This is a genomic window from Nonomuraea longicatena (genome assembly GCF_039525605.1).
GTDB classification, from domain to species: domain Bacteria; phylum Actinomycetota; class Actinomycetes; order Streptosporangiales; family Streptosporangiaceae; genus Nonomuraea; species Nonomuraea longicatena.
On record NZ_BAAAHQ010000046.1, the window covers coordinates 50,751 to 105,694 of the forward strand.

The 54,944-nt window shown below is 70.7% G+C and carries 63 protein-coding genes and 1 pseudogene (1 of these 64 only partly in view); 40 read left to right on the forward strand and 24 right to left on the reverse strand.

Features of this window, described 5'->3' with window-relative positions; translation table 11 throughout:
• From ABD120_RS34190 to ABD120_RS34215, 6 genes are all read right to left on the reverse strand, one after another.
• The coding region (locus tag ABD120_RS34190; protein WP_343954436.1) for a sigma factor-like helix-turn-helix DNA-binding protein at positions 1-606 on the reverse strand (606 nt) is incomplete at its 3' end.
• Between the two features lie 48 nt (positions 607-654).
• Positions 655-2,490, reverse strand: a complete 1,836-nt coding sequence (locus ABD120_RS34195; RefSeq protein WP_343954437.1) for a UvrD-helicase domain-containing protein — start codon at positions 2,488-2,490, stop codon at positions 655-657.
• 3 nt (positions 2,491-2,493) lie between these two features.
• Entirely contained in the window at positions 2,494-4,920 is a 2,427-nt protein-coding gene (locus ABD120_RS34200; RefSeq protein ID WP_343954438.1) for a hypothetical protein, read from the reverse strand.
• A gap of 122 nt (positions 4,921-5,042) precedes the next feature.
• Positions 5,043-5,819, reverse strand: coding sequence for a methyltransferase domain-containing protein (locus tag ABD120_RS34205; RefSeq protein WP_343954439.1), 777 nt, complete (start codon positions 5,817-5,819; stop codon positions 5,043-5,045).
• A gap of 99 nt (positions 5,820-5,918) precedes the next feature.
• Complete coding sequence (locus tag ABD120_RS34210) at positions 5,919-6,974, reverse strand: ABC transporter substrate-binding protein (protein WP_343954440.1); 1,056 nt, start codon at positions 6,972-6,974, stop codon at positions 5,919-5,921.
• An 11-nt stretch (positions 6,975-6,985) separates the two neighbouring features.
• The gene (locus tag ABD120_RS34215) at positions 6,986-7,249 is read right to left on the reverse strand and encodes a hypothetical protein (RefSeq protein WP_343954441.1); all 264 of its coding nucleotides are present in this window, start codon (positions 7,247-7,249) and stop codon (positions 6,986-6,988) included.
• 78 nt (positions 7,250-7,327) lie between these two features.
• Between ABD120_RS34215 and fdxA the strand changes: the two genes are divergently transcribed.
• From fdxA to ABD120_RS34230, 3 genes are all read left to right on the forward strand, one after another.
• On the forward strand, positions 7,328-7,657 hold the full coding sequence (gene fdxA, locus ABD120_RS34220) for a ferredoxin (protein ID WP_343954442.1): 330 nt from the start codon (positions 7,328-7,330) through the stop codon (positions 7,655-7,657).
• Between the two features lie 57 nt (positions 7,658-7,714).
• A complete protein-coding gene (gene dapC, locus ABD120_RS34225) occupies positions 7,715-8,785 on the forward strand; it encodes a succinyldiaminopimelate transaminase (protein ID WP_343954443.1) in 1,071 nt (356 codons plus the stop codon).
• Between the two features lie 61 nt (positions 8,786-8,846).
• Positions 8,847-9,515: a DUF4178 domain-containing protein gene (locus ABD120_RS34230; RefSeq protein ID WP_343954445.1), complete on the forward strand. Its 669-nt coding sequence runs from the start codon at positions 8,847-8,849 to the stop codon at positions 9,513-9,515.
• Positions 9,516-9,651: 136 nt separating this feature from the next.
• On the opposite strand, the gene ABD120_RS34235 is transcribed toward ABD120_RS34230, so the two are convergent.
• Positions 9,652-10,506, reverse strand: a complete 855-nt coding sequence (locus ABD120_RS34235) for a hypothetical protein (protein ID WP_343954446.1) — start codon at positions 10,504-10,506, stop codon at positions 9,652-9,654.
• A gap of 64 nt (positions 10,507-10,570) precedes the next feature.
• Between ABD120_RS34235 and ABD120_RS34240 the strand changes: the two genes are divergently transcribed.
• The 4 genes from ABD120_RS34240 (at position 10,571) to ABD120_RS34255 (ending at position 14,065) form a co-directional block, all read left to right on the forward strand.
• Positions 10,571-11,404, forward strand: a complete 834-nt coding sequence (locus tag ABD120_RS34240) for a 2,3,4,5-tetrahydropyridine-2,6-dicarboxylate N-succinyltransferase (RefSeq protein ID WP_343954447.1) — start codon at positions 10,571-10,573, stop codon at positions 11,402-11,404.
• Positions 11,405-11,413: 9 nt separating this feature from the next.
• Positions 11,414-12,466: a succinyl-diaminopimelate desuccinylase gene (gene dapE / locus ABD120_RS34245; protein ID WP_343954448.1), complete on the forward strand. Its 1,053-nt coding sequence runs from the start codon at positions 11,414-11,416 to the stop codon at positions 12,464-12,466.
• 211 nt (positions 12,467-12,677) lie between these two features.
• Positions 12,678-13,469, forward strand: a complete 792-nt coding sequence (locus ABD120_RS34250) for an LOG family protein (protein ID WP_343954450.1) — start codon at positions 12,678-12,680, stop codon at positions 13,467-13,469.
• A gap of 11 nt (positions 13,470-13,480) precedes the next feature.
• On the forward strand, positions 13,481-14,065 hold the full coding sequence (locus tag ABD120_RS34255) for an LOG family protein (protein WP_343954452.1): 585 nt from the start codon (positions 13,481-13,483) through the stop codon (positions 14,063-14,065).
• Between the two features lie 22 nt (positions 14,066-14,087).
• Here the strand turns inward: ABD120_RS34255 and ABD120_RS34260 are convergent, their stop codons facing one another.
• Entirely contained in the window at positions 14,088-14,369 is a 282-nt protein-coding gene (locus ABD120_RS34260) for a hypothetical protein (RefSeq protein WP_343954453.1), read from the reverse strand.
• A 28-nt stretch (positions 14,370-14,397) separates the two neighbouring features.
• Between ABD120_RS34260 and ABD120_RS34265 the strand changes: the two genes are divergently transcribed.
• The gene (locus tag ABD120_RS34265; RefSeq protein WP_343954455.1) at positions 14,398-14,952 is read left to right on the forward strand and encodes a hypothetical protein; all 555 of its coding nucleotides are present in this window, start codon (positions 14,398-14,400) and stop codon (positions 14,950-14,952) included.
• Positions 14,949-15,494, forward strand: a complete 546-nt coding sequence (locus ABD120_RS34270; protein ID WP_343954457.1) for a DNA-3-methyladenine glycosylase I — start codon at positions 14,949-14,951, stop codon at positions 15,492-15,494. The genes ABD120_RS34265 and ABD120_RS34270 overlap by 4 nt, the downstream gene beginning before the upstream one ends.
• Positions 15,495-15,554: 60 nt before the next feature.
• Here ABD120_RS34270 and ABD120_RS34275 read toward each other — a convergent pair whose 3' ends face one another.
• Together ABD120_RS34275 and ABD120_RS34280 are read right to left on the reverse strand one after the other, a co-directional pair.
• A complete protein-coding gene (locus tag ABD120_RS34275; protein ID WP_343954458.1) occupies positions 15,555-16,331 on the reverse strand; it encodes an enoyl-CoA hydratase-related protein in 777 nt (258 codons plus the stop codon).
• The gene (locus ABD120_RS34280; RefSeq protein WP_343954459.1) at positions 16,328-17,110 is read right to left on the reverse strand and encodes a PaaX family transcriptional regulator; all 783 of its coding nucleotides are present in this window, start codon (positions 17,108-17,110) and stop codon (positions 16,328-16,330) included. The genes ABD120_RS34275 and ABD120_RS34280 overlap by 4 nt, the downstream gene beginning before the upstream one ends.
• Positions 17,111-17,290: 180 nt before the next feature.
• On the opposite strand from ABD120_RS34280, the gene ABD120_RS34285 reads away from it, so the two are divergent.
• Positions 17,291-17,458 carry a DUF3117 domain-containing protein gene (locus tag ABD120_RS34285; protein ID WP_181019706.1) on the forward strand — a complete coding sequence of 56 codons (168 nt, stop codon included), beginning with the start codon at positions 17,291-17,293 and terminating at the stop codon, positions 17,456-17,458.
• Between the two features lie 82 nt (positions 17,459-17,540).
• Positions 17,541-18,986 (forward strand): leucyl aminopeptidase family protein, encoded by a 1,446-nt coding sequence (locus tag ABD120_RS34290; protein WP_425564083.1) that lies wholly within the window; start codon positions 17,541-17,543, stop codon positions 18,984-18,986.
• Here the strand turns inward: ABD120_RS34290 and ABD120_RS34295 are convergent.
• Positions 18,970-19,608 (reverse strand): O-methyltransferase, encoded by a 639-nt coding sequence (locus ABD120_RS34295; RefSeq protein ID WP_343954460.1) that lies wholly within the window; start codon positions 19,606-19,608, stop codon positions 18,970-18,972. The genes ABD120_RS34290 and ABD120_RS34295 overlap by 17 nt on opposite strands.
• 161 nt (positions 19,609-19,769) lie before the next feature.
• On the opposite strand from ABD120_RS34295, the gene sigE reads away from it, so the two are divergent.
• From sigE to ABD120_RS34315, 4 genes are all read left to right on the forward strand, one after another.
• The gene (gene sigE, locus ABD120_RS34300; protein WP_343954461.1) at positions 19,770-20,399 is read left to right on the forward strand and encodes an RNA polymerase sigma factor SigE; all 630 of its coding nucleotides are present in this window, start codon (positions 19,770-19,772) and stop codon (positions 20,397-20,399) included.
• A 2-nt stretch (positions 20,400-20,401) separates the two neighbouring features.
• Positions 20,402-20,911, forward strand: a complete 510-nt coding sequence (locus ABD120_RS34305; RefSeq protein WP_343954462.1) for an anti-sigma factor family protein — start codon at positions 20,402-20,404, stop codon at positions 20,909-20,911.
• 117 nt (positions 20,912-21,028) lie between these two features.
• A complete protein-coding gene (locus ABD120_RS34310; protein ID WP_343954463.1) occupies positions 21,029-22,555 on the forward strand; it encodes a S1C family serine protease in 1,527 nt (508 codons plus the stop codon).
• 251 nt (positions 22,556-22,806) lie between these two features.
• A complete protein-coding gene (locus tag ABD120_RS34315) occupies positions 22,807-23,166 on the forward strand; it encodes a sec-independent translocase (protein ID WP_343954464.1) in 360 nt (119 codons plus the stop codon).
• 7 nt (positions 23,167-23,173) lie between these two features.
• Here ABD120_RS34315 and ABD120_RS34320 read toward each other — a convergent pair whose 3' ends face one another.
• The gene (locus ABD120_RS34320) at positions 23,174-24,313 is read right to left on the reverse strand and encodes an Mrp/NBP35 family ATP-binding protein (RefSeq protein ID WP_343954466.1); all 1,140 of its coding nucleotides are present in this window, start codon (positions 24,311-24,313) and stop codon (positions 23,174-23,176) included.
• Between the two features lie 98 nt (positions 24,314-24,411).
• Here ABD120_RS34320 and ABD120_RS34325 point away from each other — a divergent pair, with 98 nt between their 5' ends.
• On the forward strand, positions 24,412-24,855 hold the full coding sequence (locus ABD120_RS34325) for a MarR family winged helix-turn-helix transcriptional regulator (RefSeq protein ID WP_343954468.1): 444 nt from the start codon (positions 24,412-24,414) through the stop codon (positions 24,853-24,855).
• Here ABD120_RS34325 and ABD120_RS34330 read toward each other — a convergent pair.
• Positions 24,839-25,294, reverse strand: a complete 456-nt coding sequence (locus ABD120_RS34330; protein WP_343954470.1) for a DUF1003 domain-containing protein — start codon at positions 25,292-25,294, stop codon at positions 24,839-24,841. The genes ABD120_RS34325 and ABD120_RS34330 overlap by 17 nt on opposite strands.
• On the reverse strand, positions 25,284-26,489 hold the full coding sequence (locus ABD120_RS34335) for a magnesium transporter MgtE N-terminal domain-containing protein (protein ID WP_343954471.1): 1,206 nt from the start codon (positions 26,487-26,489) through the stop codon (positions 25,284-25,286). The genes ABD120_RS34330 and ABD120_RS34335 overlap by 11 nt, the downstream gene beginning before the upstream one ends.
• A gap of 107 nt (positions 26,490-26,596) precedes the next feature.
• On the opposite strand from ABD120_RS34335, the gene ABD120_RS34340 reads away from it, so the two are divergent.
• Positions 26,597-27,541, forward strand: a complete 945-nt coding sequence (locus ABD120_RS34340; RefSeq protein ID WP_343954472.1) for an EamA family transporter — start codon at positions 26,597-26,599, stop codon at positions 27,539-27,541.
• Positions 27,542-28,745: 1,204 nt separating this feature from the next.
• On the opposite strand, the gene ABD120_RS34345 is transcribed toward ABD120_RS34340, so the two are convergent.
• Positions 28,746-29,297 carry an ATP-binding protein gene (locus ABD120_RS34345; protein ID WP_343954578.1) on the reverse strand — a complete coding sequence of 184 codons (552 nt, stop codon included), beginning with the start codon at positions 29,295-29,297 and terminating at the stop codon, positions 28,746-28,748.
• Between the two features lie 330 nt (positions 29,298-29,627).
• Here ABD120_RS34345 and ABD120_RS34350 point away from each other — a divergent pair, with 330 nt between their 5' ends.
• Positions 29,628-29,864, forward strand: a complete 237-nt coding sequence (locus ABD120_RS34350) for a hypothetical protein (protein ID WP_343954473.1) — start codon at positions 29,628-29,630, stop codon at positions 29,862-29,864.
• 136 nt (positions 29,865-30,000) lie between these two features.
• Here the strand turns inward: ABD120_RS34350 and ABD120_RS34355 are convergent, their stop codons facing one another.
• Together ABD120_RS34355 and ABD120_RS34360 are read right to left on the reverse strand one after the other, a co-directional pair.
• Positions 30,001-30,228 (reverse strand): hypothetical protein, encoded by a 228-nt coding sequence (locus ABD120_RS34355; protein ID WP_343954475.1) that lies wholly within the window; start codon positions 30,226-30,228, stop codon positions 30,001-30,003.
• A gap of 115 nt (positions 30,229-30,343) precedes the next feature.
• Positions 30,344-30,718, reverse strand: coding sequence for a hypothetical protein (locus tag ABD120_RS34360; RefSeq protein ID WP_343954476.1), 375 nt, complete (start codon positions 30,716-30,718; stop codon positions 30,344-30,346).
• Between the two features lie 42 nt (positions 30,719-30,760).
• Here ABD120_RS34360 and ABD120_RS39920 point away from each other — a divergent pair.
• The 4 genes and pseudogenes from ABD120_RS39920 to ABD120_RS34375 all read left to right on the forward strand — a co-directional run.
• Positions 30,761-30,997: pseudogene (locus ABD120_RS39920) on the forward strand (winged helix-turn-helix domain-containing protein); the annotation flags it as partial.
• Between the two features lie 39 nt (positions 30,998-31,036).
• Complete coding sequence (locus ABD120_RS34365; RefSeq protein ID WP_343954477.1) at positions 31,037-31,582, forward strand: UTRA domain-containing protein; 546 nt, start codon at positions 31,037-31,039, stop codon at positions 31,580-31,582.
• Positions 31,583-31,879: 297 nt separating this feature from the next.
• Positions 31,880-33,127, forward strand: coding sequence for a helix-turn-helix domain-containing protein (locus ABD120_RS34370; RefSeq protein ID WP_343954479.1), 1,248 nt, complete (start codon positions 31,880-31,882; stop codon positions 33,125-33,127).
• Between the two features lie 39 nt (positions 33,128-33,166).
• Positions 33,167-33,340 carry a hypothetical protein gene (locus tag ABD120_RS34375; RefSeq protein WP_343954480.1) on the forward strand — a complete coding sequence of 58 codons (174 nt, stop codon included), beginning with the start codon at positions 33,167-33,169 and terminating at the stop codon, positions 33,338-33,340.
• A 310-nt stretch (positions 33,341-33,650) separates the two neighbouring features.
• Here ABD120_RS34375 and ABD120_RS34380 read toward each other — a convergent pair whose 3' ends face one another.
• Positions 33,651-34,034: a GNAT family N-acetyltransferase gene (locus ABD120_RS34380; protein WP_343954481.1), complete on the reverse strand. Its 384-nt coding sequence runs from the start codon at positions 34,032-34,034 to the stop codon at positions 33,651-33,653.
• A 220-nt stretch (positions 34,035-34,254) separates the two neighbouring features.
• Here ABD120_RS34380 and ABD120_RS34385 point away from each other — a divergent pair, with 220 nt between their 5' ends.
• Together ABD120_RS34385 and ABD120_RS34390 are read left to right on the forward strand one after the other, a co-directional pair.
• Complete coding sequence (locus ABD120_RS34385) at positions 34,255-34,692, forward strand: NUDIX domain-containing protein (protein ID WP_343954482.1); 438 nt, start codon at positions 34,255-34,257, stop codon at positions 34,690-34,692.
• Between the two features lie 476 nt (positions 34,693-35,168).
• Positions 35,169-36,329 (forward strand): methyltransferase domain-containing protein, encoded by a 1,161-nt coding sequence (locus tag ABD120_RS34390; protein ID WP_343954483.1) that lies wholly within the window; start codon positions 35,169-35,171, stop codon positions 36,327-36,329.
• A 40-nt stretch (positions 36,330-36,369) separates the two neighbouring features.
• Here ABD120_RS34390 and ABD120_RS34395 read toward each other — a convergent pair whose 3' ends face one another.
• Both ABD120_RS34395 and ABD120_RS34400 read right to left on the reverse strand, forming a co-directional pair.
• On the reverse strand, positions 36,370-36,975 hold the full coding sequence (locus ABD120_RS34395) for a hypothetical protein (RefSeq protein ID WP_343954484.1): 606 nt from the start codon (positions 36,973-36,975) through the stop codon (positions 36,370-36,372).
• A 562-nt stretch (positions 36,976-37,537) separates the two neighbouring features.
• Positions 37,538-37,993 carry an ASCH domain-containing protein gene (locus tag ABD120_RS34400; protein ID WP_343954485.1) on the reverse strand — a complete coding sequence of 152 codons (456 nt, stop codon included), beginning with the start codon at positions 37,991-37,993 and terminating at the stop codon, positions 37,538-37,540.
• 227 nt (positions 37,994-38,220) lie between these two features.
• Here ABD120_RS34400 and ABD120_RS34405 point away from each other — a divergent pair, with 227 nt between their 5' ends.
• From ABD120_RS34405 to ABD120_RS34430, 6 genes are all read left to right on the forward strand, one after another.
• On the forward strand, positions 38,221-38,757 hold the full coding sequence (locus ABD120_RS34405; RefSeq protein WP_343954486.1) for a TetR/AcrR family transcriptional regulator: 537 nt from the start codon (positions 38,221-38,223) through the stop codon (positions 38,755-38,757).
• Positions 38,754-39,935 (forward strand): FAD-dependent monooxygenase, encoded by a 1,182-nt coding sequence (locus ABD120_RS34410; RefSeq protein WP_343954487.1) that lies wholly within the window; start codon positions 38,754-38,756, stop codon positions 39,933-39,935. The genes ABD120_RS34405 and ABD120_RS34410 overlap by 4 nt, the downstream gene beginning before the upstream one ends.
• Before the next feature lie 3 nt (positions 39,936-39,938).
• Positions 39,939-40,427 carry a nitroreductase family deazaflavin-dependent oxidoreductase gene (locus ABD120_RS34415; RefSeq protein ID WP_343954488.1) on the forward strand — a complete coding sequence of 163 codons (489 nt, stop codon included), beginning with the start codon at positions 39,939-39,941 and terminating at the stop codon, positions 40,425-40,427.
• 181 nt (positions 40,428-40,608) lie between these two features.
• Positions 40,609-41,538 (forward strand): hypothetical protein, encoded by a 930-nt coding sequence (locus ABD120_RS34420; RefSeq protein ID WP_343954489.1) that lies wholly within the window; start codon positions 40,609-40,611, stop codon positions 41,536-41,538.
• 219 nt (positions 41,539-41,757) lie between these two features.
• Positions 41,758-42,558 carry a DUF1963 domain-containing protein gene (locus tag ABD120_RS34425; RefSeq protein WP_343954490.1) on the forward strand — a complete coding sequence of 267 codons (801 nt, stop codon included), beginning with the start codon at positions 41,758-41,760 and terminating at the stop codon, positions 42,556-42,558.
• Between the two features lie 25 nt (positions 42,559-42,583).
• A complete protein-coding gene (locus ABD120_RS34430) occupies positions 42,584-42,799 on the forward strand; it encodes a hypothetical protein (protein ID WP_343954491.1) in 216 nt (71 codons plus the stop codon).
• A 36-nt stretch (positions 42,800-42,835) separates the two neighbouring features.
• On the opposite strand, the gene ABD120_RS34435 is transcribed toward ABD120_RS34430, so the two are convergent.
• Together ABD120_RS34435 and ABD120_RS34440 are read right to left on the reverse strand one after the other, a co-directional pair.
• Complete coding sequence (locus tag ABD120_RS34435) at positions 42,836-43,729, reverse strand: endonuclease/exonuclease/phosphatase family protein (RefSeq protein WP_343954492.1); 894 nt, start codon at positions 43,727-43,729, stop codon at positions 42,836-42,838.
• An 85-nt stretch (positions 43,730-43,814) separates the two neighbouring features.
• On the reverse strand, positions 43,815-44,357 hold the full coding sequence (locus ABD120_RS34440; protein WP_343954493.1) for a hypothetical protein: 543 nt from the start codon (positions 44,355-44,357) through the stop codon (positions 43,815-43,817).
• 273 nt (positions 44,358-44,630) lie between these two features.
• Between ABD120_RS34440 and ABD120_RS34445 the strand changes: the two genes are divergently transcribed.
• Positions 44,631-45,440, forward strand: coding sequence for an alpha/beta hydrolase (locus tag ABD120_RS34445; RefSeq protein ID WP_343954494.1), 810 nt, complete (start codon positions 44,631-44,633; stop codon positions 45,438-45,440).
• A gap of 20 nt (positions 45,441-45,460) precedes the next feature.
• On the opposite strand, the gene ABD120_RS34450 is transcribed toward ABD120_RS34445, so the two are convergent.
• Positions 45,461-45,814 carry a hypothetical protein gene (locus ABD120_RS34450; RefSeq protein ID WP_343954495.1) on the reverse strand — a complete coding sequence of 118 codons (354 nt, stop codon included), beginning with the start codon at positions 45,812-45,814 and terminating at the stop codon, positions 45,461-45,463.
• A 32-nt stretch (positions 45,815-45,846) separates the two neighbouring features.
• Between ABD120_RS34450 and ABD120_RS34455 the strand changes: the two genes are divergently transcribed.
• The 4 genes from ABD120_RS34455 (at position 45,847) to ABD120_RS34470 (ending at position 51,458) form a co-directional block, all read left to right on the forward strand.
• A complete protein-coding gene (locus ABD120_RS34455) occupies positions 45,847-46,779 on the forward strand; it encodes an HpcH/HpaI aldolase/citrate lyase family protein (protein ID WP_343954496.1) in 933 nt (310 codons plus the stop codon).
• A gap of 35 nt (positions 46,780-46,814) precedes the next feature.
• Positions 46,815-47,780 carry a CPBP family intramembrane glutamic endopeptidase gene (locus tag ABD120_RS34460; RefSeq protein ID WP_343954497.1) on the forward strand — a complete coding sequence of 322 codons (966 nt, stop codon included), beginning with the start codon at positions 46,815-46,817 and terminating at the stop codon, positions 47,778-47,780.
• A gap of 385 nt (positions 47,781-48,165) precedes the next feature.
• Positions 48,166-48,435, forward strand: a complete 270-nt coding sequence (locus ABD120_RS34465) for a hypothetical protein (protein ID WP_343954498.1) — start codon at positions 48,166-48,168, stop codon at positions 48,433-48,435.
• A 296-nt stretch (positions 48,436-48,731) separates the two neighbouring features.
• On the forward strand, positions 48,732-51,458 hold the full coding sequence (locus ABD120_RS34470; protein ID WP_343954499.1) for a sialidase family protein: 2,727 nt from the start codon (positions 48,732-48,734) through the stop codon (positions 51,456-51,458).
• Between the two features lie 5 nt (positions 51,459-51,463).
• Here ABD120_RS34470 and ABD120_RS34475 read toward each other — a convergent pair whose 3' ends face one another.
• On the reverse strand, positions 51,464-51,859 hold the full coding sequence (locus ABD120_RS34475; RefSeq protein WP_343954501.1) for an NUDIX hydrolase: 396 nt from the start codon (positions 51,857-51,859) through the stop codon (positions 51,464-51,466).
• A 73-nt stretch (positions 51,860-51,932) separates the two neighbouring features.
• Here ABD120_RS34475 and ABD120_RS34480 point away from each other — a divergent pair, with 73 nt between their 5' ends.
• The 5 genes from ABD120_RS34480 to pqqB form a co-directional block, all read left to right on the forward strand.
• Complete coding sequence (locus ABD120_RS34480) at positions 51,933-52,565, forward strand: DUF6758 family protein (RefSeq protein ID WP_343954502.1); 633 nt, start codon at positions 51,933-51,935, stop codon at positions 52,563-52,565.
• Between the two features lie 57 nt (positions 52,566-52,622).
• Positions 52,623-53,345, forward strand: coding sequence for an MBL fold metallo-hydrolase (locus ABD120_RS34485; RefSeq protein ID WP_343954503.1), 723 nt, complete (start codon positions 52,623-52,625; stop codon positions 53,343-53,345).
• A 29-nt stretch (positions 53,346-53,374) separates the two neighbouring features.
• Entirely contained in the window at positions 53,375-54,277 is a 903-nt protein-coding gene (locus ABD120_RS34490) for a RecB family exonuclease (protein ID WP_425564086.1), read from the forward strand.
• A gap of 153 nt (positions 54,278-54,430) precedes the next feature.
• On the forward strand, positions 54,431-54,586 hold the full coding sequence (locus ABD120_RS34495; RefSeq protein ID WP_343954505.1) for a hypothetical protein: 156 nt from the start codon (positions 54,431-54,433) through the stop codon (positions 54,584-54,586).
• A gap of 9 nt (positions 54,587-54,595) precedes the next feature.
• Positions 54,596-54,944, forward strand: partial view of a pyrroloquinoline quinone biosynthesis protein PqqB gene (pqqB, locus tag ABD120_RS34500; RefSeq protein WP_343954506.1) — the 5' end (the start) only. It continues 458 nt past the right edge of the window; the window shows 349 of its 807 coding nt (coding positions 1-349); it begins with the start codon at positions 54,596-54,598; its stop codon lies off the right edge, out of view.

The window sequence follows — 54,944 nt, forward strand, 5'->3', positions numbered from 1 at the left end:
CCGCCCCCGCAGCCAGCCCACATGCGCGACCAGCGCGGCCGCCTCCGGCCCGCCGAGCCAGGCTTCGACGTGGTCGCGCAGGTCGCGCTCGATCTGCCTGATGCGCTCGCGGGTCACGGAGAAGCGCTGGGCGAGTTCGTCCAGTGTGACCCGCTGCGAGGCGTACAGGCGGTCGCGGGCGATGGCCCGCTGCCGCTCGTCGAGCGCGCCGAACAGGCCGTCGACGATCTCGGGGATCGGGCGTTCCGGCCCCGCCGCCTGCTGGACCGCACCGGCCGCCGGCCCCGTGAGCCGCTCGAACACGCCGGCGAACAGCTTCTGGACGACGTCCTTGCCCAGGGACTCGGGGGTGCGCTCGCTCTCGGCGGGGTCGGAGAAGCGCAGCAGCGGCAGGATGTCGCCGAGGGCGAGGTGCCCCCAGAAGGCGACGGAGAGGTCGGCCAGGTCGCCCGCGACGGTCTGGGTGCCGGCGAGCGCGCAGGCGCGGTCGACCGGGATCGCGTGCCACCAGGCTTCCGGCAGTCGTGGCTCTTCCGCGATCGGCGCGATCTGGCTGGGAGAAGTCCAGCGCAGCGGGGGCGCTAGGTCGCTCAGGCTGAGGTTCATTGGGGTCCAACCGGCAATGGGAAGATATCCGCAGTTCAGACTATGTGATCAAAAGGCGAGAAAAGGGCTACCTCTCCCAGAATGGGAAATGTAGAGCATGGATCGGGCACGTGTGCAGGCCATGTAGAGAATGCCGCGCTCGCGCTGGAGGGCCCTGGCCCGGTGGGCGGGATCGTCCGGCAGCGGCTCCGGGACGACGCCCTCCGCCACCCCGACGAGCGCGACGCGGTCGAATTCCAGGCCCTTGAGATGGTGGAACGTCCCGACCGCCACCCCGAGGTCGCCCAGTGCCCGGCGGGCCGACCTGACGACGGGCATGGTGCGCGCGGCGACCGCGATCTCCTGTTCGGGCACTCCGTCGTCCAGCCATGACCGCACCGTAGCCGCCAGGGCCGACATCTCGGCCTCGGGAGAGTCGAAGGCCCGCACCGACGGCCGCTCGCCCGAGCGCTCCGCCCGCAGCCCCGACATCCCGGACATGCCCCTGACCAGGCCGTCCGTCGGACCGCCGCCGCGCAACCTGACGCCGAACGACAGCGTCTCCTGCGGCAGCCGGTGGGAGACCAGCAACGTGTGCTGGACCGCCGGGATGCCGACCGAGCCCAGCTCCACCCGCGTCCCCGTGATCCGCTGGTGCGGGTCGCCGACGATGAACAGGTCGTCCGGCGCACGCGGCACCGCCGCGCGCAGCAGCAGCCACTGCGCGGCGCTCACGTCCTGCGCCTCGTCCACGACCATGTGCCGGTACGGCTTGCGCCCCGGATCCCGCTCGTCGTCGAGGACGTCGTCGAGCAGGTCGCCCGTCTGCCGCGTCAGCAGCCGCAGCGCCTCCTCCGTCAACTCCTCCATCGAGCGCGCCGCGGGCCCCACGAGCGCGGGCCGCTTGCCCTCCGCGTCGGTGACGATGCGCAGGGCCAGCCGCTCGGCGTTGTCCACCTCGACCCGCTTGCGCACACCCTCGTCGGGCAGCAGTTCGTCCAGCCGGGCCGACAGCAGCTCGCACAGGCTCTGCGAGTACGTCACCAGCAGCACCGGCCCGGTGCCGTGCGCCGCCAGATGGGCCGCGCGGTGCAGGGCGAGCAGCGTCTTGCCGGTACCCGCGCCGCCGATCACCAGCACCGGCCGGTCGTACCTCGGCGTGCGCGCCAGCCGGTGCTGCGGCGGATGCAGGAACGTGCACCAGCCGGGCGCCGCCAGCACCCGTTTCAGCTCGGCGGCGTCACCGGCGAACGCCGCCCGGTCCGGGCTGCGGACCAGCGCCGCGTACAGGTCGCCCGGATCGACGTGGCCGGTGTCGCCGGGTACGGCGCGGCAGCCGTCCAGCTCCCGCCACGCCTCCGCCAGCGAGCCGCCCGCCGCGAGGACGGCCAGCGGCAGGTGCTGCGTGGGCGGCAGCAGGGGTTCGAGCGCGGCCACGTCCGCCTCGGTCGTGACCAGCCGGACCAGGGGCAGCAGCCGCACGTCTAGGCCGAGGGCGAGCAGGTCGCCGTCGCAGATCGGGTCGAACAGCCGTGCGGCGCCCGCCGAGCGCCGCAGCGCGGGCTCGACCCGGTCGAGCGCGTCGGCGTCCCATTCCTCCAGGACGCCGATGACGGGGTTGACGCCGAAACGGTGCCGCTGGGCGAAGGAGACGGCCTCCGGGTCGGGCAGCAGGGTGCGCAGCCAGTAGACCTCGCGCTGCCGTACCGCCACCGCCCGATGGCCTTCGGCCAGTCGCAGCGTGACCAGGCGGGAGTCGCGGGCGCCCCTGACCCGCTCGGGCCGGGGCGCGCCGTTCTCCGTCAGCAGGAACCTGCGCAGCGCGGTCACGGCGCTCTCACGCACCGGAGCGTCCAGTGCGCCGAGGTCCCGGGGGAGGTCGGGGCCGATCGCCAGCCTCGGCACGGCTCAGTCCAGGAGGCTGAGCAGGTCGCGGTCCCCGCGCTCGCGCAATCGGGCGAGCACCTCGCTCAGTCCGACGGGGCCGGTCATCCCGATCCGCGTCGCGATCACCCGCGCGGCCACGTCCAGCCCGGCGTCGGGGGCGGTGTAGCAGACGAGCCGCAGCGCCTTGGTGACCGGGTCGGCGCTCGGCGCCGCCATCGGCAGGTGCCTGGCCCGCAGCACCCCCTCGTCCGACAGGGTCAGGAACACGTGCCCGCCGACCTTGGCCCCGACGTCCGACAGCAGCCGCGACACCGACTCCAGGACCGGGCGGCCGTGCCAGCTCATCGTCAGCTCACCCGCCGCGCTCCGCACCGTGCGCGCCTCTCCCGGCGACAGGCCGAGGTAGGAGGCGAAGCCGGTCGGCAGCGCGCACTCGCCGCCCTCCAGGTGCTCGGGTGTGACGTCCACCCGCAAGTACCACCGCCCGTCCGGCTGCCGGAAGCAGCGCCTGGTCTGGGAGACGTCCTTGAGCGGCTGGTACGGCTTGCCCGACGCGTCGCCGTTCTGCTCGTTCTTCTCCGGCTGCTCGACCGGCAGCGGCTGCGGCGTGAACGCGCTGAACTGCGGTGGCCCGGCGGCGCCCACCGGTTCGGGGATGTGGATGGGCTCGGGGACCCGTACCGGCTCGGGGACCTGTACCGGCTCTGGCTCCGGCTCCGGCGGTTCGGCGGCCTGCCCGGGTTCGGCGCTCGGCGCGGGCGCCGCCGGGAGGTTCAGCGTCGCCTGCACGAACTGCCACGCCGGGACGTCCAGCGCGCGGATCACCCGACCGTGCCAGTCCGCGGCGGCGATCAGCTTCTCCCGGGCGGCGTCCGCGCCGAGCGTGGCGCGCAACTCGTCCAGATGCTCCCGGTACGGCGCCGCCTCCTCGTCGGCCAGCCACTGCCGTACCCTGGCGCGCAGCCGCGCCTCCGTGGTGACGATGTCGGCGGAGGTGACGGCGAAGAGCTTGGCGAGCTGCTCGGCGGCGGAGGGCTCGGCGGTGAACACCCGGTTCTGGGCGACGGCCCAGCTCCGGTCGTCGAGATCGGCGAACGCGGCCTCGACCAGCGCCAGCAGCGGATGGTCCGCCGCGACCGGTTCGGCGACGTCCTCGGACTCCGGTGTGTCGGCGGGCTCAGGCTCCGGCCGGGTGACGTCCTCGGACTCCGGTTCAGGGACCTCCGCCGCCTGTGGCCCGTCGGTGTCCTCGGCCTGTGGCCCGTCGGTGTCCTCGGCCTGTGGCTCGGCCACTGCCTCCGGCTCTGAGACCGCCTCGGACTTCAGCTCGGAGGCGGTCTCAGGCCGGGGCTGGGAACCGGCCTCGGCCTCCCACTCGGCCACGGCCTCAAGATCGGGCCCAGGCACGGGTTCCGGCTCGGCGACGGCTTCTTCCTCCGATGGGGGCTCCGCCAGGGCGACCGCCGCCAGAGCGGCCTGCGCGGTGGGACGTTTGCCGTCAGAGGCGCCCAGGGCCTCGACACCGGAGAGAGCACCACCGGAGGGCCCGGCATCCAGGACCCCGCTGTCCCGCGCCTCGGCGGCGAGCGCGCCGGATTCTTCGGACACCGAGGCTTCGGCGTCCAGCGCCTCGGCGTTCGGGGCCGAGCTCTCGGCGTCGGAGGGTGCGGCGTCGGAGGACGCGGCGCGCGCGGCTTCCCCAGCGGAGGCTTCTCGGTCCTCGACAGCCGAATCGGTCGGCTGGTCCAGGTCGGCGTCGTCCTTCGACGGGGCCTGTGCGGGCACCTGGACGGCCCTGTCCTCCGTAAAGGTCTCCACGGACGCCTGAGCGCTCCGCTCGGGCGTCTGGACGGCCTCCGCAGGCGTCTGAACGGCTTCCGCGGGAGACGGAGCGGCATCGGCGGGGATCACGGCGCCTTCCGCGGCCACTCGCGTGGCGCCCGCGCGTGCCACGGCGCTCGCGCGTGCCACGGCGCTCGCGCGTGCCACGGCGCTCGCGCGTTCCACGGTGCCGCCACGTTCCACGGTGCCGCCACGTTCCACGGTGCCCGCGCCGCCCGGTGCCAGCCGTACCAGGACTGCTGTGAACAGGACGTTGAGCACCGGCCGGGCGTGGATGAACGGCTGGTCCAGCAGTTCGCGCCCGGTCAGCGACAGCAGGCCGGGCCACGACCCGGCGCGGTCGAGGGCGATGGCCACCTGGGGTTCGTCGGCGTCGTCCGGATCGAGCACGTGGAGGGCGGGCAGCACGTCGCCGATCGCGGCGGCGGGCCACTGCTCGATGGCGATCTCCGTGAGCAGCTCACCCAGGCGCTCCGGGCCGATGGCGGCCAGGACCCGGGGCAGGGGCAGGCTGCGCCACCACGCCTCCGGCAGCTCGGGTTGCCCGCGAAGCAGTGTGATCGCGGACGCGTCGCTCCACCGCAGCGGTGGTACGAGGTCGCTCAAACAGAAATTCATCCCGTTCCGTTCACCAGCCCCTCACGCCGCCGTAGCGGTGCCGCCATCCTCACGCCCACGGAACAGACCATAGTCCGGCAAATCGCCCCCACGCATCATGGTCGGGTGGATCAGCGTCTGACAGCAGCGAAGCGTAGCCGCACGTAGTCGGCCATCCACCCCGTCTCCCTGCGAAGAGCCGGCGCGGCCAGTTCGTCGACGCGTCCGAGCAGGGGTGCGACGATCTCCGGCGGCAGCCCTTCGAGAACGGATCCGGCGAACATCCGCACCCAGTCCGAGGCACCTCCGGGACACTCGTCGAGCGGCGTGGGCCGGTCGAAGTACTCCAGGAGCCGGACGACGAAGCCCGCCTTCTCCAGCCGGGCGGCGTACTCGGCGGGCGTGGGGAAGTACCAGGGCAGGGAGGGCTCGCGCAGGCCGTACTCGCGCCACGCGGTGGACATCGCGGCGGTCAGCTCGGCGCAGTTGCCCGCGCCGCCCAGCTCGGCGACGAACCGCCCGCCGGGCACGAGGGCCGCGCGGACGTTGTCGATGACCCGGCCGGGGTCGCGGCTCATCCAGTGGAGCGCGGCGTTGGAGAAGACCGCGTCGTACGGCTGGGCGACGGTGAACTCGTGGCCGTCGCCGATGCCGAAGTCGAGGCCCGGGTAGCGGGCGAGCGCCTTCTCGATCATCGCGGGGGAGCCGTCGATCCCCAGCACCGAGGCCCCGTGCCTGGCGATCTCGGCGGTCAGCACCCCCGTGCCGCAGCCCAGGTCGAGCACCCGTTCGCCGGGCCGGGGGTCGAGCAGGCCGACCAGGGGCGCCCCCCTGGCCGAGACGTATCCGAAGCCGGTGTCGAAACCCCGGTGGTCCCACCGTTCCGGGCTCGGCGCGTCGTATCGCACGGCGATCAGCTCACAATCTCCGACAGCGGGCCCCCGTGGCCGTGTTGTCGGTCACTGTAGATGCTGACCGTCACTCATGACATATTTGCCACTTCACCATCAGCCCACGTTCTTCGCCCATTCCCTCTTCAAATAGGACTTGGCGGCGTCCGACTGCGGGATCGTGAGCATGATCGGCGGACCGGGCGCGACCGGCAGCTTGGCCGCCTGCTCGGTGTCGAGCGTGCCGCGCATGACCATCGCCTCACCCCTGGCGGGCCGCGCCCAGCCCTTCTGGATCAGGTTCTGGCCCTCGTCGGAGAACAGGAACTCCTCCCACAGCCGGGCGGCGGCGGGATGCGGGGCGTCCTTGCTGATCGCCTGCACGTAGTACGTGCCGAGCGCGGCGTCGCGCGGGATCGTCACCTTCCACGCCTCGGGGTCGGCGGCGGCCCTGGCCGCGTTGAGGTAGTCCCAGTCGAGCACCGTGTTGGCCTTGGCGACCTCGGTGTAACGCCCGCCCTGCTTGAGCTTGGCGAACAGGTCGATGCCCGCCTCCGGATGGGGGGCGCCCTGGCGCAGCGAGGCGGCCATCACGCCGCTGAAGGCGGCGGAGGCGCGCAGCGGGTCACCGGCCAGCGCGACCTTGTACTCCGGCTTGAGCAGATCGGAGAAGGAGGCGGGCGTGCCCACCTGGCGCGGGTCGTAGCCGATCGACATGTACCCGCCGTACCCGGCGTACCAGGCGCCCTTCGGGTCCTTCACGTGGTCGGGCAGGTCCTGCCAGCCCTGCACCTTGTACGGCGCGAAGCGGGCGGCGTTGGCGATGGCCACGTCCAGGCTCAGGTCGAAGACGTCCGGCTTGAGCTGGGCGGCGGCCGCGATGGCGCGGGCGCCGTTCGCGCCGGGTTCGTACTCGTTGACCTTGATCCCGTAGGTGTCGGAGAAGGTGTCGATGACCTCGCCGTAGTTGACCCAGTCGCGGGGGAGCGCGATGACGTTCAGCTCGCCCTCCTGCTTGGCGGCCTCGGCGAGCCTGTCCATGGTGGTGAAGCCGTCCTTGAGCGAGGCGGCCTTCACGTTGGGCGGCGGCAGCGGCTTCTCCACCGTGGTGGACGCGCCGCAACCGGCGCTCACGAGGATGGCGGCTGCGGCAGCGCAGGTACGTACTGTCACACAACGAATACTTACCGTTGCGTTCGCCCAGGTCGAGGAGGCGCGGCCGGGACAACGCGGCCCGCGACCAGTGACTCCTCGGCGATCTCCACGATCGTGCCGTCCCGTTTACGCACTCTGAGCACGCCGGACGTCCAGGACTCGAGAACGCCGACGGCGTCGCGGAAGCCTCCGGGAACCGTTCTGCGGGTCGTCACGCGGGCCCTGACGTCGGCCGGTGTGATCTTGATCACCAGGCGTCCGAGCACGAGTTTGCCACCCTCCGTTTCGGCCACTTGGCAAGCACGGCAATACTAGGGCTTAGCAAACCGCGGTCGGAGTCGTGCCATGGTGCGAAGAAGAAGGAGCTCGAGGTGACCTACGTCATCGCGCAGCCTTGCGTGGACGTCCTGGACAAGGCGTGCATCGAGGAGTGCCCCGTCGATTGCATCTACGAGGGCGAGCGGATGCTTTACATCCACCCCGACGAGTGCGTTGACTGCGGCGCGTGCGAGCCGGTGTGCCCCGTCGAGGCGATTTTCTACGAGGATGACCTTCCCGAGCAGTGGAAGGACTACTACAAGGCTAACGTTGACTTCTTCGAGGACCTCGGCTCGCCCGGCGGCGCCTCGAAGGTCGGCAAGATCGACAAGGACCACCCGGTGGTGGCCGCCCTCCCGCCGCAGGCCGAGGGCGACCACTAGCCTGACGCCGCGAGCCGAGCGGGCCACCTGCGGGTGTCGCCCGCTCTCTGGAGACCCGTGAAGAACCTGCCAGACTTCCCCTGGGACCGGCTGGAGCCGTACAAGGATCGCGCAGCCGCGCATCCCGACGGCATCGTCGACCTGTCGATCGGCACCCCCGTGGACCCGGTTCCCCCGCTGGTCAGGCAAGCGCTGGCGGGTGCTGCGGACAGCCCCGGGTACCCGTACACGCACGGGACCAAGGAGCTTCGCGAGGCGGCCGCGGGGTGGCTCGCGCGCCGCCACGGCGTCCACGTCGGCCAGGCCGACGTGCTGCCGCTGATCGGCTCCAAGGAGTTCGTCGGCTGGCTGCCGACCTACCTCGGCGCCCGCTCGGTGGTCTTCCCTGAACTGGCCTATCCGACCTACGACGTCGGCGCGCGGCTGGCGGGTGCCGAGGCGCGTCCCGCCGACGGGCTGCTGGCGCTCGGTCCCGAGCACGTCGACCTGGTCTGGGTCAACTCGCCGGGCAACCCGACGGGCCGGGTGCTCCCGGCCGAGCATCTGCGCAAGGTGGTCTCCTGGGCGCGCGAGCGCGGCACGATCGTCGCCTCCGACGAGTGCTACATCGGGCTCGGCTGGGAGGAGGAGCCCGTCTCGGTCCTCCACCCCGACGTGTGCGGCGGCTCCCACGAGGGGCTGCTCGCCGTCCACTCCCTGTCCAAGCGCTCCAACCTCGCGGGCTACCGCGCCGGGTTCGTCACCGGCGACCCCGTCCTGGTGAAGCGGCTGCTGGAGATCCGCAAGCACGCGGGCATGCTCATGCCGGCGCCGGTCCAGGCCGCGATGCGGGCCGCGCTCGACGACGACGCCCACGCCGACGCCCAGCGCGAACTGTACGCCGCGCGCCGCGCGCTGCTGCGGCCCGCCCTGGAGGCGGCGGGCTGGCGCGTCGATCACTCGACGGCCGGGTTGTACCTCTGGGCCTCCAACGGCGAGTCGTCGTGGGACCAGGTACAACGGCTAGCCGAAACCGGCATTTTGGTCGCGCCCGGAGAATTCTACGGAGCCGCAGGTGGACGCCACATCCGGGTGGCGATCACCGCGACCGACGAGCGGATCAGTGCGGCGGTGCGCCGCCTCCAGTAGGATCGCGCCCGCGTGAACCACCACACCTAGCCGTCAGACCGCGAGCGGAGCGAGCTGGACGATGAGCATGACCTCCTGGGTCGTACTCGGGTTGAGCCTCGCCACCGTCCTGCTGCTCCTTGGGGCCTTCGTCGCCACCATGCGCCAGGACCGGAGAGGCCGTCCGGCCGCGCCTCCGGCCGAACCCGCTCCGGCCGGCGACCCGCTGCCCGCGCCGGTCTTCATGCCCGCGCCGAGCGTGGCCGACTACGACGACCCGCGCGAGATCAGGGTCGGCGACGACATCCAGGTCCACGGCACGCGCAAGCACGTGCGCGGCGCGCTGCACATCTCGCTGCAGGGCAAGACCTGGACCGAGTACGTTCTCACCGACACCACCCGGCGCCCCCAGTCGCTGACCGTCGAGGTCCATCAGGGGCTGGCCGGCGGCGACCCGTCGCACCTTGAGGTGCTGCTGTGGAACGAGGTGCCGACGCAGGGCATGGTGCCCGCCAAGAGCATGCTCATCATGGAGGGCGTCGAGTTCTTCCCGATCGAGCGCGGCACGGCCGCGTTCCGGTCCGAGGGCGACACGGGTCATCCCGATCGCGGGCTGGTCGACTTCGCCGACTACCGGGCCGCCGACGGGCGCCTGCTGTCCTTCGAGCGCATGCACGGCGGCGCCTGGACGGCCAGCTACGCCCAGCCCCTCCCCCCGGGCAGCATCATCATCGTCGGCCACACCCCCTGAAAGCCGCGCCCTCCTGAGAGCCACACCCCCTGAGAGCCATACCCCTGAGGGCCGCTCCCCTGAGGGCCTCGCCCCCTGAGGGACGTGTCTCCCTGCAGGGCGACCCCTCCTGAGCGGTCGGCCGTGGTCGTGCGGCTCAGGACATGCGTACTTCCGTCGTCGTGGTTCCGGTCGCGGGCTTCCAGCCCTCGACGTCGGGATCGGCCGACCAGGCGACGCCGTCGTAGCCGACCTTGCGCAGGCCGTACTTCCCGGCGTGAGCGACCGACCACGACGCGACCAGCCAGCCGCGCCGTTTGCTGACGATCGCGGTGCTGCCGAGCGCGCGGGCGAGTTGGCGGCGGGCCTCGGCGGGGCGCGGCTCGGCGGCGGCGTTCCGGGCGGCGCCGGCGGAGGCGCCGTCGGCGGCCTTCGCGTCGGAGTCAGAGGTGGCGCTCCGGGTGGTCTCCGGTGGGTAGACGCACTTCAGCGACTTCGGCACCCGGCCGGTGAACGCCGAGGCCAGGATCTTGGCGTCGCTCTCGTGCGGGCCGTAGGCGTACCCTGCGGCCGAGCGCTGCACCTCCTGGGCGGCGTCGGCGAGCGGCATCTTCAGATAGCCCTTCACCTTGACCAGCGCGGCGAAGAACTTGTTGGTGGAGTAGACGGGGTCCATCAACTGCTTGGGCTTGCCCCAGCCCTGCGAGGGCCGCTGCTGGAAGACGCCGAGTGAGTCGCGGTCGCCGTAGTCGAGGTTGAACAGCTTCGACTCCTGCAGCGCCGTCGCATAGGCGATCACGACGGCCCGCTCGGGCAGTTTGCGGCGGGCGGCGACCGCCGCGATCGTCGCGGCGATCTGGGCCTGTTCGACCTCCAGGTACAGCGAGCCCTCCGGGACGTCCACGCTGCAGCCCGCCACGATCTCGCGCAACGGCTCGACCCGGCTGAGCAGGTTGTACAGGCCCACGGTGATGGCCACCGCGAGCACCAGGACGATGGCCGCGATGGTCACGACCCCACGTGAGAAGCGCAGGCGCACCCTGAGAAACCTACCCGGCCAGATAGGCTCCGGGGCCATGAGCTACCAGAGCATGGCGTCCCCGCTGCCTCAGGCGGTGGACGAACTGTGGGAGCGGCGGGCCGAACTGTCTCCCACGGACGCCGAGGCGCGCGCGGTCGTGGTGGCCGCCGTCGACCTGCTGGACTCCGGCCGGGCCAGGGTCGCGCGGCTGGTCGACGGCGAGGTGGTGACCGACCCGCGCGCCATGCGGGCGATCCTGCTCGGCTTCAAGCTGCTCGGTATGGCACGCTCCCAGGTGGGCGACTTCCAGCACCACGACAGGATCCCGCTGAAGACGACCTTCGAGGGCGTGCGGGTGGTGCCGGGCGCGATCGCCCGCTGGGGTTCGTACGTGGCGCCGGGCGCGGTGCTGATGCCCTCGTTCACCAACATCGGGGCGTTCGTGGACGCGGGCACGATGGTGGACACGTGGGCGACGGTAGGTTCGTGCGCACAAATCGGGAAAAATGTGCACTTGTCGGGTGGGGTGGGCATCGGCGGTGTGCTCGAACCGCCGGGCGCCACCCCGGTCGTCATCGAGGACGACGCGCTCATCGGCAGCCGGGCCATGATCGTCGAAGGCGCCCGGGTCGGGCGTGGCGCGGTGGTGGGCGCCGGGACCATCCTGTCCGCGTCGATGCCCGTCATCGACGTACAGACCGGTGCGGAGATCGCGCGCGGACGCGTACCCGACTGGTGCGTGGCCGTCGGCGGCACCCGGCAGAAGGAGTTCCCCGGCGGCACCTTCGGGCTGCCCTGCGTGCTCGTGCTGCGCAAGCTCGCCGAAGGGGAACGCCATGACAAGGCCGCGCTCAACGACGTACTCAGGGAACACGGCGTCAACGCCTGAAGGAGGATCATGCTCGACCTGACCCAGGACGCGGGCACGCTGACGGCCGCGATCGTCGACGTCCCGTCGGTCAGCGGCACGGAGAAGGAACTCGCCGACCTGGTCGAGCAGGCCCTGCGCGGCCTCGGCCACCTCACCGTCGAACGCTCCGGCGAGACCGTCGTCGCCCGCACCTCGCTCGGCCGGGCCGAACGCGTGCTCATCGCCGGGCACCTCGACACCGTGCCGGTCGCGGGCAACCTGCCGAGCCGCGTCGAGGGCGACCGCCTGTACGGCTGCGGCACCTCGGACATGAAGGCCGGTGTCGCCGTGGCGCTACGGCTGGCCGCCGCGCTGCCCGCGCCTGCCCGCGACGTCACCTACGTCTTCTACGACTGCGAGGAGATCGAGGCCGAGCGCAACGGGCTGACCCGCGTCGCCCGCGAGCGCCCCGAATGGCTGGCCGCCGACTTCGCCGTACTCATGGAGCCGACGGACGGCGTGATCGAGGGCGGCTGCCAGGGCACACTGCGCGCCGAGGTCACCGTGACCGGCAAGCGCGCCCACTCGGCCAGGTCGTGGTTCGGCGTCAACGCCATCCACGGCGCCGAACCGGTCCTGGCCAGGCTCAACGCCTACCAGGCCCGGCTGCCCGTGGTCGACGGGCTGGAGTACCACGAAGGGCTCAACGCGGTCGCGGTGCGCGGCGGGGTCGCGGGCAACGTCATCCCGGACGAGTGCGTGGTCACCGTCAACTACCGCTTCGCCCCCGACCTCACCATCGAGCGGGCGCAGGAGCACGTGCGCGAGGTCTTCGACGGCTTTCGGGTGGACTTCGTCGACGCGGCGCCCGGCGCCCGGCCGGGGCTCACCGACCCGGTGGCGGCGGCCTTCACGGCGGCCGTGGGCGGTACGCCGAGGGCCAAACTGGGGTGGACGGACGTGGCGCGATTCTCGGCGCTCGGTGTGCCTGCGGTGAATTACGGCCCGGGGGATCCGAATCTCGCCCATCAGCAGGGGGAGTGGGTGTCGCTGGCGAAGATCGCCGACAGCGAGCGGGCCATGATCGGCTGGCTCTCGTGAAAGTGGCTCTCCTCGCCGGCCATTTGGCGGGGAGAGCCACTTTCAGTCCCGAGCAGCACCCTCGCCGATTAGACGCAGGGTTCGCGAAAAACGGTTCCCACCTTTTTCCAAGATTTTCCGCGATTCGGTAAACCGAGCCGTCTGCTGGGGTGTCACCCGCCTTCACCAGGTGTTCGCCGGGGATCGCCCCACGCGGGATAGCGTGCACGGTATGAAGAAGTCACGTCCCGAGCGCCGCCAGGGTCAGGCGGTCGTACGCGGTAGCCTCGTCCCCCAGTCCACCCACGACGAGCGGTTGCTCGACCGCCAGCAGGCTTCGGACTGGGTCCACACGGACCCGTGGCGGGTGCTGCGCATCCAGGCGGAGTTCGTGGAGGGCTTCGGCCAGCTCGCCGAACTACCGCCCGCCGTCACCGTGTTCGGCTCGGCCCGCACCCCTGAGGACTCCGCCGAGTACGCCATGGGCGTCCGGCTCGGCAAGGCGCTGGCCAGTGCCGGGTACGCGGTCATCACCGGCGGCGGCCCCGGCGTGATGGAGGCCGCCAACAGGGGCGCGGTGGAGGTGCCCGAGGCGGTTTCGGTCGGGCTCGGCATCGAGCTGCCCTTCGAGCAGCGCCTGAACGACTATGTGGACCTCGGCATCGAGTTCCGCTACTTCTTCGTCCGCAAGACCATGTTCGTGAAGTACTCCTGCGGCTTCATCACGCTGCCCGGCGGCTTCGGCACGCTGGACGAGCTGTTCGAGGCGCTGACGCTGGTGCAGACGAACAAGGTGACCTCCTTCCCCGTGGTGCTGATGGGCACCGAGTTCTGGGGCGGGATGATCGACTGGATCAAGGGGACGCTGCTCGGCACCGGCAAGATCGCCGAGCGCGACCTGGACCTCATCCACCTCACGGACGACGTCGACGAGGCCGTGCGCATCATCGTCGAAGCCGACCGGGCCCGCTCGCGCCACGAGGGTGTCGGAGTGGAGGAGTTCCCGCAGGCCGAGCCCCAATAGGCTGAGCCCTTGTGAACGTCTGCGTCTATCTCGCCTCCAGCCTCGCCATCGACGAGAAGTACCTGCACCTCGCCGCGGGCGTCGGCACCGAACTCGCCCGGCGCGGCCACACCCTGGTCAGCGGCGGCGCCACCGTCTCCTGCATGGGCGCGGTGGCCAGGGCGGCCCGCGCGGCGGGCGGCCACACGATCGGCGTCATCCCGCAGGCGCTGGTCGAGGTGGAGATCGCCGACCACGACTCCGGCGAGCTGATCGTCACGGCCGACATGCGCGAGCGCAAGGGCGCCATGGACGCCCGCTCCGACGCCTTCCTGGTGCTGCCGGGCGGGATCGGCACGCTTGAGGAACTCTTCGAGATCTGGACGGCGCGCGTGCTCGGCCTGCACGACCGGCCGCTGGTGATCCTCGACCCGTGGGGGCTGTACACACCGCTGCGGCAGCTTGTGGAGAACATGTACGAGGCCGGGTTCACCCGCCCCGGCGTGTTCGACGCCATCGCCTGGACGACGACCATCGAGGAGGCGTTCTCCCAGCTTGAGGGCGCGACCCCGGCGTTGCGCCCCACCGCCGCCGAACTCGGTGAGGCCATGCCGTGACGGGCGGCCGTGGCCGGAACGGCTAGGCCAGCGCCCGCCGGGTGAGCGCGGGCGGGCGGACACCCTTGATCGTGTCGGTCATCTCGATCGCCTGCGCCACCTCGGCACGGTGGGACGTCACGAAGACCCGGGCGCCGTGCCAGCGGTAGATCGCGGCGGCGGCGAGCGCGGCGTCGAGTTCGCCGGGCAGGGTGACCAGCACCGTCGCGCCCGCCGCCGACAGTTCGGCCGCCGCCTCGGGGGAGTGTGCGGCGGTCCATGAGGGGTCAATCTCCGCACCAGGGCTCACGAGTGTGGGCTGCATGTCTCGATCGTATGAGTACGATGCCAATGTGCTGGTCGTACTCGCCATCGCCGCGCTGGCCATTCTGGCCTGCGTGGTCCTGGTATCCCTTGGCAAGGGCGGTGAGCTGAGCGAGTTCCCGCCGGACGTACCGCCGCTCGACCTGCCCGAAGCCGGGCAGCTCACAGCGGTCGACATGATGGCGCTGCAACTGCCGGTCAACCTCGTCGGCTATCACACGCAGAGCGTCGACGAGACCCTGAAGCGGGCGGCCAGCGCGATCAGCGCCCGCGACACCCGCATCGCGGTGCTGGAGCAGCGGGTCTCCGACCTGATGTCCGACCACCCGGAGTGGCGACAGGACGAGCGCTCGACGGAGCAGCCGGACTCGCAGCCCGAGGCCGTCGTCGAGGCTGCGACGGAGACCCCCGAAGAGACCCCCGCAGTCGCGGAGGCGGTCCCTGAGGCGGTTTCCGTGGCGGAGGCGCCGTCCGTGGAATCGGATCGGCCGGACAGCGAGAAGTCCCCGAAGTCCGAGAAGCCCCTGAAGTCTGACAAGCTCCTGAAGTCGGAGAAGGCCGAGAAGCCGGTGAAGCCCTGGTGACCGAGGTGATCCGGTGCTGGTGGACCGGGATGAGTGATCCCGACTACCTCGACTATCACGACCATGAGTGGGGCAGGCCCGTCCACGGCGACGACCGCGTCTTCGAGCGGGTGTCGCTGGAGGCGTTCCAGTCCGGCCTGTCCTGGCTGACGATCCTGCGCAAGCGCGAGAACTTCAGGAACGCCTTCGACGGCTTCGTGATCGACAAGGTCGCGGCCTACACCGAGCACGACGTCGAACGGCTGATGTCCGATGCCGGTATCGTCCGCAACCGGGCCAAGGTGGAAGCCGCGATCGGCAACGCCAGGGCGGCGCAGGACCTGCCGGACGGCCTCGACGCGCTGGTGTGGCGCTACGCGGACCCCGGCGCCCCGGTCCCGAGGACGATGGCCGATGTCCCGGCGACCACCCCAGGCTCCAAGGCACTGGCCAAGGAGCTGAAGAAGCACGGCTTCCGGTTCGTCGGCCCGACCACGGCCTACGCGCTGATGCAGGCGATCGGCCTGGTCAACGACCACATCGAGGGCTGCGTGGCCCGCTGATCAGCGCTCCGGCGCCGGCATGCCCGAGCAGCGGCGCCCGAACTCCGGCGCGCCTGAGCGTCAGCGGCCCTTGAACACGGGTGTCTCCTTGGCGAGGAAGGCGCGGGTGGCGGCCCGGTGGTCCTCGGTGGCCGCGCACTCGTCCTGCAGCCGCGCCTCCAGCTCCAGCGACTCGGCCAGCGTGTGCGTGGCCGCGTAGGCGAGCGCCCGCCGCGTGGCCGCGTACGCCCTGGTGGGGCCGGCGGCCAGCCGTACGGCGAGGTCGCGTGCGGTTTTGAGTACCTCCTCCGGCGGGACCACCCGCGTCACCACGCCCAGCTCCAGTGCGCGGGCGGCGTCGAGCGGCTCGCCCAGCAGCAGCAGTTCGGTCGCCCGGCCGGGCCCGACGAGCCGCTGGAGCGTCCAGGAGGCGCCGGAGTCCGGCACCAGCCCGATGGCTGCGAAGGCCATCGCGAACCTGGCCTTCTCCGAGGCGACGCGCAGGTCGCAGGCGAAGGCGAGCGAGGCGCCCGCGCCCGCCGCCACGCCGTTCACGGCGGCGACGACCGGTTTGGGCATGGTGGCGAGCAGTTCGACGATCGGGTTGTAGTGCTCGTGCACGGTCCCCGCGAGCCCGCGCCCCGCCTCCAGGTTGTCGGCGTGCTCGCGCAGGTCCTGGCCCGCGCAGAAGGCCCGCCCGGAGCCGGTCAGCAGCACGGCCCGCACCTCGTCGTCGGCGGCGGCCCGGCGGAGCGCGTCGAGCAGGGCCGTCTTCAGCTCGGCGGTCAGCGAGTTCATGGCGTCGGGCCGGTCGAGGGTGATGGTGGCGACGGCGTCGGACACGTCGTAGCGGATCAAGGGACCTCCAGGTGCTGGTCAACGAACGCGGCGGCTCTGGGGAGCAGGCGGGCGGCCTCCTGCTCGAAGTAGGCCCTGGCCTTCACGCCCGGCCACCCGTCGGGCAGCAGTTCCGTGGGCAGGCCGGGGTCGTGGAACAGGAAGTTGCGCCAGCCGTGCACCAGTCTGCTCCTCGTGGCGAACACGAGATCGTCCGGGGCGCCTTCCGGGAGCGTCGCGACAAGCTCGGTGGCCTCGGCCAGCCAGAGCTCGTAGGAGCCGCCGATGACGTCGAGGTTCCAGGCGCGGGCCAGCAGTTCGCCGGGGTCGCCCTCCAGCGCGGCGTCGAACCGGTCGGCCGCCACGCCCTCGCCGTCGAGCAGGTTGTCCAGCTCGATCGAGGAGCGCGGCCCGAGCCAGGTGCCCTCGGAAAGGGCGGCGTACCCGAGGAAGGACAGGTTGGCGCGCAGCCGCTCGCGACGCCCTCGGTCGGGGACCGGCCCGAGGACGATCACGTGCCAGCGACCGCGCCAGCTGATCGTCCCAGCTCGGTAAATTCTCAGTGCGGCCTCGTCAAGACGCCTGACGCACCTGGGGGTGAGGCCGTATCCGGGTCCGTGGCGCAGTCTCACGGGCGTCAGCCAGCCTTGGCGGACCATGCGCGAAACGGCGGTGCGCACGGCAGGAGCGGCGATTTCCAGGGGCCTCATGAGCCGCACGAGGGCGGCCACGGACGCCTGTCCGCCGCGTGTTCGCAGGTGGTCTCCGTAGAGATCGAACAGAGCTGCGCGGGCATGCACGAAGTCCAGTTTGGACGTCTTCGCACCCCCCGACAACGCATTCTGGGAGGAGATCGTTACCCATGATGGCTCTCGATGCGGGAGAATAGGACATCACAGAAGACGTGAATGCGCCGACCGCCCTCGTGGGAGGCCGGTGGTCGCGGGCCGCGGGAGCCCAAGGCAGGAAGGGATACACGCATGGCGGCGATGAAGCCGCGGACCGGCGATGGTCCGCTCGAGGTCACCAAGGAAGGGCGCGGCATCGTGATGCGCGTCCCTCTCGAAGGTGGCGGCCGGCTCGTCGTGGAGATCTCCGCCGACGAGGCGCAGGCGCTCGGCGAGGCGTTGAAGAACGTCGTCGGCTGAGAGCTCCCGAGACCGACTTTCAGCTCCACGGCCCTGGCGTGCCCCCGCGCCAGGGCCATTGACGTGTTTGGAGAGATGTTCCGTGCCCATTCAGACCACGATGTCGGTGGTCGCCGAGGCCCCCGTCGGCGCCGAGCTGCTGGCGGTGCCGTACTCACCCGACCTGAACCCCTCCCTTCCCGGCGACCTGCCGGTGCCCGTGGGCGCGCTGCTCGCGCACTACGAGGCCAAGGGCGAGGCGGGCGAGATCGTCGAGGTGCCGGTCGCCCTCGGCGAGGGTGTCGGCAGAGTGCTCCTGTACGGCACGGGCGACGGTTCGCCCAAAGCACAGCGCAAGGCCGCCTCGGCGCTCAGCCGCCGCGCGAAGGGCCGGGCGGAGCTGACCGTGGTGGTGCCCTCCTCCGACGCTTCGGCCTTCGCCGAGGCCGCCCTGCTGGCCGCCTACACCTTCCGGATGGGTACGCCCGGTAAGCCTCCGGTGGGTTCGCTCGTCCTCGTGGGCGCCGACGAGCCGTCCGCGCTGCGCGGCGCCGCCGTCGCGCGTGCGGTGGCGCTGGCCCGCGACCTGGCCAACACGCCCGCATCGGTGAAGAACCCGCAGTGGCTGGCCGAACAGGCCACAGGACAGGCCACAGGACAGGCCACTGTGCAGGCCCCTGGCCAGGACGTCGCCGTGAAGGTGTGGGACGAGGAGGCGCTGCGGGCCGACGGCTTCGGCGGCATCCTGGCGGTCGGCCAGGGGTCGGCGAGCCCGCCCCGGCTGATCCGGCTCTCCTACGACCCGCCGGGCGCCGTCAAGCACGTGGTGCTGGTCGGCAAGGGCATCACCTTCGACACCGGCGGGCTGTCGCTGAAGCCGTCCGAGAACATGAAGCTCCAGAAGACCGACATGGCGGGCGGGGCGGTGGTGATCTCGGTGATGTCCGCGCTGGCCGGGCTCGGCGTCCCGGTGAAGGTCACGGGCCTGGTCGCGGCGGCGGAGAACATGCCCTCCGGCACCGCCCAGCGGCCGGGCGACGTCATCACCCAGTACGGCGGCCGCACGGTCGAGGTGCTCAACACCGACGCCGAGGGGCGGCTGGTGCTGGCCGACGCGCTCGCCTACGCCGACGCGGAACTCGACCCCGACGTGGTCGTGGACATCGCCACGCTCACCGGCGCGATCACGGTCGCGCTCGGGCGCACCGTCGGCGGCCTCTACTCCACGGACGAGGGGCTGGCCGGGGAACTGATCGCGGCGGGTGCGGCCGCCGACGACCGGCTGTGGCGGATGCCGCTGATCGACGACTACGCGGCGGCGCTGGAGTCGCCGCTGGCCGACCTGTCCAACATCGAGTCGGGCAGCCGCTACGGCGGCGGGTCGATCACCGCGGCCCTGTTCCTGCGGGAGTTCGCGGGCGGGCGGCCGTGGGCGCATCTGGACATCGCGGGCGTCGGCCGCAGCACCGCCGAGGACGGCGTGCTCACCAAGGGCGCCACCGGTTTCGGTGTGCGGCTCCTGCTGGAGTGGCTCAGCCGGACAGCTTGACGGCCGTCAGCAGCCCGTCGCCGAGCGGCAGCATCAGCGGACGCAGCCGGTCGTCGCCCTGGACGAGCTTGCCGAGCTCGCGCAGGGCGACGGTGTCGGGGTCGCGGTGGGCGGGGTCGGCGACGCGGTGGTGCCAGAGCGCGTTGTCGAAGGCGACGATCCCGCCCACGCGCAGCAGCCGTACGGCCTCGGCCAGGTAGTCGGCGTACTCCTGCTTGGCACCGTCGAGGAAGACCAGGTCGTAGCCGCCGTCGGACAGGCGGGGGAGCACGTCGAGGGCGCGGCCGGCGATCAGCCGGACCCTGCCGCCAGCGAATCCGGCGTCGGCGAACGCCTGGCGGGCCAGCCGCTGGTGCTCGGGCTCGACGTCCACGCTCGTGAGCGTGCCGTCGGGGCGCATGCCGCGCAGCAGCCACAGCCCGGACACGCCGCAGCCGGTGCCGACCTCGACGACGGACTTGGCGTTGAGCGCCGTGGCGAGGAAGCAGAGTGCGGCGCCGCCGCCGGGAAGGATGGGCACCGCGCCCATCTCCAGGCCGCGCTGCCGCGCCGTGAGCAGCACCTCGTCTTCCTGATGGAACTGCTCCGCATAGGCCAGAGTGGCCTCTACCGGGCTGGTCATCGGCCTCCTCCCCCCACTTTCATGCGATTGGTCACCGGTCGCAGCCTAGGGGAGACACGCTCGGACGGGAACTCTAGCCGCTCCTATCGCGTTGCAGGTTTAAACGGGCTTTGCCGGTCCGGAAGGCAGGCAGTACGCACGAAGGGACAAAACCAGGCACTATGGCGGTAGCGGTGGTCCCAGAGAGAGGAGCCTTGGTGGACGGAAGCGACCACCAGGTGGCTGAGTGGACTCCTCCCTCCTGGGAGGAGGTCGTGCGGACACACTCCGCGCGCGTGTACAGGCTGGCGTATCGGCTGACCGGCAACGTCCACGACGCCGAGGATCTCACCCAAGAGGTCTTCGTGCGCGTGTTCAGGTCCTTGTCCAGTTACACGCCGGGCACGTTCGAGGGCTGGCTGCACCGGATCACGACCAACCTGTTCCTCGACATGGCCAGGCGCAGGCAGCGCATCAGGTTCGAGGGCCTCGCCGACGACGCCGCCGAGCGGCTGCGCGGCCGTGAGCCGTCGCCCGCCCAGGCGTGGGACGACGCGCACTTCGAGGCCGACGTCCAGGCGGCACTCGACGGCCTCGCGCCCGAGTTCCGGGCCGCCGTGGTGCTGTGTGACATCGAGGGCCTGTCGTACGAGGAGATCGCGGCCACGCTCGGCGTGAAGCTGGGCACGGTCCGGAGCCGTATCCACCGTGGCCGGGCACAGCTTCGGGAGGCGCTTGAGCACCGCGCGCCCCGCAGCGCTGAACTCCCCCCGTCCGTCAACCCTTCGGGGATCCGTGGGGAGGAAGGCTGATCATGTCCCATCTTGGAGAGCGGGTCTCGGCGCTCGTCGACGGCGAACTGAGTCACGTCGACAGAGAGCGGGCCCTTGCCCATCTCACCTTCTGCGCCGACTGCAGGAGGGAGGTCGAGTCGATGCGGGCGCTCAAGTCGCGCCTGCGGTCGCTCGACGGCCCGGCGATGCCCGCCGATCTGACCATGTCGCTGCTTCGGATGTCGGAGCCGGGCGGACCGTTGCCGCCCCGTGAGCGCCCTTTCCCGCCCACGTTCGGAGGGGTCCCCATCCCGGGGCCGCACAGCATCGCCCCTTTGGACAACCGGCCGCGCAGGGACGCCTCCGGCGCCTCTTCCGGCCCTGGACGTGGAAGTAGGCGCAGGGGGGCCTACGTCGCCGTCGGCGTCGTGTCCGCCGCCGTCGCGCTCGGCACCTTCTTCGTGGTCAACACCACCGCCGAGGTCGGCACACCGCCGCCCATCGAGCTGTTCGAGCAGGGTCCGAAGGCCACGCCGACGTCAACCCCGTGATCGCCTCCGCCCGTGGCCTGCGATACTCGGATGACGGCATACTCGCGGGTGGCTTATGACCTGCATATGCCGGTCGCGCCATGATTGCGGGTGTCTGAGCGAGGAGTGGTGAACCAGATGACCGACGAGACGCGCCCCGACGACGGACGCACACCGTCGGACCAACCCGAGTCGCCGGAGCGGCCGGAGTTCCTCCCCTCGGGCGACCAGCCCGTCTGGGGCGACCCGTCGGGCCGCCCCTCGGGGACTTCCGCGCCCTCCTCGCCGCCACCGCCGCAGCCGGCGTTCGGCCCGCCGCCGTACACCGGCACCTACGGGGGCGCCCCGCGCCCCGAAAGCGGCCCGTACGGCGCTGGGCCGCACGCTGAGCAGAGTTCGTACGGCCCCGGCCCTCGCCACGACACCGCCGCGTTCGCGGCGCCTCCGCCCCCTCACAACGCCGTGGGCATGGGTTCCGGCTGGGCGCCCCCGCCTCCGGGCGCAGGCGGCGCCCACTCGCCGAAGCCGCCCAGGCGCCCGCCGGGCACCGGCACGCTCATCGCGGTGGCCCTGGCCATCGCGCTCGTCGCCTCCGTCGCGGGCAGCGTCGGCACCTACCTGCTGACCAGGCCCGGCGGGGGCACCGACCCGTCCTTCTCGCTCGGCCCCGCCCCGTCCGGCGCCATCAACCGGGCGCCGGACTCCATCGCGGGCGTGGCCGCCCGGGTGCTGCCCAGCGTGGTCTCCCTGGAGGTGGGCAACCGCTCCAGCAACGAGGCCGCCAGCGGCTCCGGGTTCCTGATCAAGAACGGGTACGTCGTCACCAACAACCACGTGGTCGCGCTGGCCGACAAGGGCGGCGAGATCCGTGTCATGTTCGGCAACCGCAAGACCACCACCGGCCGCATCGTCGGCCGCGACCCCGGCTCCGACCTCGCCGTGGTCAAGCCGGAGGAGACCTTCGGCACCCCCGAGATCGGCCTCGGCAACTCCGACCAGGTGGTCGTCGGCGACCCGGTCATCGCGATCGGCTCCCCGCTCGGCCTCACCGGCACTGTCACCACCGGCATCGTGAGCTCGCTCAACCGCCCGGTCATCGCGGGCGACGACACCGGGCAGTCGGGCGAGGAGCCCGCCTACATCTCGGCTATCCAGACCGATGCCGCCATCAACCCCGGCAACTCGGGCGGGCCGCTCGTCAACGCGCGCGGCGAGGTCATCGGGGTCAACTCCGCCATCGCGACGCTCAGCCGCTCGGTGGCCAGCCAGAGCGGCAGCATCGGCCTCGGGTTCGCCATCCCGGTCAACCAGACGCGCCGGGTCGCCGAAGAGCTCATCACCACCGGCAAGGCCAAGCGGCCGCGCATCGGCATCACCCTCGACAACGACTACCGGGGCGAGGGTGTGCGGATCGCCTCCGGGGCCTCCCAGGGACGGGCGCCGATCGACTCCGGCGGGCCCGCCGACAAGGCGGGGCTCAAGGCGGGCGACGTGATCCTGGAGATCGACGGGCTGCGTCTCAAGGACGGCAACGAGTTGATCGCGCTCATCCGGGCCAAGGAGCCCGGGTCGAAGATCACGGTCAAGTTCGAGCGGGCCGGGCAGGAGCGCACCGCGTCGCTGACCGTCGCCGCCGACGAGACTCCTGCGGTCAAGCCGACCTGACCCTTCCTGCTCACCCCTCACCCGGGTCCCGTCGCGGCGTCGCGGCGGGACGGTGTGGGGCGAGTGGCGCACGGGTGCGGCGGGGCCGGTGGTTACGGTGGGCGGCGGGATGCGGGCTGGCCGTAACGGAGGCTTGAGAAGCGTCCGAAGGACGCGTCCACGGCGGGAAGATCGACGGCGGCCCGGGTGTCAAGCGGACGCCCGACCACTTAGGCTGTGGATGTCGTGGATGTCGTGAGGTGGGAGTTCAGGTGTTCGGACTCAACATCTGGGAGGTCGTGGCGCTCGCCGTCATCGGCCTGCTTGTCTTCGGTCCCGACAAGCTGCCCCAGGTCGCCCGGCAGGCCGGGCAGGGCCTGCGCAGCCTGCGCCGCATGGCCACCTCCGCGCGCGACGACCTGCGCACGGGGCTCGGGCCGGAGTTCCAGAACTTCGACCCGACCGACCTGAACCCCAAGAACTTCGTGCGCAAGCACCTGCTCGACGACCTCGACGACTGGGACGACAAGCCGAAGCAGCCCGTCCTGGAGCCCGTGTCCTACCCGGTCACCGACCCCGTCGACGAACTCGGCTACGGCGAGCTGCCGCCCTACGACGCCGAGGCCACCTGAGGCCCGCTCAGCGTCCGCTCGGCGCCAGGCCGAGCTGCAGGCCCTTGATGCTGGACGAGCGCTTGCTCAGCCGTCCGGCGATCTGCCGCAGCTCCGCCGCCGCCGGCGCGTCCGGGTCGGTCAGCACCAGCGGCTTGCCCGCATCGCCGCCCTCGCGCAGCCGCATGTCCAGCGGCACCTGGCCCAGCAGCGGCACCCGCGCGCCCAGCGTCCGCGTCAGCGCGTCGGCCACCGTCTGGCCGCCGCCCTCGCCGAAGACCGGGATGTGCTCGTCGCAGTGCGGGCAGGGCAGCCACGCCATGTTCTCGATCACACCCGCGATCTGCTGGTGGGTCTGCGCCGCGATCGAACCGGCCCGCTCGGCCACCTCGGCCGCCGCCATCTGCGGCGTCGTCACCACCAGGATCTCCGCGCCGGGCAGGCGCTGCGCCACCGAGATCGCGATGTCGCCGGTGCCCGGCGGCAGGTCGAGCAGCAGGATGTCCAGGTCACCCCAGTAGACGTCGGCCAGGAACTGGTGCAGCGCCCGGTCCAGCATCGGACCCCGCCACACCACCGCCGAGTTGCCCTCCGGCTTGAACATCCCGACCGAGATGACCTTGATGTCATGCGCCACCGGCGGCATGATCATGTCCTCGACCTTGGTGGGAAGCTCCTTGGCGCCGAGCATCCTGGGGATGCTGTGACCGTAGATGTCGGCGTCCACGATGCCGACCTTCAGCCCGTCCGCCGCCATCGCGGCGGCCAGGTTGACCGTCACCGACGACTTGCCGACCCCGCCCTTGCCCGAGGCGATCGCGAACACCCGCGTCAGCGAGCCCGGCTGGTTGAACGGGATCTCCTTCTCCGGACCCCGGTTGCCGCGCAGCTTCGTCTGCAGCGCCTTGCGCTGCTCGGTGCTCATCACGTCGAGTTCGAGCTCGACGCCGGTCACACCCTCGACGCCGGCTACGGCGTTGGTGACGTCGCGGCGGATCGTGTCCTTCATCGGACAGCCCGCGACCGTCAGGTAGACGCCGACGCGAACGGCTCCCTCTGGGGAGATGTCCACGCTCTTGACCATGCCCAGGTCGGTGATCGGGCGTCTGATCTCTGGGTCGATGACGGTGGCGAGAGCGGCCGTCACCAGTTCCTGCGTCGGTGCCATGGAAATCTCGGCACTCCTTTGTGGTCTATGGATGACGGGTTCCATCGTACGAACCCCGAAGCGGTGTAGATGTTCGTGCAACGTTCTAAGGTTACTGCGTGACTGTTCTGCGCGACGAGCGACTCGGTTCTCAGGAACTCGGCGCCTGGAGAGCGCTTCAGCGCGCCCAGGTCCGGGTCGCCCGTCACCTGGAGGCCGAGCTGACGCTGGCCCACGATCTGCCGCTCGCCTCCTACGACGTGCTCATGCAGCTCGCCGAGGCGCCCGGCCGCCGCCTGCGCATGAACGACCTGGCCGACCGGGTCCTGCTGTCGCGCAGCGGCCTCACCCGGCTCATCGACCGCCTCCAGCGCGACGGGCTCGTCGCCCGCGAGGCGTGCGCGAGCGACGCCAGGGGCCTGTTCGCCGTCCTCACCGACCTCGGCGGCACCCGCCTCGACGAGGCCACCCCCACCTACCTGCGCGGGGTACGCTCCCAGTTCGGCGAACTCCGCCGGTGCCACGCCACACTCGTCTCACTGGGGCTCACTGCGGACCTCTGACCTGCTGGAGCTCCGAGCGGATGAAATCGCGCGTCGCAAGCTCCCCGATGGCCAGCCGCAGCCCGGCGATCTCCCTGGTCAGGAACTCCACCTCGGCCTCGCTGGCCTCGCGCGTCTGCCGGTCCTGCTCACCCTGCACCCGGTCGCGGTCGGCCTGACGGTTCTGCGCGAGCAGGATCAGCGGCGCAGAGTACGACGCCTGCAACGACAGCATCAGCGTCAGGAAGATGAACGGGTACTCGTCGAAGCGCAGGAACGGCGGAGCCAGGATGTTCCACAGCACCCACACCACGACGAAGACCGTCATGTAGACCAGGAAGCTGGCCGTGCCGAGGAAGCGCGCGAAACGCTCGGAAAGCTGGCCGAACCGCTCCGGGTCGTAATACAGCCGGAACGAGCGCCTCAGCTCGCGCGGCTGGTCGAGTCGTTCACGGGCCATGGCGCTCCCGCCAGTCCTCCGGCAGCAGGTGGTCCAGCACGTCGTCCACGGTCACCGCGCCCACCAGCCGTCCCGCCTCGTCCACCACGGGCGCCGCCACCAGGTTGTACGTGGCCAGGTACGAGGTGACCTCCGGCAGCGAGAAGTCCGGCCGGATCGGGTCGAGGCTGTGGTCGAGCGTGGCGCCCAGCAGCATCGACGGCCGCTCCCTCAGCAGCCGCTGGAAGTGCGCGACCCCCAGGAAGGTCCCCGTCGGGGTCTCGGTGGGCGGCCTGGCAACGTACACCTGGGCGGCGACGGCGGGGGTGAAGTCGCGCTGGCGCAGGTGTGCCAGCGCCTCGGCCACCGTCGCGTTGGGCGGCAGGATGACCGGTTCGCTGGTCATCATGCCGCCCGCGGTGTCCTCCGGGTAGCGGAGCAGGCGCCGCACCGGATCGGCCTCGTCCGGCTCCATCAGCGACAGCAGTTGCGCCGCCTGCTCGACCGGCAGGTCCTGCAGCAGGTCGGCGGCGTCGTCCGGGCCCATCTCGGCGAGCACGTCCGCCGCCCGCGTCGGGGCCAGCGCGCCGAGGATGCCGATCTGGTCGGTGAAGGGCAGTTCCTCCAGTACGTCGGCGAGGCGCTCGTCACCGAGTTCCGCCGCCACCTCGATCCGCCGCTTGAACGGCAGGTCGTGCATCGCGCTGGCGAGGTCGGCGGCCCGCTGGGTCTCGAACGCGGCGATGAGGGCGGCGGCGCCCTGGTCGCTCTGGGCGACGTCGAGGCCGCGCACGTCCTCCCAGTCCACGACGCGGGTCTCCCGCTTGCGGTGGACGGCCACCTTGGTGATCGTCCACTCGGCGTTCTGATCCTCCATCGCGAGGTCGTAGACGGTGAACCGCTCACCGCCGATCTCCACCACCTGGTCGAGCAGTTGACCGAGCGCCAGCGTCTCGGTGTTCCGCTGCTCGAAGCGGCGCATGTTGATCTTCCCGGAGAAGACGACGGCCCCGGCCTCGATGTTGCGGACCCTGGTGATCGGCAGGAACACCCGGCGGCGCGGCTGCACCTCCACCACCAGCCCGTGCACACGCGGGGGCAGCGAGCCGCCGGCCGTCGGGCGCAGCGCGACCACCACGTCCCTCACCCGGCCGATCTGGTCGCCCGACGGGTCGAAGACCGCGGTCGCCGCCAGCCGGGCCACGAAGATCCTCACCTTCGCAGGCTAAAGGAGAGCCGGTCAGAAGGCATTGCGCCTCGCCATAAGGACATGTCAGGATCTAACTCACTCAACGCTCATTACGTAGTTTCGGGGTGCCGACGATGCGGTATGCGGGGCTGGCGATCGCCTTTGTCTCCTCGGTGTGTTTCGCCTTCTCCGGCCCCATGGCCAAGTACCTCATCGCCGGTGGCCTCGCGCCGATCGAGGCCGTGTGGACCCGGCTGGCGGGGGCGGGGCTGCTTCTGATGGCCGTGCTGGCCGTGTTCAAGCCTCGGGCGCTGCGGATCACCCGGTCGCGGGTACCGTTCGTGGTGGTGTACGCGGTGATGGCGGTGGCGGGGGTGCAGGCGTTGTACTTCCTGGCCATCACGCGGCTGCCGGTGGGGATCGCGTTGCTGTTGGAATTCATGGCGCCGGTGATGGTGGTGCTGTGGGTGCGCTTCGTGCGGCGGGTACGGCTGGCGCGCTCGGCGTACGTCGGGGCGGTGGTGGCGGTGGCGGGTCTGGCCATCGTGGTCGAGGCGTGGGCCGGGATCAGGCTGGACGTGCTGGGGTTGCTGCTGGGGTTGGCGGCGGGGGCGTGTTGCGCCGGATATTTCCTGATGAATGATGCTTTTGGGGATGAGCTGGATCCGCTGGGGCTGATCGCCTGGGGCATGCTGGGGGCGGCCGCCGTCCTGATCCCCTTCGCGCAGCCGTGGAACATCCCGTGGTCGGCCTTCACCGGCACCGCCACCCCTGCCGGCGGCGGCACCCTGCCGGTCCTGGGCGCGTACCTGTGGATGGTGGTGATCGCCACCGTGGTCGCCTACATTTTGGGCGTGAACGCCGTCCGCCGCCTGTCGGCCGCGGTGGGCGCGACGGTAGCGTCCCTGGAGGTGATCGGCGGCGCGATCGTGGCATGGGCCCTGCTGGGCGAGTCACTGGGCGTCTACCAGATCATCGGCGGCCTGATCGTTCTGTCCGGCGCCCTCCTGGCCCAAATGGCCTCCTCCCCCCGAACACCGGAACCCCAGCAGCCAGAAAAATCCCCAATACCCGCCTAACCGCAACAAGGTGGCGCGCTTCGCGCGAAGGGCTCCAGGCAGCGCCGTCCGGGGGGAAGATCCCCCCGGACCCCACTCCAAAAGGCGAGGTCCTCGCGCTGTCGCGCTCGGGCTCCCCTCATTGGGGCTTTCGCCCCAAACCCCGAGCAGGGGCCCGGCCCCTGCACCCCGAGCCTTGACCGATTCGGAAGCCAATAGCTCTGGCCTCGTCAACACCCAGGATCGCCGTTGCGCCGTCAGTTCACCGGAGCCGCATTGCCGACGGAGTTCCTGAAGATCTGGCCTGTCTCTGGACTTTGAGCTGGTTAGTGATCTCGTCTCTGGTGGAAGCGCTCATATCGCGTCTCCACACATGATCAGGCTCCACAACTCGCCTGCCTGGCGGCTCGCTGCTTCGGGGCTGACATGGACGATGAGGCGACCGCCGGTTCGCTCGATGCGGCGGATCCAGTGTCGTCCGCCGATGGCGAGTTCCTCGTACTCCATCGGTCGGCAGCGGCAGCTCAACCGCACCACCCGGGGTGGCCGCCCGAACCGAAGGACCCACATGTTGCCCTCGAACTGCCATTCCACCCGATACGGTCGTGCCGATACCGGGGCAGGGCAGTACTCCTCACCGCATCGGCTCTCCCGTCCCCTCGAAGGCTCGGGCCCGCCCAGTCGCTGAGCGGGCACCAGCGGCAGGCCGGATATGAGGTCGTTTCGGGAGTGCGAAGGTGGGGGGTCACCGCCGATAGGTGTTGCGGGGTCGTTCTTGGCCTGGTCGACGGGGGATTCGCCGGGGCCGGGCCGCCGCTCCGTGATCAGGGTCTCGGCGGGGACCTGGTCGGTCTCGCGGTGCTCCTCGTCATCGCGCGGGCAGTCGGGTTGGCGGGCGCCGTCGGGACTCGTCGGGCCTGACCGCGTTTCCCGCTGCTCTCGCGGCGGGGGGACCGGGTGATGCCGCAGGGCTTTGTCGCCGCCGCCGTTGCTCATCGGTCTGCCTCCTTCGGCTCGTTCCGTGTCCATGCGGCTCTCCCGTGCGGGCCGAACCGGTACGCGTCCGCTTTGGTGGGGGCGGCGCCGACGTCGGCCCAGGCGTAGTCGTGCCGATGCATGTCCATGTGAACCTCATTCGTGGGCGGGTGGCCGCCGCCGTACCTCGACGGCGGGCCACTCTGCTGGGTCGGCCCGTCCCTTGCCTCAAGAGGGCGCGGGCCGACGTCTAGGACGGTTCAGGCCGGCCACCGGAACGGGCTGCTGAACGAAGGGGCGTTGAGGTTCCCCGGAAGGGGCCGCCGCCGGGGCCGGGAACACCCCACAGGCGGAGACCGGGAGACGGTCTCGGGGCGGGTGCGGGGTCGGGAGGGCCGCGGAACTCGAACCAGACCGCCTTGCCCCCACGCTCGGGCAGCAAATGGGCGCCCCAGGCGGCGGCCACGGCCGCCACGATGGCCAGGCCAAGGCCACCCTCACCATCACCCTCGCCGTCGGCCTCGGCCTCGGCCGGGACGGGAAGCTCCGGCGAGCGGTCGGTGACCCGCCCGGCGGCGAAGCCCGACACCACCCGCATCCGCAGCTCGACCGGTGGAAGACCGTGGACGACCGCGTTGGTCACGAGCTCGGAGACCACGAGCATCGCGTTTTCGACCAGTTCGTCCGGCCAGCCGCGCTTCTCCAGCACGTCGCGGACCGCGTGACGGGCCGTCCCTGCGGCCTCGGGCGTGTGAGGCAACGCCATGGTGAGGACATTCGGCCGCTGTCCGGTGATGGCCATCACGCGGAGACCCCTTCTGCGACTGCGGTCGGCTCCCGCTGGTGCCATCCGACCGGCTCAGGCCGGTTCGGCGGAAAAGTCCGCCCCCGATGAGGGTGTTGTCGGGACGACATGTCCGGCGCGTGGACGTGGGTCGCCGCCCTCGGGCGGCGGGCCCGTCCGAAGGCGCCCGATCGGTCGGCCGACGGCCGCCCCGGGACCGGACGTAGGCGACCGCCCGACCGTAGCGGCGCCACGGCGATCCGATCGACGCCGTCGCGGCTCGGAGCCGGCGACTCGGCAGGGTGAGGCGTCGGGCGCCGCACGGCAGCCACCTCGACATTCGAGGCCGTGGCAGAGACCACAGCGGCCGGACTGTCGAACGCCTTCTCCTCGGCCTGCATCACCGACTCGTCGGCGGCCTGCTCGGGCGCGGGCGCGCACACATGCTCGCGGCGGAACTCAGCCGTCGACATCCTCCGCCGGTGCAGACTGAGCGCGACGTACAAGTGGAGCCGCTCGGCCATCAGCACCGCCGACGGCACCTCGTACTCGTGGGCGCCCACACTGGAGCAGCCGTGGGCGTAGGGAGGGTGCCCGCACACTGCGCATCCCATCGCCAGTGGCGGATCCTCGCGTGTGAAGCACGGCTCACGGACGACCGGCGCGGCGGGCGCGTGGCGGCGGCGCGCGGGGCGGGCGGCGACGTCGGCTGTCAGGACGGTCACTGCGTCGCCTCCAGCGGCTTGTGGCAGTAGAAGGGGCTCCAGACGAGGACCTCGGGGGCCGCGTGGATGAGCCCCGCCATCAGCGTGGCCGTGCAGCGCGGGCACAGGTCCGTCGAGGTGATCAAGTTTCCTGCCAGCACCTGCAGGCAGGTGGAGCCCAGCAGTGCCGAGGGTGTGCGGCAGGGCATTTCGAGGAAGGTCGGCGGGGGGATACTGTTGCTCACAATCGCACCTCCATGTGCGATCAGGGCTCGCTCGGGTCGTTTGTCGCGCCGGGCGGGCCCGCTTCATGTTCATGTGGCGGAGAAGGCGGTTACCGGTCTCCGGTTGTGCCGGGTTTCAGGTGTCGCGGCACGTTCTCAGGTCGCCGTAGATCAGACGGCCGTAGTCGCTGTTCTTCGTTGGGCGGTCGCCGTAGGCGTCGGCCACTGTGCTCACCACCTCCCACGCTCCCCCGATCGGGCTGTAGAGCAGGTGAAGCGGGGTGTAGTGCACCTCGAACCGCACGCCGGTGAGAGAGCTCGCCTCGGTGATGAGCTTCACGGTGTCGCCGTCGCCTGTGCTGGTGAGCGCGCACACCATCAGAGCCTGAACGAGCCGGTAGGCGTCTTCGGCGCGGCTCGGGAGGTGCTGCGCGGCGATGTCGCGTGCGTGCTCTGCGGCGATGGCGGCGTTGGCCGCGAGTGCCGGGTACTCCTGGGTGCTGGTCGCCACGAGACGCCCCCATAGTAGTTGGATATCCGGATCGCCATCCGGATGACTAGCTTGCAAGCCGGATATCCGGCCTGTCAAGCTGTACCGGTGACTCAGCCCGCTTACGTCCGGATTGCCGCAGATCTGAGGCGCCGCATCACCAGTGGCGAGCTCGCGCCGGGCACGCGTCTGCCCGCGCGGCAGCACCTCGCCACCGAGTACCAAGCTGCTGAGGGCGTCGTCCGCGAGGCGACGCAACTTCTCCTTAGGGAGGGCTTGCTCACCTCCCGGCCGGGAGCCGGGACATTCGTGCGCAACCGACCACAGCGGCGGAGCCTCGTGCGCAGTTGGTTCCGCGAGCGGCAGGCGGGCTCCCCCTTCGCCCAGCAGATGGAGGAGCAAGGCCGTTCCGGTCGCTGGGAGTACTCCTCCTACACGATGCGAGCGCCGGAAGGGGTGCGCGAGCGGCTGGGCCTCGACGAGCCTGACGGAGACCGGCACGATGTCATGTGCACCGTCTACGAGTTCAGCACCCACGACGAGGACGGGCCGTGGATGCTGTCCACATCCTGGGAACCCTTGTCGCTGACGAAGGGGACACCGATCGCCTTCCCCGAGGGCGGACCGTCCGCCGGGCTCGGCGTCACCCACCGCATGGCCGCCATCGGCATCCAGGTGGACGCCTGGGACGAGGAAGTATGGGCCCGCCCCGCCGCACCCGACGAAGCCCAACGGCTGCGCATCGGCGCCGGCGCGATCGTGATGATCGTCGAACGGAGCTACTTCGCGGGTGACACCGTGGTGGAGACCTGTGACATCGTCGTACCCGCTGAGACGACGAAACTGGTGTACAACGGCCCTGTAGGCAACACCGACGCCAGCTAGAAACCCGATAGGGACTACCACCAGCTCACCCGACGGCACTGCATACTCATATGGGCGAACCACGTCGAAGCCGTAGGCGTGGCGCGGAGCGCAGATGTGCGATTCAGTGGTCACGACGCCCACCGGTTCCCTTCCGTCGCTCTATCCGTCGAGGCGGGGCCGCCTGTTCGTGAGCCATTTCTGTGGCTCGCTGATCTTCCAGCGCCGTTGTGCAGCCACGATTGAGCATGTGTGATGGGTTATCTCGGCACGAGAGGTTGCCTGCATGAGGCAACGCGGCAACCGCAGGAGGCAACTGTGAGGTTTGGTGAAAAGCTTCGGTACTTCCGCAACGAAAGGCAGGTCTCGCTCTCCGGCCTGCAAGAGGCGACCTACTTCTCGAAGAGCTACCTCAGCCGTGTTGAGCGAGGACTACGCAATCCTGAGCGATTGCTGGCGGAACTGGCTGACCAAGCGCTTGACGCCAATGGCCAACTCGTAGCCGCCTGGATCCGCGACTATGAGAACGTTCCGCCTATGCTGGAAGCACGCTCAGGAGGTGAGGCAACGAAGCGACGCGCGTTCCTCAAGAACGCGACGCTTGCCGCTGGGGTTGGGCTGACTGACGTAGCCGGGCAGCCAGAACAGAGCGCGGCGACCGTTGCGCGTCTTCGCGATGCTCTGGTTCCCGACACGCGTACGTCGCCAGTCGCTCCGTCCCGCGCGTCTCTTGCCCGTGCGATGACTCGTGCACAGCGCGATTTCGCCGCAGCCCATTACGCAGATCTGGCTGACGATCTGGCCGATTTGATACCTCTTGCCCGCATCGCGTCTGAGCCTGTGGAGCTTGCCATCGCCGCGCAGGTTTACCATCTGGCCACTCGCACGCTGATCAAGCTGAGTGCCTCCCCTTATGCCTGGATAGCCGCAAATCAAGGGGAACAGGCTGCGCACGCTAGTGGTGACCTCCGGGCCATTGGTGACGCACGCCGCGATTTGGTCAGTCTCTTCCATCGGGCCATGGAATACGGCAAGGCGCGCGATATCACCACTAGCGCGGCTAAGTGGCTCCGCCCACAACTCAAAGGTGCGTCGGCGCCGGCATGGGGGGCATATGGAGCTTTGATGTCAACGGGTGCGATAGCCGCTGCCCGGCTGGAGGATCGACACTCTGCAATGGGAATGCTGCAAGAGGCTGACGAAGCTGCCCAGCATGCCCCCAATATCGTGCTTAGTCACGGCCACGTCGCCACATACAAGATCGGCGTGTCCATCGTGCTCGGGGACGCTGGCACCGCGATCGAGTATGCCAAGGGGGTCACGCCAGACGAGATCCCCACGCAGGAGCGTCGCGCCAGCTACTACACCGGCATCGCAGAGGCGTACACATTGTGGGGAAAGACTGATCGTGCGGTGCGCGCCCTGCTGGTCGCCGAGAAGGTCGCTCCGACTGAGATACAGCGGGCAGGTACCCGCCAGGTAATCACCGAACTGCTTCACCGCGATCGTCACAGCAAGCTATCCGGCTTGCGGGCCCTCGCGCGCCGCGCGGGTGTGAGCTTGTGAGCTTTGTACGGCAGGCGCAGGAGTATCGGTTGTTCAGGGGTGAACCGAGCGGCCGACCAGGTGATCGCCCAGCTTGACGAAGCCGGTGAAGAAGGAAGCGCGCCGCTGGGCGCGAGCGACCATCCGGCAGTGATCGGGACCACGCCGGAACGGCCGTCAGACGCGCAGCCGTGGGGTGTGCTGGCTGTCGCGCTTGGTGTGGTGTGGAGCTGATCCTGAATCCGGCGACTGGCCGTGAGCGTTATCCGATTCATAGGAGTACGGGCCCACTATGATCGCCATACTTGTCTGCTTTGCAGACAGTCACCCTTGCTGAGCGCACCATTGGAGTTCCTGATGCATCCCAGCCCGGCCGTCCAGGCGGCGGAGGCTTTCGCGGCTTCGCGTTAACCTGCGCAGGGCTGCTGGCCTGGATGCCGCACAGGTAGCGTGGCGCCGGGCGTTCGTCGCTGCTGGCCGTGTTCTCCTGCAACTTCGCAGAGGGCGACGACCGCGATCACTGGCTTCACCTTCTCGCCGCGTGCTACGACCAGTATGTCGAGTAGACGCCGAGTGGCCCCAACCGGTACTGGGCCGCCGCCAATCGGCACAGCCCCCGGACGGCCGCAGTCGCCACTCCGTGCCCGGCGATGCGCTGCGCGACCCGGTAGCCGAGTTCCGCAGTGTGATCCTCGATGTCGACCAGATTGAACCTGCCGAGTACCGAGCCGTCCTCGGCGACGAGCACGTGGAAGGCGCAGATTCCGGCCTCCTGCTCAGCCAGCAGGGCGTTGTACCGGTCGGCGAACCGGTCGAAGAAGTCATCGCCGCGATCCGGGACCGAGGCGGCGAAGTAGGCGCGGTTCGCCAGCTCGAAGGCCAGGACCGCCGGGGCATGGCCAGCATGCAGCGGCTTCAGCTTGGGCATTGCCCGACTTTACCCAGATGGTCCGCTGAGGCCACCTGGTTTGCAGACCGTCGCGCTCGCCGAGGCCCGCCCGCGCTGCGGCCCCTGCTGAGTGGAGGGCTCGAGCGCGGCGGCCGGTTCGACCGCACCAGAATGCGGGCCCTCATGGCCGCCGCCTGGTTCCAGAACAAGGCGGCGAGGGCTGCCGCGTGATCCCTGCCTCCCTCACTACCGTGGGCGGATGCAGTCTGACACCACCCGCCCCGAGGGCTCGGCCATCGCACGAGGCGCGGTCGCCATCATCACCAACCGGCACGGCGACCTCCTTCTCCACCTGCGGGACGACCTGGCGCACATCGCCTGGCCGGCTCACTGGAGCCTGCTCGGGGGCGGCTCCGACGATGGCGAGAGCCCCGCTGAGGCGATCACCCGTGAACTCGACGAGGAAGCCGGGCTCACCGTCCGGAACCTGACCGAGCTTTTCGAGATCTGCGACGAACACGGCTCCGGCCAGTTGATCAGCTTCTTTGCCGCCGACTGGGACGGAGACGAGACCAGCCTCCGCCTCAGCGAGGGCGTCAAGCTGCAGTTCTTCGCCCCCGAACACCTCGACGCCCTCACGATCCCGCCGTACATCCGAGACGGGATCCATCGCTACCTGGCCGTCCCGCCCGCCTGAACCCGATCAGGGGGCCGCTGCCGGCTCTCTGGAAGGACATCCGCCCGGCTACCTCGGCGCCACCCACGCCGCGTGCAACAGGGTTGGGGTGGGTGTCAGTCCACGCGACCGCACCTTTGCCGCCGCACTCATCGATCGGTACGGGACAGATCGCGTCCACGTGTATTGGGACAGGATGGATGAGCTTTCGTCTTAGGGCGGTGAACCATTTGAGTTGCCGCCTCTCAGACCGTACGGACAGGGCGTTCGCACCCGGAAGGCTGTCGCCCTGGTGGTGCCGCAGGGCCTACGGTGACGGTGAGTGTTCGAGCGAGGCGGAAGGAATCCGACGTGGGCGAGCACACGGATCCCAAGGGCCCCAAGGAAGGCCCTCTGGACCCAGGTAAAGGCGGGAGCGGGTCCAACGCCGACGAGAACCGGGAATCCGGCGGATCACACGCCAAGCCGACCGACCCGAAGAAGAGGTAGGGAGAGCGGTGGCCGACGGCATCGCGCGGCGGGTCGAGCGGTTGATCGACTACGTGAGGGAGCTCGGCGACACCGACGATTCGGTCCTGACCGCGATGCGCGCGGTGCCCCGCCACCTGTTCGTCCCGGAAGTCGCTCTGGCTGTTCCCACGCGCCCCGATCCGGCCCGTCTCATCGATCGCGGCGCCGACGAGGAGGCGTGGCTTGAGGCCGTCTACTCGGGCGTCACGATCGTCACCCAGCTCGACGACGGGGCGACGGACATCCGCGCCGGAAAGGGCGACTACACGTCGTCGGCGTCCGCGCCGAGAACCGTCGCCCACCTGCTCACCCAGCTCGCCGCCGAGCCGGGGCATCGGGTGCTGGACGTCGGCACCGGCACCGGCTGGACGGCCGCGCTCCTGTCGCGCCTCGTCGGTGCCCAGCACGTGACGACCGTCGAGGTGGACGGCAGGGTGGCCGGGCAGGCCGCCAAGAACCTGGCCGACGTGGGCCTCGCCGTCCACCAGGTCGTGGGCGACGGCGCGGACGGCTGTCCGGCGCGGGCGCCCTTCGACCGGGTGCACGTGACCTGCGGGATCCGGCACGTCCCCCACGCGTGGGTCGAGCAGTGCCGTCCCGGCGCGGTGATCGTGCTCCCGTACTGTCCTGACTTCGGGTCCAATCACCTGCTTCGACTTACCGTACGGCCGGACGGCAGCGCGGTCGGCAGGTTCGTCGGCTTCGCCAGTTACATGCTCATGCGGTCCCAGCGCAGCACGCCCGACGCGCCCGCCCGCGATGCCGCCGACCGGCACTGGTCCACCACCCGCGTCGATCCCCGTACGGTCGCCCATGCCTCGGCCGGAGCCGACCTGGCCGTCTCCGCGCGGACCGGGCTGACGTCGAACACCGTGAACGGCCAGGATGACGACGGCGACTGGTTCCGCATGTGGGTGTCGGACCCCGCCACGCCGTACTCGTGGGCGGTCGCGGAGTGGCGGCCGGGCCGAGGCGAGTACGACGTGTACCAGGTCGGCGACCGGCCGGTGTGGGAGGAAGTCTGCGACGCCTACTTCCGGTGGACGGGCTGGGGAGAGCCCGGCCGCGACCGGTTCGGCATGACCGTCACCGCAGATCGGCAGGAGATCTGGCTGGACTCACCTGAGCGAGTGATCAGTTCGCCCTGACGACGGTTCGCCGCGCTCGATGCGACCATGACCAGCCTTGTCACCCTTTCTGAGCGGGGTATCCGATCTCCGTCAGATCTTCAGCGAGGTCAGCCAAGGCGACCTCTGGGTTCAACGCCGAGACCAAGCTCTGAGTCAGCGGCCGGAGGGCATAGACATGCCGAACTGCCTCGATATCCACCGGGACCTCGTAGTACTCCTCCGCGAACCGCTGATAACCCTCAGGCCGGCCATCGAGGAGAACCTCGAAGAGCCATTCGGCGCTGCCATCGTCCTCGACGCCCGCCGGCGGAGCTTCGATCGCCCCGGTCTTCCATCCACCGCCGGCAACCTCGCTCCAGAAGCACACCGTTGCCCGCGGGACCCCAACCGGATCACTGAACGCAGGTTCCCTGACATGCGGGTGGAACACCTCGGGCACTGAATCGAACAGGCCCGGCCACGGAGCCGGCGGGTTGACCCGGTAAGGGCTCATCGGCGACTCATGATCGAATCCGCGGGCATACGCGCCGGCCGGTGAAAAGACGATCGAGTAGTCGTTCCCGTGCCCATCGCGCATCGAGGCCATCTCCTCGGCCTCAGCCCACTTGGAATCGAACGAGAAGTACCGAGACTCCCAGTCCGGGCTCATGATCGAGTCCAGCATGGCCATAGCCCGGGAAAGATCACGAACGACCGAGACCCCAGGCAACCCGCGAATAGGCTCAAAAGCAGACATAACACCATTCAATCGGAACTTCGGCGGACCCAGTCGGCGCGAGGCGGTGCGATGGCCTGCGGCTTCCGCGCCTTAGATTCAGACGATCAACGCAACGCTGCTGGTGGATGGGTGGATCGTGCCTCGGATGGGTCGGCCGGGAATGTCGGACGCGATGAAAGAGGACTTGTGGCGGCGGGTCACTCCATCAGCGTGATCTCCCGGGCACTGGGTAAGCCCCGGGGTCGGTTTCACGGCGCTGAAGCACCATGGCGGCATCACGCCGGCCGAGCGAGTGCGCCGGGCCGCACCACCTTCCACGCCATCGAGACCAGCGTGACGATCGGGATCCACGGCGCGGACGCCGATGCCCGGATCACCCTCCTGCGCCTTGCCCTCGCCACGCTGGTCACCAACCACAGGCTGACCGCCCGGCACGGGTCACGGTGAGACCCAGGCGCGGCCTGCTGGAGCCGCGCTGTCGGAGAGGCGGGCCGGGAGTACGGTCCGGTCAGGAGGCGGGTTCGTCGATGAGCTCGATCTCGATGGCCAGGACGCCGAGGGCTTCCTTCTCTGGGCCGTAGATGCGGCGGATGTTGGCGAGTTGCTGTTCGCGGGGGCTGGTGGGGTTGACCTTCGCCGGGCCTTCGGTGTCGATCATCTCCTCGAAGGTGCGGTAGCGGGCGACGCGCTTGACTCGGGTCAGGACGTCGTCCCGGCCGCACACGAACCGGATGTGGTCGTCGGCGGCGAGGGTACGGAGGCTGGCGTACTGGACGCGAACCTCGATGGTCTTGGTGCCGTCTGCGACGAGATCGAAGTAGCGGCGGTAGAGGTTCATCTCTCGCGCGCGGGGCGCGGTGGCGGAGGCGGGGCGTGCGGTCATGACGCGGTCCAGTTCGGCGGTGGTGTAAGAGCGGTAGAAGTGCTTGGGGTCGGCGAGCATGCGTCCGACGAGCCAGACCATGGCGTCGACGAAGCTGCCGGTGTCGCCGTCCCAGTCGGTGACGTCCAGAACGTCCGCGCCTGGTGTCAGGCTCGCGGCGTCGCTCTGCGCATCCTGTCAGGCCCGCTGTCGAACTTCCACGACCTCGCCGCCGACGACACCACGCGGGTGTGTGTTAACTTGGCCGAGTGACTAACTTGGCCGAACGACCAAATTCCGCTCGCGGGGATCGGCGGCGCGAGCAGTTGGTGGAGACGGGTATCGCGCTCCTGAGCGAGCAAGGGTGGTCCGGCCTCACCGCGCGCGCCTTGGCCGAGCGGGCCGGTGCCAATCCCGGCCTGATCCACTACCACTTCGGTGGCCTGCCCGGCCTGCACGCGGAGATCTACCGGCGGGCGGTCGAGCTTCTCGTCAGCCCGCTCATCGAAGAGTTGCTCGGCGCCGGTGACGAACGCGCTGCCCTGGCCACGATCCGGGGGCTGCTGCCGTACACGACGGGAGACGAGCCCTCGTCCCGGCTGGCCGTGGAGCTGATCTCCGGGGCGGTTCGCGACCCCGCCCTGGGCGTGGTGCTGCGCGACGAGTTGCGCCAGGCCCGCATGCAGGTCGCCGACCGGCTGAGCCTGCTGCACCCGGGCTGGTCTCCGGCCCAGGCGATCGGCACCGCCACGTTGATCGTCGCCGCGATCGACGGGCTGATACTGCACCACCTGGTCGACGGAGAGCTCGCCGTGGACGAGGCGATGGCCGTGGTGGAGCGACTGCTGCCGGAGGAAGAGGCGTGAGGGTCCTCATCAGCGGGGCCGGGATCGCCGGGCTCACGCTGGCGTACTGGCTGCGGCATCGCGGCATCGAGCCTGTGGTGGTGGAGCGAGCGCCAAACGGCCGTATGGGCGGATACGCGGTCGACTTCTTCGGCACCGGCTACGACGTGGTCGAGCGCATGGGCATCCTCGACCGCCTGAGGTCGCACCGGTTGCCGATCGACCGGGTCGAGTTCGTCGGCGCCCCCGGCCGGCCCGGGACCCGGATGTCGGAGGCGCTGCTGGGCCGCGTCTACCACGGGCCCTACCTGCCGCTGATGCACAGCACGCTGGAGGCCACGCTGCTCGATGCCGTCGCCGACGTGGAGATCCGCTACGCCGACAGCATCGCCGAGGTCGACGACACCGGCGCGGACGTCGAGGTCGGCTTCGCGAGCGGCGGCAGTGAGCGGTTCGATCTGCTGGTAGGGGCCGATGGCATCCATTCGCTGACACGGGAGCTCGTCTTCGGACCGGAGTCGCGTTTTCTTCGCCCGGTCGGCTGCTCGCTGGCCTCCTATCCGGTGACCGACCGCTACAACTGGGGCCGGATGCGAGCCCATTACACCGAACCTGGGCGCCAGGTCGCCGTCTACCCGAGCGATGAACGCGGGAAGCTGATCGCCCTGCTGGTGTTCCGCTCCCCGCACAATGAGAACGTCCCGCGCGGACTGCGAACAGATCTGCTGCGGACCCGGTTCGGCGGCATGGGCTGGCTCACCTCGGCGCTGCTGGCCGAGGCCCCGGCCGGAGAATCCGTCTTCATGGACAGGATGGCGCAGATCGTGATGCCCTCCTGGCACCGTGGCCGAGTGGCGCTGATCGGTGACGCGTGCGGCTCCATGACCCTCGTGTCGGCTCAGGGCGTCTCCATGGCGATGGCCGGAGCGTACATCCTGGCCGAAGAGCTGGCGTCGGACGCCGGCCACGAGCGCGCCTTCGCCCGCTACCAGGCGCGGATGTATCCCGAGGTGCGGCGTCGCCAGAACAACGCGCTGCTGTACGCCCGGCTGCTGGTGCCTGCCACCCCGGCCGGCGTGACCGCTCAGAGCCTGGTCAGCCGAGTTCTCGCGCGCCAGGCGTTCGCACCGCTCCTGCGCCGGCAGTTCGGTTCGGAGAGCATTCTGCTCCCTGCCTCCGCAGAGCTCGGAAGAGGCTGAGTCTTGGAGATCGTCAACAGGCCCGCACCGCCCACCGGGCTGCGTCGCAGGCTGTGGCGCCTGCCCATCCTGCTGTACCGGATGGGGTTGGGCCCGCTGCTGAGCCGCCGCATGATGTTGCTCACCCATACCGGACGGGTCTCCGGTCGTCGCCGCAAGGCCGTCATCGAGGTCGTCCAGCGCGATGCGCACGCCTACATCGCCGCCTCGGGGTTCGGCGTCAGGGCGGACTGGTACCGCAACGTCGTGGCCTCTCCCGAGGTGATCATCCAGGTCGGCGGCCGCGTCATGCGGGTGACGGCCAGCCCCGTCGAGGCTGACAGCGGTGCCGAGATCATGGCCCGGTACGCGCGCCGCCGTCCCGCCGCCGCCCGGCGGCTGTGCAAGATCATGGGCTTCGCCGTCGACGGCAGTCCGAACGACTACCGCGAGGTGGGGAGAAACATCCCGTTCGTCCGCTTCACCCCGCGCCAACCCCGCCGGCCGCGTTGAAACGTCCGTCGTCGGCTACAAGCTGATGAAAGCTGCCCTGATGCCTGACCGGGTTCGGGGGTCAACACGCGTGTCGGCATAATCGCCTACACGTGTCAAGACTCCTCGAACCACGGGACTGATAGCGATCATGCTGCAACACACGACTCTTCGGCGGGCTGTGAGGCGCGGGAGCGCGGTCATGGGTTGTGCCCTCCTCGCCGGCAGTACGGCCTGCGCCGCCCTCTGGCCCGCCCCTGCCCCGCAGTCAGCGGATGCCAAGCCGTCGGCCGAGACCAAGCCTTCGGGCGAGACCGGGCCGTCGGCCGAGACCGGGCCGTCCGCTGCGGCCGAGCCGTCCCAGGATCCGAAGAGTGTCTTTCTGGAGTCGCTGCGCCGCCAGGCGACCCAGCCGGTGATCGCCACGGTGCAGGAGCACTACCAGCGGGAGGACGCCTATCCCGGTGGCAGCAGGAAAGTGGTGGTCTCCGCCTTCGACTACCGGTCCAAGGCCATCAAGCTGGAGGAGAGCGAGGTCTCGGTGACCGACGGGCGGCCTCGGGTGATTCGGGCCACCCGCTGTGCCGCCGGGACCGAGCGGTTCTGGACCGACCATTCCCGGCGCTGGGAGAACAGGGGCAGCAAGTGCCCCAGCCCCGTCGACCCGCTGTGGATCAACGACGGCATCGGTATCGGCGGGCTCACCAAGGAGCAGGCCGGGGCGCTGGTCGAGACGCTTGACGGGTACCAGGGGCTGATCCATGGGGATTCCGTGACCACGGTGCGGCGCGACGGGAGACCGTACCTTCGGCTGGATGTCACGGTGCGCCACATGAAGCTCGGCGACGGCGCGAGCGCGGGTGCGAGCATGTTCGGCGACGCGGTCAAGACCATCGACGTGGACGTGGCCGGTCATCCGTACGGCTGGCTCGGGGGCGATCCCGGGCTGAAGATCGTCCGCCTGGTGGACCCGGAGACGCTGCTCCCCGTCTACTCCCAGATGGAGGAGACCGAGACGGGATGGAGGATGCATCGGGTGCAGTACGACTTCGACGGCCCGATCGGGACGAGTGACCTCCCCAAAACCCCGGAGGTCGCCCGGATGACCTGGGAGCCGGAAAAGTCACAATAGCCGGGGTTGCTGATCGAGCAGCGAGGTGAGCGTGCGCCCGCCTTCCCCAAGGTAGATCGCCGAAGGTCGTCCGTGCGCCGGTCGCGTCCGGTAGCCTCCCCTAACGATCTTGATTCCCCGCTACCGAAGGATCAGGGGGAGGATTCCGTCTCACCGCACGCAACCCCCCAAGGGCCTGCTCCGCCGACTCGCGTGTGATCGAGGAAGACTCAACGTCGAATGAAGCCGAGAGAAACGCTTGCCGCCCTGCACGACTTCTGCGTCGAGCGTTTCGGCGCGGAACTCACTCCCCGCATCATCAGCCTCGCCCGCCCCGGTTTCGACCTGAGGAGAGCCGAGCCGGGCGAGGGGTCGGGCCACTGCCGATTCGGTGGCCGGGCGATGCTCGAACCGGGGACGCCGTGGCCCACCTGCGAAGACGGTCCGTTGAGTCTGTTCGCCGTCCTCGACACCGATGTCCTTGCCCCCTGGCTCGGGGACCTCGTACCGGTCGGCACCGGCCTGCTCAACTTCTTCTCCCTCGACGACGTCAGGTCGGCGTTCGAACCGGAGGCCGTGGCTGTGATCGCCGCCCGTTCCGGGTGTGCCGTCGAGACAGACCCGCCCGCCGAGTCCAAGGTCTTCGCACCGGTCGCTTGGAAGGCTGAGCCCGGATTCGCCATGCCCGACGGCTATGACGCGGCCTGGAAGAAGACTCTCGACGATGTCGAGTACGACACCTACGAGTACATAAGCGACTACGTGCGCATCGGTAACACCGAGAGCGACTGGTTGTGGGGACGGCCGGGCGTTCTCACCAGCGGGGAAATCGCCTTCGGCTGGCCGGTGCTCCCAGGGGCTGTCCCGCAGAACTTTCCCGATGGCGAAGACCCGAACTCCTTTCACCACCTGCTCCAATTGTCCGATCAGGGTGAGTGGCACACGGAGGGCGAAGGCGGCTGGATGCATTGGTCGATCCCCACCCGAGCGCTGCGGTCCGGAGACTTCAGCCAGGCGATCCCGACGCCGGACCTCTTCTAGCCGGCGTCAGCGCCGATCGGACGGCGTGCGGTTCGGCGATTTGCAGGTCGATGCGCCGCCGTTCCCGCTCGAACTCGGTGTCGAGGTCCTCGCCGCCGGGCACCCGACCACGGTGGTCTCCTCAGTCGTCACCCGGGCCGCCAAGGACGCCGTCGACGTTGCGGCGGCGGCGGGCCACGGAGGCGGCTCCGCCGCCCGCCTCGCCGAGTTCCTCGGCCGTGGCCCTTCCGCGGTCGGGTGAGGTGGTGCAGACGGGCGGGGACGTCTCACGGCCTGCTCAGGACACCTTGACGTAGACGGGCTTGTGGTCGGAGGAAGCCGCTCGCCCTTCGACGAAGCAGTCGGTGACCGTGCCCTTGGGCGCGAACAGGTAGTCCAGCTTCAGTCCGTTGTCGTGGGTGGCCCGCCCATTGCGGACCTCCCCGTTCTGGTCGCACTCCTGATAGGCGTCATACAGCGGTACGGTCACCGCCCGCTCGTCCGCGCTGCCACCTGAGCCGCCGGGCGGGCGGGCGTTGAGGTCGCCGCCGATGATCGGCCGGTTCCCCGCGGAGTTCGCCGCCAACGCCATCAGCTCCCGGACCTGCTTGGTCCGGAACGGCGCCCCCGCCTGGTGGTCGTCATACGACAGTCCCGCGCTCAGGTGCGCACCGCAGACCCGGGCCTTCTTGGCCGGGATCGTCGCGCACAGCGCCACCCTGCGCTGGTACCAGGACGGCGAGGTCAGCGCGTGCTCGCTGATCGTGGGCGCGCTGTCGGCCACGGCCAGCGCGATGCTGTAGTTGCCACGCGAGGCACCGGTACCCGTCTGGCGGGCGCAGGTCTTGGCCGTGCCGTCCGAGGACTTGATGGTCGCCGAGCGGACCGTCCAGGTTCTGCCGGTCTTCTCCTCAAGCGTCCGCTCCAGCGTGCCGGTGCCGCCCGAGCAGAACTCCTGCAACATGATCACGTCGGGCTTGATCGCCAGGCTGCGCGCGTACCAGGCGACCTTCCACGCCACGTCCTGGTGGTTGGCGCCGTGGAAGAAGCACGCCGTGTTGTGGCTGGCGCAGATGTTCCACGTCATGACCGAGATGGGCGGAGGCGCGGCCGTCGCCGTGGCGGGCGGAGAAGCGGCCATCACGGCGGTGGGCACGGTCAGAACCGCCGCCCATAATGCATGTGCGATCATGACATGTCATACAACCACGTCTTTGAGTGATCGGCCCAGAGCCAGCACCCGCGATCCGCGACCGCCGGACGCGGGGCCACCCGGGTCACTTCTCGATCGGCCAGTTGTCGCCGGTCCACCACCAGCCGTCGTCGAGGGGCGTGCACACGTACTGCTCGTACTCGTCCTCGTTGAGAAGGGCGCAGGGGTCGGTGTCCGCGCTCAACACGCGGGTGAACCCGATCCGCTCCGGCTTCATCTCCGCGACCGCGAGAAACAGCACATCGCCCTCCCTGTCCACCGCCGCCGAGCCGAGGAGCAGCCTCCGGTGGCGATCCGGCAGCACCGAATGCCCCTGCGGGAAGGTGTCACCGATGCGCGCCACCTCGGCGAAGGCGGTCCGGTGGAGGTCGAACCAGGTCTGCCGGAAGACCCGCTCCCATGGAATCAGCGCGCCGATCGCCACCCCCACGATGATCTGCGCGGCCATTACCGGCAGCAGCCGACGCCGCCCCAGCCGTACCGCCCACCAGGTCGTCAGCGCGACCGCCACCAGCCACAGCACGGGATAGGCGAGCGGCCACGGCGACAACCCCCGTTCCAGCCACAAATGGAAGTAGTACGCCGCTACGAGCGCACCCCAGCTCACGACCGAACAGAAACCCAGCATGATCGTTAAACGCGCCCATACCGGGAGCGGTTCAGGGCAGATGGCCGGCGCGGGGCCCGAAGTCCACGCGGCTGCGTGGAACGCTTGGTTGCGGTGTCATGGGGGATTCTGTGAGGACGGCCCCGCGCGGCCAGGCCTGCCGCGCCGATCCACTGAAGATTTTTTCCGAGCGGCGATGACTTTCCACGCTCCCGAAGGTCTACACACCGACCCCGCTTCACACGGGGTGCTCGAACGGAAGGACAGAACGGCATGACCACCACCCGCACTCTCGCCGTCCCCGGCGCCCGCCTGCACTACGAGGTCCGGGGCACCGGCCCTGTCCTCGTCATCATGGGCTCGCCGATGGACGCCGCCGCCTTCGCCCCCATCGCCGAGGCGATGGCCTCGGACCACACCGTCGTGACCCTCGACCCGCGCGGGATCTCCGGCAGCGAACTCGACGACCCGAAGCAGGAGTCCACCCCCGACCTGCGGGCCGACGACGTCGCCGCGATCCTCGACGACCTCGGTGTCGAGCGGGCCGACGTGCTCGGCAGCAGCGGCGGCGCGGTCACGGCGCTCGCGCTCGTGACCCGCCACCCGAACCGCGTCGGTACGGTGGTCGCACACGAGCCGCCGCTGCTGGAGCTCCTGCCGGACGCCGCGGAGCGGAGGGCGGCCACCGACGACATCGTGGCGACCTTCCACCGGGACGGCATCGGCGCGGCCTGGATGAAGTTCATGGGGAGCGCCGGGTTCGAGGCGGACGACGAGGGGGCGCCGGTCGAGGCTCCCGAGGAGCCGTCGCTTCAGGACCTGGCCAACAGCGCCCGCTTCTTCGCCTACGAACTGCAGGCGACCACCCGGTACGTCCCGGATGTGGCGGCCCTGACCGCCGGCCCGGCCCGCGTGGTCGTGGGGCTCGGGAAGGAGTCCGGCAAGCTGGACACCTTCGACACCTCGAAAGCGCTGGCCGAGGTGCTGGGCACGCAGACGGTGGAGTTCCCGGGGGACCACGGGGGGTTCATCGGGGAGACCGAGGACTTCGCCGCGACCCTCAGGAAGGTGCTGGCGGGCTGAGCACCCGCCGAGCGCGTTCTTCAGGGCAGGGACAGGCGGACCACCACGCAGGCCGCCGCCCAGCGGGCGGGCAGGCCCTCGCTGTCGGGGGCGTTGAGGCGCGCCTTCGCCAGCGCGGCGACCACCTCCGGCTCGGCGGCCTGGTCGACCACGCTCACCGGCGCGTCGAACTCCACCAGTCGCGCCCCGTTGTCCTTGCTCCGCAGCGTCACGCGCACCTGCGACGACTCGGCCAGGCCGGGCAGGTCCTGCTCGCCGCCGCCCGTCACCACGTAGATGGCCCCGTCGTGGAAGGTGTGCCACGCCAGGCGCGGCCGGTCGAGCGTCAGCCACAGCACGCCGGACTTCTTCGCGCCTTCTTCGATGCCGGTCACCCCTCGATGGTAACGAGCGCTAGCGTGGGCGCATGCGATCACGTCGTTCGGTGCTGGCCGTGCCAGGCAGCAACCCCCGGTTCCTGGAGAAGGCCCAGACGCTGGCCGCCGACGAGGTCTTCCTCGACCTTGAGGACTCCGTGGCGCCGACGGCCAAGGCCGAGGCCCGCGCCAACGTCGTGGGCGCGCTGCGCGAGGGCGACTGGGGCGGCCGGATCCGCGCCGTGCGCGTCAACGACCTGTCCACGCACTGGACCTACCGCGACGTCATCGAGGTCGTCGAGGGCGCCGGGGAACACCTCGACGCGATCATCCTGCCGAAGGTCCAGGACCCCACCGAGGTCGTCTGGCTCGACACGCTGCTCACCCAGATCGAGAAGACGACGGGCCTCGACGTGGGCCGCATCGGCATCGAGGCCCAGATCGAGAACGCCAGGGGCCTGGTCAACGTGGACGCCGTCGCGGCCGCCTCGCCCCGGCTGCAGGCGCTGGTGTTCGGCCCCGCCGACTTCATGGCCTCCATCAACATGCGCACCCTGGTCGTGGGCGAGCAGCCGCCCGGCTACACCGAGGGCGACGCCTACCACTACATCCTCATGCGCATCCTCATGGCCGCCCGCGCGCACGACCTCCAGGCCATCGACGGGCCGTACCTCCAGATCAAGGACGTCGAAGGCTACCGCCGGGTCGCGGCGCGGTCGGCGGCGCTGGGCTTCGACGGCAAATGGGTGCTGCACCCGGCGCAGGTCGAGGCGGCCAACGAGGTGTTCTCGCCCTCGCAGGACGACTACGACCACGCCGAGCTGATCCTTGAGGCGTACGCGTATTACACGACGGTCGAACGGCGCGGCGCCGCCATGCTCGGCGACGAGATGATCGACGAGGCGTCCCGCAAGATGGCGCTCGTCGTGGCCGCCAAGGGCCGGGCTGCGGGACTGAGCAGGACGAAGACCTTCTCCCCCTGACCCGAACATCCCGCTTCACCAGTCAGAATATGGACATGCAGGACAACCACCTTCCCTACGGTCACCAGTACCCGCCGCCGCCGCAACCGGCGGGATGGTTCCTGCCCACGCCGCGCGGCGCCCGCTACGACCATCTCGCCCGCAACGGCGCCACCGAGCTGTGGCGGCCGATCGCCGGCACCCTTCTCGTCGCCGGCGCCTTCTTCCTGATGGGCGTCGTGGTGATCGTGCTCGGCAAGGTGCTGGAGCTGCTGTTGCGGCTGCCCGCCCCGACCGGGACCCAGTTGTTCGGCGACCCGCTGTTCGGCCTGGTGTTCGTGCTGCTGTCGATCGCCGTGGTACTGCCCGCCGTCTACGGTGTCACCGCGCTCGTCCAGCGCCGCAGGCCCGGTACGCTCTCGTCGGTCGCCGGGCGGTTGCGGTGGCGGTGGATGTTCATGTGCGCGGGCGTGGCGGTGCTCGCGCTGGTGCTGGGGCAGACCGCACAGGTGGTGGCCTTCACCCTCACCGGGCAGGCCGGGGAGGCGGTGTTCACCTGGGAGGGCTGGAGCGGGTTCGTCCCCGCGATGATCATCGTCCTCCTGCTGGTGCCGTTCCAGGCGGCCACCGAGGAGTACATGTTCCGTGGGTGGCTGCTCCAGGCGTTCGGCTCGCGGCTCGGCAGCCCCGTGTGGGGGATCGTCCTCGGGTCGCTGGCCTTCGCCTCGCTCCACGGGTACTCGTGGGTCGGGCTGATCGACGTGTTCAGCTTCGGGGTGGTCACCGGGTTCCTCGCGGTGCGCACCGGCGGGCTTGAGGCGCCCATCGCCATCCACGTGATCAACAACGTCCTGGCGTTCGGGATCGCCTCCGCCGCGGGCAAACTGGAGGAGGCCCTGGACCAGGGGGCGGTCCCGGTGCCGTGGCAGGCGCTGGTCGGGACCGTGGTGCAGCTCACGGTGTTCACGCTCGGGGTGCTCCTCCTGGCGAGGAAGCGGTCGGTGGCCACGCTTTCCGCGTGACCTCGCGGCACAGGGCTCGCGTTTCCGGCAGTGTCGTGCTGGTGTGGATGCTGTGGCGGCCGTGGAGGTGATCGTCTCGTACGACGGGGTAGAGGTAACCGCGTGCGGTGCTTCGTGTAATCGCAAGTCATGAAATATCCGTACAGCTTGCCCCGAAACGGCTGACTCGCCACGCCCCGGACCCTCACGAGACTCTGGCCCCCGAGGCCCCCAGAGGAGGTGTGTCACGTGTCCTCCGGCTCCAGCGGCCGGCAGCCGCCGGACGACCCCCACCCGCCCCGCCCGGCAGGCACCCACCCCTACGCCCCCGCCCCGCGCCAACCGGGTGACCGGGGGAGTCCGCCCCCACGAGACGGACGGCTGCCGGATGCCGATCCGCCTTCTCATGACGACGGGCCTCCGCACGCTGACCGGGCACCTCGTGACGGGCCTCCGCACGCTGACCAGCCGCCTCGTGACGGTGGGCCTCCGCGTGCTGATCGGCCGCCTCGTGACGATGACGACACGGTCCCGCACCGAGTCCTCGGCCCCGCCCGCCGCAGGAGCGGCGGCGACCCGCGCGGTGAGCAGCCGAGGCTCAGGCACGCACCGCCGAGGCCCGGCGAGGACCGAGGAGTACCGCTCGCCTCCCCATGGGGTCAGCCGCCGTTCGTGACCCCGCGTCCCGGCGAGAACGGCCCGACGCGTCACGACGAGGACGGCCCGGCACGTTCGGACGAGAACGGTTCGCTCGGTTCAGCCGAGGACGGCCCGGCTCATCAGGGCGAGGGCGGTTCACTGGAGGACAACCCGGGGCGTTCCGGCGAGAACCGTCCTCCTCCTGGCGACCGGCGGCGGGTCGACGATGCGGCCGCCCGTGCGAACTCGCCCCACGGAGGCGCGGCGGTCGGGGATCCTGATGAGGGCGGTGGCCCGGGGGCCACGGGAGGCTCGGGGATATCTGGGGGTGGTATGTCCGAGGAGTCTGCGGGTGAGGCGGCGCCGAGGGGGCGGAGACCGTACAGCTCGCCTGATGAGGACGGCGCCGAGCCGAGCCGCCCGCGTCGGTTGGTCGACCGGCCGGACAAGCTCGTCGCCACCGGCACACCCCGACCGCTCCCCGCGAAACCGGAGCCTCAGAACCCACCCTCGGACGACGCCCACCGGCATGAAACGGCCGATCACGACCCACCCTCGGACGACGCCCACCGGCATCAGGCGGCCGATCACGACCGTCCCGGAGACGACGACCACGACCGGCGCGACCGGGCGGCGCGGGAGGAGGACGCGCTGCGGGGTGCGCCTGAGCATGACGAGCTGGTCCATCGCGTCGGTGGTCCGCCCGCAGGCAGGCCCACCCGCCCCGACCTGCTCCTGGCCGACCCCGACGGACCCGGCAGGCACCACCGCGCGGGTCCGGCGCCCGCCGCGATCCGCAGGGCGGGCCCCATGGGCAGGCGCCGGCAGCGGCGCCCCGTCCTGCTGGCGGCCGCCCTCGCGGTGGTGCTCGCGAGCGGGGTGATCGGCTGGCGCTGGTGGGGGGACACCGGCCTGCGGCTGGAGCAGGGGACCGGCCACTCGGGCGACGAACTGTTCACGGTGCGCGGCACGGGCGACGGCTCCACCCAGAAGCTCAACGCCATGGCCGCCTCGGACGGCGCGGTGGTGGCGGTGGGCAGCGACACGACGAGCCCGACCCCGCGCCCGCTGTTCCTGTTCTCGCCGGACAACGGCGACACCTGGCGCCTCGGCACCGTGGAAGGGGCGGCCGCCACGGCGACGGTGCAGCGGGTGGTCGGCGGCGACGGCCTGTGGCTGGCGAGCGGCGGCGACGAGACCGGCACCGAACGCGGCCTGTGGACCAGCTCGGACGGCGAAGCCTGGACCGCCGTGGCCGCCGACGGCCTGGCCGCCTTCCACAAGGGCGACTACGTGCACGACCTGGCGAGAACCGCCTCCGGCTTCGTGGCGACCGGCCGGACGACCAGGCAGGACGGCAGCGCGGGCCCGGCCGCCTGGCGTTCGGAGGACGGCACCACCTGGGAGCGCGCCGACCTGCGCGGCCTGCGGACGGGCGAGCTGAAGGCGGTGGTGGCGCGCGACGACACGGTGGTGGCGCTGGCCCAGCCGTCGGAGGGCGCCGGTTCGCGGGTGGTGCGCTCGGCCGACGGCGGCCGGACCTGGCAGGCCACCGGCTTCCACCTGCCCGAGGCGATGCCCAGGGCGGGGTCGCTGGCGGTGCTGCCCGACCGGTTCGCGCTGGTGCCGCTCAGGCGTCCCTCGGTCGACGGCAAGGTGCGGGTGTACTGCTCACCGGACGGCTCGGCCTGGTCGCAGTGCGGCTCGATCGGCGGCCTCGGCGGGCAGGGGCCCGGGGTGGAGAGCGTGATCTCCCACGACGGCGGCCTGGCGGTCGTCACCCGGGCGGGGCTGGAGAAGTACACGGTGCTGGCCAGCTCCGACGCCCGCGAGTGGACCAGGCACGCCGACCTCGGCCAGTTGTCCGGCGCGAGCCTGCGCGGGTTCGCGATGGCCGACGGCACCCTGTTCGCGGGCGGCGACCGCGCGGCGGCCGACGTGGACAACCAGCCGGTCCTCATGTCCGCCCCCGAGACGGGCACAGGGGACGGCAGAGCCACGCGGGTGGATCTGTCCGGCGTCGAGGGACTGAACCGGGTGGCCAGGGAGACCACCCGGGTGGCGCAGGCGGGCGGCAGGTACGTCGCGGTCGGTGCGGCCTCGGGCGACGCGGGCATCTGGACCAGCCCCGACTGGAAGAACTGGACGTCGGCCGCGTTCGGCGGCCCTCGCAGGCAGGTGCTCAACGACGTCGTCCACGGCGGCCGAGGCTGGCTGGCCGTCGGCGCCACCCAGTCGGGCACGGCGACCACGGACCCGCTGCTCGTCACCAGCGCCGACGGCAAGGAGTGGAAGCGCGTGGACGCGCCCGGCCGGGCCGACGATCATCCGTACCTCGACGTGCGGGCGGCGGCGGCCGGTGAGAAGGGCTACGTCCTCGCGGGCGAGGACAGGAGCACCTCGGGTACGGCGAGCGCCGCGATCTGGTTCTCCTCGGACCTGAAGACGTTCACCCGCTCGCGGAAGCTGCCGCGCGACGGCGCGGACGCCCGCGTGCACGACGTGGCCGCCAACCCGGGCGGGTACGTCGCGGTGGGCGGCACCGGCACGGGCGAGGCCGAGCAGGCGGTCGTGTGGACGGCAGCGGCCGACGGCCTCGACTGGACGCAGCGGCCCCGGCTGAGCCCGCCGGGCGCGGGCGCCTCCGTGCTGCGCCAGGTGGTCGCCCATCGGGGCGGCCTGGTGGCGACGGGCGCCGCCCAGGTGGACGGCGAGCGCAGGCCGTTCGCCGCCTACTCGGCCGACGGCGGCGAGAACTGGGAGTACTCGTGGCTGCCCGCCGACGAGGCGGCGGCGGTCCACGACCTGGCGGCGGGGAAGGGCGGGCTGGTCGCGGTCGGCTGGCACGGCGTCCCCGGCACGGGGGACAGCGCGGCGTGGGTGTCGCCGGACGGCCGCGCCTGGAACCGGCAGGATCCGGACCTCACGCGGCTGAGCGGCGACGGCATGCAGTGGCTGGCGGCGGTCAGCGTCAAGGGCGCGGAGGTGGCGGCGCTGGGCCGCTCGACGACGTACGCGAGCGACCACCTGACCCTGTGGTCCTCGAAACTGGTCGGCTGACGGTTCTAGTCGGGTAGCGCCTGCCACGATCGGAGGGCGGTGACGAGCCCGTCGGTGAGGGGGAGGGTGTGCAGGTCGGCGGCGGTGCACCAGCGGGCGTCCCTGGCGTCGTCGCCGGGCCGCAGCCGGCCTCCGGTGACGACGGCGTGGTAGTCGCGGATCACGTAGGTGACGCCGGAGGGGCCGGGGCGGTCCACGGTTCCGGCGAGGAGGGCGGCGGCGACCCGCAGGCCGGTCTCCTCGGCGAGTTCGCGGGCCAGGGCCTCGGCGTCGGTCTCGCCCGCGTCGACGCGCCCGCCGGGCAGCGACCAGAGCCCTTCGCCCGGCGGCCGTCCGCGCTGGATCAGCAGCAGCCGACCGGCGTCGTCGAAGACGATCGCACCCACGCAGTTTACCCGCATATGGTGAATATTACGATGACATAACGGCCGAGGTGTTGACGGGGTCGTCGCCGACGCCGCACCGTGGGTAGTTGTGAGGGCGCATCCATCCTGTCCACGGTGTTTCGGGCCGCTTCATGCGCCCAGCGCGTGGTCCAGTGCCTGGCGCTGCGTCGTCCACGGCGATGTGCTGCCCTATCAGCCGCCGCTGCACCCGACCACGAGCGCGGTGGAGACGCTGCGCCGTACCTCTCTCGTGCCCGTCTGGCTGCCCTGGCCGTTGCCGCCGGGCTGGCTGGTGACGGGCTTCGCCGACGTGGGCGACGAGCGTACCGGCGGCCGCGCCAGCGTGGTCGCGCTCGGCGGGCCCTCGGTCACGCACGGTCCGGCCGACCTGCTGATGATCGCGGAGGAGCCGGGCGTCGGCCTCGGGGCCGCTCTGGCCGGGCTGGCCGGTCCGGACCCGGGCGTCGGCTTCGACAAGGGGCCGCCCAACGCGAAGATCGACGTGCTGGGGCATCCGGCGTCGATGTGGTGTGTCGACGGGGCCGATGACCGGGCGGCGTACGCGGGCGAGGCGCTCGGGAACTGGCTGTGGGCCATCGCCTGGCCGCAGGAGGCGGGCTGCCTGATCGCCCTGGCCCAGTTGGAGCTGCGCGACCTCAGAAGCCCTGACCAGGACCTGGACCTACCCTTCGGGGCCTTCAGTCCGCGCCTCGACGGGTGAGGCGGATTGTAGTGCAGCGGGCCTCGGACGATGACGCGAGGGGATATTGTTCTCGGCGTGACAGCGCGTATTGAGCGAGTGGTGACCGAAGGCGTGGTCGAGATCGACGGCGTCGAGCACAAGGTCGAGAACAACACCTGGATCGTGGGCGACGACGACGAGGTCATCGTCATCGACGCGGCCCGCGACGCCGAGAAGATCCTGGAGCGGGTCGGCGAGCGCGAGGTGCTGGCCGTCATCTGCACCCACGGTCTGCCCGATCACGTCGGTGCCGCCATCGAGGTGGCCAGCCGCGACGAAGCGGTGATCGCCCTTCATCCCAAGGACAAGCCGCTGTGGCGGGAGACCTGGTCGGAGACCTGGCCGGACATCGACATGGAGGACGACGGCATCTTCGGTGTCGCCGACGTCCAGCTCGACGTCATGGAGACCCCCGGCATCAGTCCGGGCGGCGTGAGCCTGTACTGCGAGGGCCTGTCGGCGGTCTTCACCGGCAAGACGCTGCAGGCCGACGGACCGGGCAAGCTCGGCGGCGAGTACCCGGCGCTGGCCGACCAGCTGACCGCGATCGGCGGGCGGCTGTTCACGCTGCCGCACGAGACCAGGGTGCTGGCCGTCCACGGCGACGAGGTGACGGTGGGAGATCTGGAGCCACACTTCGACGACTGGGTGTCCGGTTCGCTGACGCGCAGCGCCGACGACGCCGACGACGACAACAAGCAGGGGCCGCTGTCCGACGGTTCCAGGATCGCCGGGATCAAGCTCAACCCGGACGCCTGAGCGTGTACGACCAGCTCCCGCTGGACGGTATGCCGCGGCGGCTCTACTCGTGCACGCCGTCGCGGTTGAACACCTGGCTCGACTGCCGCCGCCGCTACCGGTTCACCTACCTGGACCGGCCGCAGCCGGCGAAGGGTCCTGGGTGGGCGCACAACTCGGTGGGGGCCAGCGTGCACAACGCGCTGGCCGCGTGGTGGCGTGAGCCGTACGAGCGCAGGACTTCGCTGACGGCGGCGATCCTGCTCACCAACGGGTGGATCACCGAGGGGTTCCGGGACGCCGAGCAGTCGGGGCGGCACCTGGAGCGCGCCCGCGACCTCGTGTCCGGATATGTCGCGACGCTGGATCCGGCCGACGAGCCCGTCGGCGTCGAGCGTACGGTCGCCACCCGCACCAAGGTCATCTCCGTCTCCGGCCGCATCGACCGGCTCGACCGGCGCGGCGACGAACTCGTCGTGGTCGACTACAAGACCGGCAAACGCCCTCTCACCAAGGACGACGCCCGTTTCTCGCTCGCCCTGGCCCTCTACGCCGTGGCGGCCTCCCGTGTGCTCCGCACGCCGTGCCACGCGGTGGAACTCCACCACCTGCCCACGGGGGAGATCGTCGAGTGGCGGCACACCGACGACTCGCTGCGCCGCCACCTGGAGCGCGCCGAGGAGATCGCCCTGGAGGCGGCGGCGGCCGACGACGCCTACCGCGCTCGGGCCGGGGTGCCCGCGCCGAGGCAGGGCGGCAGTGCGAGCAAGGTCGCGGTCGGCGCCTCAGGCGGCGCGGACGCGCCGGTCCCGGCCGAGGCCGACCCCGAGATCGACAGGGTCTTCGCGCCCAGTCCCGGGCCGATCTGCTCGTGGTGCGACTTCCGGCGCCACTGCCCGGAGGGGCAGGCCGCGGCCGTGGACCGGCAGCCTTGGGAGGGGCTTGCCGAATAGCAGACATCGGATGAGATGGTGGCCTTTATGCTGCGAAAACCCGTTTCAGTCGGAACCTTCCGGAAAAAAGGTCGGATCTAACGGTTGACGGCGCGGTCCAGGCGAAGTCAGATCGTGGGTAACCCCTACCGCACGGAAGGCAGGTGTCCACCCATGGCTCAGCCGAAGGATCCGGGCAAGAAGCAGCCGCCCAGGAACCATGCCAAGAAGGTCCGCACCCGGGGCGAGGAGACCACCTGGCACAAGCCCGACTACCGCGTGGTCGAGGCGTCGATGGAGATGTCCGCCTACTTCCTCGCCACCAGGTAGCCGGACGCCATGCGCCTGCAGGTGCTCGGCACCGCGGCGGGCGGCGGCGTCCCCCAGTGGAACTGCGCGTGCCCCGGTTGCGCCGGGGCGCGCGCACACCCCGCCCGGGCGCGGCGCCACGCAAGCATCGCCGTCCAGACCGCGGAGCGGGTCGTGGTCGTCAACGCCACCCCCGACATCGCCGCCCAGCTCGAAGACTGCCCGTGGATCGCGGCCGACCGGGCGGCCGTGCCGTACGTGGCGCTCACCGACGCCGAACTCGACCACACGCTCGGCCTGCTGCGCCTGCGCGAGGCCGGGGAACTGCACGTCGCGGCCACCTCGGCGGTACGGCGCGCGCTGCGGCCCGTCGAGGAGA

Bases quoted from the DNA above. Each gene is read 5' to 3' on its own strand.
- ABD120_RS34320 (WP_343954466.1), bottom strand. From the start codon at position 24,313: ATGGCACCGACGCAGGAACTGGTGACGGCCGCTCTCGCCACCGTCATC.
- ABD120_RS34305 (WP_343954462.1), top strand. From the start codon at position 20,402: ATGTCCCATCTTGGAGAGCGGGTCTCGGCGCTCGTCGACGGCGAACTG.
- ABD120_RS34330 (WP_343954470.1), bottom strand. From the start codon at position 25,294: ATGGCCCGTGAACGACTCGACCAGCCGCGCGAGCTGAGGCGCTCGTTC.
- ABD120_RS34345 (WP_343954578.1), bottom strand. From the start codon at position 29,297: ATGGCCATCACCGGACAGCGGCCGAATGTCCTCACCATGGCGTTGCCT.
- ABD120_RS34470 (WP_343954499.1), top strand. From the start codon at position 48,732: ATGTCCGAGGAGTCTGCGGGTGAGGCGGCGCCGAGGGGGCGGAGACCG.
- ABD120_RS34465 (WP_343954498.1), top strand. From the start codon at position 48,166: ATGACGACGGGCCTCCGCACGCTGACCGGGCACCTCGTGACGGGCCTC.
- ABD120_RS34260 (WP_343954453.1), bottom strand. From the start codon at position 14,369: ATGCAGCCCACACTCGTGAGCCCTGGTGCGGAGATTGACCCCTCATGG.
- ABD120_RS34495 (WP_343954505.1), top strand. From the start codon at position 54,431: ATGGCTCAGCCGAAGGATCCGGGCAAGAAGCAGCCGCCCAGGAACCAT.
- ABD120_RS34230 (WP_343954445.1), top strand. From the start codon at position 8,847: ATGAGCATGACCTCCTGGGTCGTACTCGGGTTGAGCCTCGCCACCGTC.
- ABD120_RS34380 (WP_343954481.1), bottom strand. From the start codon at position 34,034: ATGCCCAAGCTGAAGCCGCTGCATGCTGGCCATGCCCCGGCGGTCCTG.
- ABD120_RS34340 (WP_343954472.1), top strand. From the start codon at position 26,597: ATGCGGTATGCGGGGCTGGCGATCGCCTTTGTCTCCTCGGTGTGTTTC.
- dapE (WP_343954448.1), top strand. From the start codon at position 11,414: ATGCTCGACCTGACCCAGGACGCGGGCACGCTGACGGCCGCGATCGTC.
- ABD120_RS34240 (WP_343954447.1), top strand. From the start codon at position 10,571: ATGAGCTACCAGAGCATGGCGTCCCCGCTGCCTCAGGCGGTGGACGAA.
- sigE (WP_343954461.1), top strand. From the start codon at position 19,770: ATGGCGGTAGCGGTGGTCCCAGAGAGAGGAGCCTTGGTGGACGGAAGC.
- ABD120_RS34490 (WP_425564086.1), top strand. From the start codon at position 53,375: ATGCCGCGGCGGCTCTACTCGTGCACGCCGTCGCGGTTGAACACCTGG.
- ABD120_RS34455 (WP_343954496.1), top strand. From the start codon at position 45,847: ATGCGATCACGTCGTTCGGTGCTGGCCGTGCCAGGCAGCAACCCCCGG.
- ABD120_RS34295 (WP_343954460.1), bottom strand. From the start codon at position 19,608: ATGACCAGCCCGGTAGAGGCCACTCTGGCCTATGCGGAGCAGTTCCAT.
- ABD120_RS34425 (WP_343954490.1), top strand. From the start codon at position 41,758: ATGAAGCCGAGAGAAACGCTTGCCGCCCTGCACGACTTCTGCGTCGAG.
- ABD120_RS34445 (WP_343954494.1), top strand. From the start codon at position 44,631: ATGACCACCACCCGCACTCTCGCCGTCCCCGGCGCCCGCCTGCACTAC.
- ABD120_RS34475 (WP_343954501.1), bottom strand. From the start codon at position 51,859: ATGCGGGTAAACTGCGTGGGTGCGATCGTCTTCGACGACGCCGGTCGG.
- ABD120_RS34435 (WP_343954492.1), bottom strand. From the start codon at position 43,729: ATGATCGCACATGCATTATGGGCGGCGGTTCTGACCGTGCCCACCGCC.
- ABD120_RS34310 (WP_343954463.1), top strand. From the start codon at position 21,029: ATGACCGACGAGACGCGCCCCGACGACGGACGCACACCGTCGGACCAA.
- ABD120_RS34385 (WP_343954482.1), top strand. From the start codon at position 34,255: ATGCAGTCTGACACCACCCGCCCCGAGGGCTCGGCCATCGCACGAGGC.
- ABD120_RS34395 (WP_343954484.1), bottom strand. From the start codon at position 36,975: ATGCTGGACTCGATCATGAGCCCGGACTGGGAGTCTCGGTACTTCTCG.
- ABD120_RS34460 (WP_343954497.1), top strand. From the start codon at position 46,815: ATGCAGGACAACCACCTTCCCTACGGTCACCAGTACCCGCCGCCGCCG.
- ABD120_RS34400 (WP_343954485.1), bottom strand. From the start codon at position 37,993: ATGGTCTGGCTCGTCGGACGCATGCTCGCCGACCCCAAGCACTTCTAC.
- ABD120_RS34420 (WP_343954489.1), top strand. From the start codon at position 40,609: ATGGGTTGTGCCCTCCTCGCCGGCAGTACGGCCTGCGCCGCCCTCTGG.
- ABD120_RS34285 (WP_181019706.1), top strand. From the start codon at position 17,291: ATGGCGGCGATGAAGCCGCGGACCGGCGATGGTCCGCTCGAGGTCACC.
- ABD120_RS34250 (WP_343954450.1), top strand. From the start codon at position 12,678: ATGAAGAAGTCACGTCCCGAGCGCCGCCAGGGTCAGGCGGTCGTACGC.